The organism is Micromonospora sp. NPDC048986 (assembly GCF_040649335.1).
Taxonomy (GTDB): Bacteria; Actinomycetota; Actinomycetes; order Mycobacteriales; family Micromonosporaceae; genus Micromonospora; species Micromonospora alfalfae.
In genome coordinates this window covers 1-56178 of sequence record NZ_JBEZFJ010000019.1, presented here as the reverse complement: position 1 = coordinate 56178, position 56178 = coordinate 1, and the positions used below count along the sequence as shown (strand labels likewise).

At 71.7% G+C, this 56178-nt stretch carries 55 protein-coding genes and 2 tRNA genes (1 of these 57 only partly in view); 34 read left to right on the top strand and 23 right to left on the bottom strand.

Features of this window, described 5'->3' with window-relative positions:
- Positions 1 to 128, bottom strand: partial view of a hypothetical protein gene (locus tag AB0B94_RS29985; protein WP_357288096.1) — the 5' portion only. It extends 985 nt beyond the left edge of the window; 128 of the gene's 1113 nt are visible here — the first part of the coding sequence; it begins with the start codon at positions 126 to 128; the stop codon falls past the left edge of the window.
- A gap of 221 nt (positions 129 to 349) precedes the next feature.
- Positions 350 to 520 (bottom strand): DUF5679 domain-containing protein, encoded by a 171-nt coding sequence (locus AB0B94_RS29980; RefSeq protein WP_167457767.1) that lies wholly within the window; start codon positions 518 to 520, stop codon positions 350 to 352.
- Positions 521 to 1033: 513 nt separating this feature from the next.
- Between AB0B94_RS29980 and AB0B94_RS29975 the strand changes: the two genes are divergently transcribed.
- Together AB0B94_RS29975 and AB0B94_RS29970 are read left to right on the top strand one after the other, a co-directional pair.
- Complete coding sequence (locus tag AB0B94_RS29975) at positions 1034 to 1567, top strand: M48 family metallopeptidase (RefSeq protein WP_238668215.1); 534 nt, start codon at positions 1034 to 1036, stop codon at positions 1565 to 1567.
- Between the two features lie 536 nt (positions 1568 to 2103).
- Positions 2104 to 2712, top strand: coding sequence for a hypothetical protein (locus AB0B94_RS29970; RefSeq protein WP_357288091.1), 609 nt, complete (start codon positions 2104 to 2106; stop codon positions 2710 to 2712).
- Between the two features lie 165 nt (positions 2713 to 2877).
- Here AB0B94_RS29970 and AB0B94_RS29965 read toward each other — a convergent pair whose 3' ends face one another.
- Entirely contained in the window at positions 2878 to 4230 is a 1353-nt protein-coding gene (locus AB0B94_RS29965; RefSeq protein ID WP_357288088.1) for a zinc-dependent metalloprotease, read from the bottom strand.
- A 115-nt stretch (positions 4231 to 4345) separates the two neighbouring features.
- Here AB0B94_RS29965 and AB0B94_RS29960 point away from each other — a divergent pair, with 115 nt between their 5' ends.
- From AB0B94_RS29960 to AB0B94_RS29935, 6 genes are all read left to right on the top strand, one after another.
- Complete coding sequence (locus tag AB0B94_RS29960) at positions 4346 to 5359, top strand: PDZ domain-containing protein (protein ID WP_357288084.1); 1014 nt, start codon at positions 4346 to 4348, stop codon at positions 5357 to 5359.
- 96 nt (positions 5360 to 5455) lie between these two features.
- Positions 5456 to 8440 (top strand): UPF0182 family protein, encoded by a 2985-nt coding sequence (locus tag AB0B94_RS29955; RefSeq protein WP_357288274.1) that lies wholly within the window; start codon positions 5456 to 5458, stop codon positions 8438 to 8440.
- Positions 8441 to 8631: 191 nt separating this feature from the next.
- The gene (locus tag AB0B94_RS29950; protein ID WP_357288081.1) at positions 8632 to 9141 is read left to right on the top strand and encodes a SigE family RNA polymerase sigma factor; all 510 of its coding nucleotides are present in this window, start codon (positions 8632 to 8634) and stop codon (positions 9139 to 9141) included.
- Positions 9131 to 10069 carry a hypothetical protein gene (locus AB0B94_RS29945; RefSeq protein ID WP_357288077.1) on the top strand — a complete coding sequence of 313 codons (939 nt, stop codon included), beginning with the start codon at positions 9131 to 9133 and terminating at the stop codon, positions 10067 to 10069. Before AB0B94_RS29950 ends, AB0B94_RS29945 begins: the two co-directional genes overlap by 11 nt.
- A gap of 87 nt (positions 10070 to 10156) precedes the next feature.
- A tRNA-Met gene (locus AB0B94_RS29940) sits at positions 10157 to 10230 on the top strand.
- A gap of 135 nt (positions 10231 to 10365) precedes the next feature.
- Positions 10366 to 10442, top strand: a tRNA-Met gene (locus tag AB0B94_RS29935).
- Positions 10443 to 10559: 117 nt separating this feature from the next.
- On the opposite strand, the gene AB0B94_RS29930 is transcribed toward AB0B94_RS29935, so the two are convergent.
- Positions 10560 to 14333 carry a S8 family serine peptidase gene (locus AB0B94_RS29930; RefSeq protein WP_357288074.1) on the bottom strand — a complete coding sequence of 1258 codons (3774 nt, stop codon included), beginning with the start codon at positions 14331 to 14333 and terminating at the stop codon, positions 10560 to 10562.
- Between the two features lie 163 nt (positions 14334 to 14496).
- Here AB0B94_RS29930 and AB0B94_RS29925 point away from each other — a divergent pair, with 163 nt between their 5' ends.
- Positions 14497 to 14745 carry a hypothetical protein gene (locus tag AB0B94_RS29925; protein WP_030336617.1) on the top strand — a complete coding sequence of 83 codons (249 nt, stop codon included), beginning with the start codon at positions 14497 to 14499 and terminating at the stop codon, positions 14743 to 14745.
- A 22-nt stretch (positions 14746 to 14767) separates the two neighbouring features.
- Here the strand turns inward: AB0B94_RS29925 and AB0B94_RS29920 are convergent, their stop codons facing one another.
- A complete protein-coding gene (locus AB0B94_RS29920; RefSeq protein WP_357288071.1) occupies positions 14768 to 16123 on the bottom strand; it encodes an extracellular solute-binding protein in 1356 nt (451 codons plus the stop codon).
- Positions 16124 to 16261: 138 nt separating this feature from the next.
- Between AB0B94_RS29920 and AB0B94_RS29915 the strand changes: the two genes are divergently transcribed.
- Positions 16262 to 17095, top strand: a complete 834-nt coding sequence (locus tag AB0B94_RS29915; RefSeq protein ID WP_357288068.1) for a phosphoribosylaminoimidazolesuccinocarboxamide synthase — start codon at positions 16262 to 16264, stop codon at positions 17093 to 17095.
- Positions 17096 to 17179: 84 nt separating this feature from the next.
- Here AB0B94_RS29915 and glpK read toward each other — a convergent pair whose 3' ends face one another.
- On the bottom strand, positions 17180 to 18664 hold the full coding sequence (gene glpK / locus AB0B94_RS29910; RefSeq protein WP_357288065.1) for a glycerol kinase GlpK: 1485 nt from the start codon (positions 18662 to 18664) through the stop codon (positions 17180 to 17182).
- Positions 18665 to 18766: 102 nt separating this feature from the next.
- Between glpK and AB0B94_RS29905 the strand changes: the two genes are divergently transcribed.
- Entirely contained in the window at positions 18767 to 19705 is a 939-nt protein-coding gene (locus AB0B94_RS29905; protein ID WP_091406120.1) for a ribose-phosphate pyrophosphokinase, read from the top strand.
- A 134-nt stretch (positions 19706 to 19839) separates the two neighbouring features.
- Here the strand turns inward: AB0B94_RS29905 and AB0B94_RS29900 are convergent, their stop codons facing one another.
- Positions 19840 to 20295, bottom strand: coding sequence for an ATP-binding protein (locus tag AB0B94_RS29900; protein WP_357288062.1), 456 nt, complete (start codon positions 20293 to 20295; stop codon positions 19840 to 19842).
- Positions 20296 to 20414: 119 nt separating this feature from the next.
- Here AB0B94_RS29900 and AB0B94_RS29895 point away from each other — a divergent pair, with 119 nt between their 5' ends.
- Entirely contained in the window at positions 20415 to 21539 is a 1125-nt protein-coding gene (locus AB0B94_RS29895; protein WP_357288059.1) for a DUF5931 domain-containing protein, read from the top strand.
- A gap of 23 nt (positions 21540 to 21562) precedes the next feature.
- Positions 21563 to 22216 carry a response regulator transcription factor gene (locus AB0B94_RS29890; protein WP_357288271.1) on the top strand — a complete coding sequence of 218 codons (654 nt, stop codon included), beginning with the start codon at positions 21563 to 21565 and terminating at the stop codon, positions 22214 to 22216.
- A 7-nt stretch (positions 22217 to 22223) separates the two neighbouring features.
- On the opposite strand, the gene AB0B94_RS29885 is transcribed toward AB0B94_RS29890, so the two are convergent.
- The 3 genes from AB0B94_RS29885 to AB0B94_RS29875 form a co-directional block, all read right to left on the bottom strand.
- Complete coding sequence (locus AB0B94_RS29885) at positions 22224 to 22796, bottom strand: DUF5709 domain-containing protein (RefSeq protein ID WP_357288056.1); 573 nt, start codon at positions 22794 to 22796, stop codon at positions 22224 to 22226.
- Between the two features lie 88 nt (positions 22797 to 22884).
- A complete protein-coding gene (locus AB0B94_RS29880; RefSeq protein ID WP_357288053.1) occupies positions 22885 to 23676 on the bottom strand; it encodes an ATP-binding protein in 792 nt (263 codons plus the stop codon).
- Positions 23676 to 24674, bottom strand: coding sequence for an SDR family oxidoreductase (locus tag AB0B94_RS29875; protein WP_357288050.1), 999 nt, complete (start codon positions 24672 to 24674; stop codon positions 23676 to 23678). Before AB0B94_RS29875 ends, AB0B94_RS29880 begins: the two co-directional genes overlap by 1 nt.
- A 224-nt stretch (positions 24675 to 24898) precedes the next feature.
- On the opposite strand from AB0B94_RS29875, the gene AB0B94_RS29870 reads away from it, so the two are divergent.
- Positions 24899 to 26098 carry a glycosyltransferase gene (locus tag AB0B94_RS29870; protein ID WP_357288047.1) on the top strand — a complete coding sequence of 400 codons (1200 nt, stop codon included), beginning with the start codon at positions 24899 to 24901 and terminating at the stop codon, positions 26096 to 26098.
- A 49-nt stretch (positions 26099 to 26147) separates the two neighbouring features.
- Here the strand turns inward: AB0B94_RS29870 and AB0B94_RS29865 are convergent, their stop codons facing one another.
- From AB0B94_RS29865 to aroA, 4 genes are all read right to left on the bottom strand, one after another.
- Positions 26148 to 27002, bottom strand: a complete 855-nt coding sequence (locus AB0B94_RS29865; protein WP_357288268.1) for a hypothetical protein — start codon at positions 27000 to 27002, stop codon at positions 26148 to 26150.
- Between the two features lie 59 nt (positions 27003 to 27061).
- Positions 27062 to 27880 (bottom strand): histidinol-phosphatase, encoded by an 819-nt coding sequence (gene hisN, locus AB0B94_RS29860; protein WP_357288044.1) that lies wholly within the window; start codon positions 27878 to 27880, stop codon positions 27062 to 27064.
- Positions 27881 to 27908: 28 nt separating this feature from the next.
- Positions 27909 to 28985 (bottom strand): ribosome small subunit-dependent GTPase A, encoded by a 1077-nt coding sequence (rsgA, locus tag AB0B94_RS29855; RefSeq protein WP_357288038.1) that lies wholly within the window; start codon positions 28983 to 28985, stop codon positions 27909 to 27911.
- An 81-nt stretch (positions 28986 to 29066) separates the two neighbouring features.
- Positions 29067 to 30365, bottom strand: coding sequence for a 3-phosphoshikimate 1-carboxyvinyltransferase (gene aroA / locus AB0B94_RS29850; protein ID WP_357288034.1), 1299 nt, complete (start codon positions 30363 to 30365; stop codon positions 29067 to 29069).
- A 102-nt stretch (positions 30366 to 30467) separates the two neighbouring features.
- Here aroA and AB0B94_RS29845 point away from each other — a divergent pair, with 102 nt between their 5' ends.
- The 7 genes from AB0B94_RS29845 to AB0B94_RS29815 all read left to right on the top strand — a co-directional run bounded on the left by AB0B94_RS29845 (position 30468) and on the right by AB0B94_RS29815 (position 34916).
- The gene (locus tag AB0B94_RS29845) at positions 30468 to 31178 is read left to right on the top strand and encodes an SOS response-associated peptidase (protein WP_357288031.1); all 711 of its coding nucleotides are present in this window, start codon (positions 30468 to 30470) and stop codon (positions 31176 to 31178) included.
- A 196-nt stretch (positions 31179 to 31374) separates the two neighbouring features.
- Positions 31375 to 31767: a WhiB family transcriptional regulator gene (locus AB0B94_RS29840; RefSeq protein WP_238668196.1), complete on the top strand. Its 393-nt coding sequence runs from the start codon at positions 31375 to 31377 to the stop codon at positions 31765 to 31767.
- A 51-nt stretch (positions 31768 to 31818) separates the two neighbouring features.
- The gene (locus tag AB0B94_RS29835; RefSeq protein WP_357288026.1) at positions 31819 to 32436 is read left to right on the top strand and encodes an alpha/beta family hydrolase; all 618 of its coding nucleotides are present in this window, start codon (positions 31819 to 31821) and stop codon (positions 32434 to 32436) included.
- Between the two features lie 235 nt (positions 32437 to 32671).
- On the top strand, positions 32672 to 33496 hold the full coding sequence (locus AB0B94_RS29830; RefSeq protein WP_112583674.1) for a sigma-70 family RNA polymerase sigma factor: 825 nt from the start codon (positions 32672 to 32674) through the stop codon (positions 33494 to 33496).
- A gap of 1 nt (position 33497) precedes the next feature.
- Complete coding sequence (gene rsrA, locus AB0B94_RS29825; RefSeq protein WP_030490399.1) at positions 33498 to 33785, top strand: mycothiol system anti-sigma-R factor; 288 nt, start codon at positions 33498 to 33500, stop codon at positions 33783 to 33785.
- Between the two features lie 403 nt (positions 33786 to 34188).
- Positions 34189 to 34410 (top strand): biotin/lipoyl-binding carrier protein, encoded by a 222-nt coding sequence (locus AB0B94_RS29820; RefSeq protein WP_181518367.1) that lies wholly within the window; start codon positions 34189 to 34191, stop codon positions 34408 to 34410.
- The gene (locus AB0B94_RS29815; RefSeq protein ID WP_357288021.1) at positions 34407 to 34916 is read left to right on the top strand and encodes a GNAT family N-acetyltransferase; all 510 of its coding nucleotides are present in this window, start codon (positions 34407 to 34409) and stop codon (positions 34914 to 34916) included. Before AB0B94_RS29820 ends, AB0B94_RS29815 begins: the two co-directional genes overlap by 4 nt.
- A gap of 42 nt (positions 34917 to 34958) precedes the next feature.
- Here AB0B94_RS29815 and AB0B94_RS29810 read toward each other — a convergent pair whose 3' ends face one another.
- Entirely contained in the window at positions 34959 to 35543 is a 585-nt protein-coding gene (locus AB0B94_RS29810; RefSeq protein ID WP_238668192.1) for a TetR/AcrR family transcriptional regulator, read from the bottom strand.
- A 105-nt stretch (positions 35544 to 35648) separates the two neighbouring features.
- Here AB0B94_RS29810 and AB0B94_RS29805 point away from each other — a divergent pair, with 105 nt between their 5' ends.
- Complete coding sequence (locus AB0B94_RS29805; RefSeq protein WP_238668191.1) at positions 35649 to 37235, top strand: MDR family MFS transporter; 1587 nt, start codon at positions 35649 to 35651, stop codon at positions 37233 to 37235.
- 142 nt (positions 37236 to 37377) lie between these two features.
- Here AB0B94_RS29805 and AB0B94_RS29800 read toward each other — a convergent pair whose 3' ends face one another.
- The gene (locus tag AB0B94_RS29800; protein ID WP_357288016.1) at positions 37378 to 39204 is read right to left on the bottom strand and encodes a tetratricopeptide repeat protein; all 1827 of its coding nucleotides are present in this window, start codon (positions 39202 to 39204) and stop codon (positions 37378 to 37380) included.
- A 188-nt stretch (positions 39205 to 39392) separates the two neighbouring features.
- Between AB0B94_RS29800 and AB0B94_RS29795 the strand changes: the two genes are divergently transcribed.
- Both AB0B94_RS29795 and AB0B94_RS29790 read left to right on the top strand, forming a co-directional pair.
- Positions 39393 to 40424: an SIS domain-containing protein gene (locus AB0B94_RS29795; RefSeq protein ID WP_357288013.1), complete on the top strand. Its 1032-nt coding sequence runs from the start codon at positions 39393 to 39395 to the stop codon at positions 40422 to 40424.
- 25 nt (positions 40425 to 40449) lie between these two features.
- The gene (locus AB0B94_RS29790) at positions 40450 to 42042 is read left to right on the top strand and encodes a histidine kinase N-terminal domain-containing protein (protein ID WP_357288009.1); all 1593 of its coding nucleotides are present in this window, start codon (positions 40450 to 40452) and stop codon (positions 42040 to 42042) included.
- 98 nt (positions 42043 to 42140) lie between these two features.
- Here the strand turns inward: AB0B94_RS29790 and AB0B94_RS29785 are convergent, their stop codons facing one another.
- Positions 42141 to 43691, bottom strand: a complete 1551-nt coding sequence (locus tag AB0B94_RS29785) for a glycosyltransferase family 39 protein (RefSeq protein WP_357288006.1) — start codon at positions 43689 to 43691, stop codon at positions 42141 to 42143.
- A 36-nt stretch (positions 43692 to 43727) separates the two neighbouring features.
- On the bottom strand, positions 43728 to 44753 hold the full coding sequence (locus tag AB0B94_RS29780) for an aldo/keto reductase family protein (protein ID WP_357288001.1): 1026 nt from the start codon (positions 44751 to 44753) through the stop codon (positions 43728 to 43730).
- Between the two features lie 63 nt (positions 44754 to 44816).
- On the opposite strand from AB0B94_RS29780, the gene AB0B94_RS29775 reads away from it, so the two are divergent.
- The 5 genes from AB0B94_RS29775 (at position 44817) to AB0B94_RS29755 (ending at position 49433) form a co-directional block, all read left to right on the top strand.
- On the top strand, positions 44817 to 45728 hold the full coding sequence (locus tag AB0B94_RS29775; RefSeq protein WP_357287998.1) for an ArsR family transcriptional regulator: 912 nt from the start codon (positions 44817 to 44819) through the stop codon (positions 45726 to 45728).
- Positions 45729 to 46019: 291 nt separating this feature from the next.
- On the top strand, positions 46020 to 47732 hold the full coding sequence (locus tag AB0B94_RS29770; protein WP_357287995.1) for a nitrite/sulfite reductase: 1713 nt from the start codon (positions 46020 to 46022) through the stop codon (positions 47730 to 47732).
- Positions 47729 to 47890 (top strand): hypothetical protein, encoded by a 162-nt coding sequence (locus AB0B94_RS29765; protein WP_357287992.1) that lies wholly within the window; start codon positions 47729 to 47731, stop codon positions 47888 to 47890. Before AB0B94_RS29770 ends, AB0B94_RS29765 begins: the two co-directional genes overlap by 4 nt.
- Positions 47887 to 48648: a phosphoadenylyl-sulfate reductase gene (locus AB0B94_RS29760; protein WP_091406068.1), complete on the top strand. Its 762-nt coding sequence runs from the start codon at positions 47887 to 47889 to the stop codon at positions 48646 to 48648. Before AB0B94_RS29765 ends, AB0B94_RS29760 begins: the two co-directional genes overlap by 4 nt.
- 17 nt (positions 48649 to 48665) lie before the next feature.
- Positions 48666 to 49433, top strand: coding sequence for a CbiX/SirB N-terminal domain-containing protein (locus AB0B94_RS29755; protein WP_357288263.1), 768 nt, complete (start codon positions 48666 to 48668; stop codon positions 49431 to 49433).
- 87 nt (positions 49434 to 49520) lie between these two features.
- On the opposite strand, the gene AB0B94_RS29750 is transcribed toward AB0B94_RS29755, so the two are convergent.
- The gene (locus tag AB0B94_RS29750) at positions 49521 to 49778 is read right to left on the bottom strand and encodes a WhiB family transcriptional regulator (RefSeq protein ID WP_088950012.1); all 258 of its coding nucleotides are present in this window, start codon (positions 49776 to 49778) and stop codon (positions 49521 to 49523) included.
- A 448-nt stretch (positions 49779 to 50226) separates the two neighbouring features.
- Positions 50227 to 51177, bottom strand: a complete 951-nt coding sequence (locus AB0B94_RS29745; RefSeq protein ID WP_091406065.1) for a diacylglycerol kinase family protein — start codon at positions 51175 to 51177, stop codon at positions 50227 to 50229.
- A 43-nt stretch (positions 51178 to 51220) separates the two neighbouring features.
- Between AB0B94_RS29745 and AB0B94_RS29740 the strand changes: the two genes are divergently transcribed.
- Positions 51221 to 51610, top strand: a complete 390-nt coding sequence (locus AB0B94_RS29740) for a hypothetical protein (RefSeq protein ID WP_124853891.1) — start codon at positions 51221 to 51223, stop codon at positions 51608 to 51610.
- A 22-nt stretch (positions 51611 to 51632) separates the two neighbouring features.
- Here the strand turns inward: AB0B94_RS29740 and AB0B94_RS29735 are convergent, their stop codons facing one another.
- From AB0B94_RS29735 to sodN, 3 genes are read right to left on the bottom strand one after another with little or no spacing between them, the layout of a single operon-like run.
- A complete protein-coding gene (locus tag AB0B94_RS29735; protein ID WP_357287985.1) occupies positions 51633 to 52040 on the bottom strand; it encodes an ATP-binding protein in 408 nt (135 codons plus the stop codon).
- Positions 52041 to 52072: 32 nt separating this feature from the next.
- Positions 52073 to 52651 (bottom strand): GNAT family N-acetyltransferase, encoded by a 579-nt coding sequence (locus tag AB0B94_RS29730; RefSeq protein WP_357287982.1) that lies wholly within the window; start codon positions 52649 to 52651, stop codon positions 52073 to 52075.
- Positions 52648 to 53052 (bottom strand): superoxide dismutase, Ni, encoded by a 405-nt coding sequence (sodN, locus tag AB0B94_RS29725; protein ID WP_030336684.1) that lies wholly within the window; start codon positions 53050 to 53052, stop codon positions 52648 to 52650. The genes AB0B94_RS29730 and sodN overlap by 4 nt, the downstream gene beginning before the upstream one ends.
- 84 nt (positions 53053 to 53136) lie before the next feature.
- On the opposite strand from sodN, the gene AB0B94_RS29720 reads away from it, so the two are divergent.
- The 4 genes from AB0B94_RS29720 to AB0B94_RS29705 all read left to right on the top strand — a co-directional run.
- Complete coding sequence (locus AB0B94_RS29720; RefSeq protein ID WP_238677854.1) at positions 53137 to 53487, top strand: S24/S26 family peptidase; 351 nt, start codon at positions 53137 to 53139, stop codon at positions 53485 to 53487.
- Positions 53488 to 53632: 145 nt separating this feature from the next.
- Positions 53633 to 54811 (top strand): NADP-dependent malic enzyme, encoded by a 1179-nt coding sequence (locus tag AB0B94_RS29715; protein ID WP_238668179.1) that lies wholly within the window; start codon positions 53633 to 53635, stop codon positions 54809 to 54811.
- Between the two features lie 150 nt (positions 54812 to 54961).
- Complete coding sequence (locus AB0B94_RS29710; RefSeq protein ID WP_112583659.1) at positions 54962 to 55924, top strand: zinc-binding dehydrogenase; 963 nt, start codon at positions 54962 to 54964, stop codon at positions 55922 to 55924.
- Between the two features lie 73 nt (positions 55925 to 55997).
- Positions 55998 to 56178: hypothetical protein (locus AB0B94_RS29705; protein ID WP_357287975.1), on the top strand; the 181-nt coding region annotated here is incomplete at its 3' end.

Here is a 56178-nt window from a genome sequence, read left to right as displayed (position 1 = left end):
CGGGGGTTGGCCAACTCCAGTAGGGCGGCCGGCCCAGGGCCGACGCCGAGTTGGAGGGTGTGCCGGTCCCGCCAGAGCCGGTTGAGGCCGGGCAGCAGGGTGGGGCGGGGTAGCACGGTGCGGCTCATGGTCACGAATGGTGACCGCATCTTCGCGTTCAGTCGATCGTTGTCCACAGGCGGTCAGGCCGCTGTCCAGCGCTATCCACAGGATTTGACAGGTTTTCCACAGCCCCTCGCGCCCGTTGTCGGTCACCCGACAGGGCTACCGCAGCGGTGGCACGCGCTCCCGATCCGGCAACGGGGGTGGGGTGGCCACCCGGCCACCCCACCCCGTTCACCCGTTCGGGTCAGACCTTGGCCTTGCCCAGGATGCGGTTCACTGTTGTACCGCATACCGGACACTTGCCCTTGGCCATGTTCATTCCGGTCTTCGAGACCTCGACGTGCCCCTCGAAGTCCCGCTTCTCCTTGCACTTCACGCAGTAACCGTTGTAGGTCGTCTGGGCCTGGTCGGCCACGGTGCCCTCCTCGTCTCGTCCGCCGGTCAATGCCGTCCCGGCGGGGTGCCCGGCGGCGGGCCACACGGGGCGCCGGCGCTGGGTCTCACTCCGCGGCCACCTTCGTGACCGCTGGTCCGCGGACCCTACCCAGGTCTGGGCAGTTCCATGTCAGCTGTGCATCGACACTGTGAGCAAGTCGACGTCGAGAGTGTGCATGGCGAAATAGGTCGGATAAGTCAGTTTGGCGGGGACACGCCGACCAAACCCTGACAGCCACCCGTGCGAGTGCCCCTGCGGCGGCATTCGGGGCGGTGATCACCTACGGTGGATACGGGCCGCGCACCGGCGCCATCGGCGTTCACCAAGGGTGACGAGATGGCGCGATGGCGCTACGGTCAAGAAATTTTCGGGACGCCTGGCGACCAATCACCATTTTCTGGGCGCGTGTCGTGCGGTTGACTCTTGCGGACCCCTGGTCAGTGGGCATTAGCTTTCCTTCGTGACACGTAGTCGAGGCTGCGCGGGCCAGTGATGGCGGGGACGCGCAAGCCGGTCGTCGAGGTGCGGCGCAGTCAGCGTCGACGACGCACGGTGTCCGCGTACCGTGACGGTGAGCGAGTGGTCGTCCTCATCCCCGACCAGTTCTCCCGTGCCGAGGAGAGCGAGTGGGTCGACCGGATGCTCGCCCGGCTCGCCGCCCGGGAGGGGCGCCTCGCCCGGTCCGACGCCGAGCTGCTGGAACGCGCCAATCGGCTCATCGACCTCTACCTCGCCGGATATGCCACGAAGGCGGTGCCGGCCAGCGTCCGATGGGTCACCAACCAGAACGGCCGGTGGGGCTCCTGCACGCCGGCGGACCGCAGCATCCGAATCTCGCACCGCGTCCAGGAGATGCCCGAATGGGTGATCGACTACGTGTTGCTGCACGAGTTGGCGCACCTCATCGTGCCCAGCCACAACGCCCGGTTCTGGGCGCTGGTCGGTCGCTACCCCAAGTCCGAACGCGCCCGTGGCTACCTCGAAGGTGTCGCCGCCGCCTCCTCCTGCGCACCGCTCCCCACCTGACCCACACCCCCCCGAGGCGCTGGCGCAGCCCGTCGAACCTTTCGGACCCGCGCCACGCTCGTCAGGCGTGGCGCTCTTCGGGCCTGGCGCTCTTCGGGCGTCGCGTTCTTGGGGCGTCGCGTTCTTGGGGCGTCGCGTTCTTGGGGCGTCGGGCTCTTCGGGCATCGCGCGTCGAACCCCTGGGCGCCGTGCCGAGCGCCGACCGCTGTCTGACGCGCGATCGGCCTAGATCGACTCGCCTTCCTGAAAACCGCGCTGTCCAGGCTGCCGGGACACCGCGACTTCCAGGAAGCCGAGTCGATCATGACGCCGAGCCGCACGGGGCCGCTCCGAGGCAGGGTCGAATTGTCCGGGTCGGATGGTTTGCGTCGGGTTGGTTGGCCTCGGGTGGGCGGGCTGGCGGCTTGGTCGGCCTTGGGTGGGCTGGCGGCTTGGTTCGGTCTTGGGGTGGGGTGGGTCGGCGGGTTGGTTGGCCTCAGCTACGTGGGTCGGGCCGGGTGGGATGGCCGGGTTTGATGGAGCGCTAGGGTCGGGGGATGGCGCGACGGGTGGTGGTGGCGATGCTCGGGCCGGTGCACTGGTCGCCGCCCGGCGTCGACCTGGCGCAATGGCGAGCGGCGCTCGCGGAGGACGTCATCGACCTGTTCGCCACGCTCAACGAGGTGGAGGTCGCGGTCGCGGTGACCCCGGCCGACCGGGCCCTGGCCGATGCGTTGGTGTGGCCAGGCACGGCGGTGTACGAGGTGGCCGAGCCGACGCCGAATGCCGTGTTCGCCGCGCTTGAGGGTTACGACCAGGCGGCAGTGCTGGTCGGGGACGTGCCCGACCTGCCCGCGCTGACCGTCGGCAAGCTGCTCCGCCCACTCAGCAGCAGGCCGGTCGCTGTGGCTCCGGTCGAGGGCGGCGGCAGGGGTCTGCTCGGGGTCGCGGTCCGACTGCCCGCGCCGCAGTGGCTGCCGACGCTGGAGCTGGACACGGCGACGCCGGCCGAGGCGCGCGCCAACGCCCCGCGCCCGGGTGACGTGGCGGTCACCACCGGCTGGCGACGACTGCGCGGCCCGGCTGACCTGGCCACGCTGGACCCGGCCTTCGAGGGTTGGGAAGCGACCCGCGCCCTGCTCTCCGGGTCGGGCCGACCCACCTGAACCGTCGGGCGATACCGCCGAACGCTGAACCGTCGGCAACGCTGAACCGTCGGCATCGCCCGAACGCTGAGCTGTCGGCAACGCTGAACCGTCGGCACTGCCGAACGCGCCGCGGGTGGCCGCTGTGGATCTACGGGCACCCGCGGCGCGGGCAGTCGATGGGGGTCAGGACTTGGCGTCGCCCTCGCCGTCGGTCTCGTCGGACGGACCGGGCTGACCCGTCTGACCCGACGGACCGGACTGACCCGACGGACCGGGCTGATCGGACTGGCCGGGGGCCTTCTCCTCCACCCCGCCGGGGGCGGTGAAGTCGAAGCTGTCCAGCTCGCTGAGGTCCATGTCGTTCATCGCGAAGGCGACCGGGTCGGCGAAGTCGTCGTCAGACGGGAGCAGGTCAGGGTGCCCCCAGACGGCGTCGCGGCCCTCGATGCCACGGTGCTGGGTGAGCGCGGCCCAGAGCGCCGCGGCCTCGCGCAGTCGGCGGGGACGCAGTTCCAGACCGACCAGCGCGGCGAAGGTCTGCTCGGCGGGACCGCCGGCGGCCCGGCGACGGCGGAACGCCTCGCCCAGCCGGACGACGTTGGGCAGCCGGTCGCTGGCGGCGCTGTCCACGACGTGGCACACCCAGCCCTCGACCAGGGCGAGTGCGGTCTCCAGGCGGGCCAGCGAGGCCTTCTGCGCCGGGGTGTCCTCCGGGGTGAAGATGCCCTCCAGGGCGATCGCCTGCATCGACTCGGGGTCGGTCGGGTCGACCCGGCCCATCGCCTCCTCGATCGCCTCCCGGTTGACCCGGATGCCCGAGGCGTACATCTCGACGGCGCTGAGCACATGCCCACGCAGCCACGGGACGTGCTGGAACAGCCGCTGGTGAGCGGCCTCGCGCAGCGCCACGTAGAGGCGGACCTCGTCCTCGGGCAGCTCCAGGCCCTCGCCGTACGCCCGGATGTTGGCCGGGATCAGCGCGGCCGTGCCGGCCGGGCCGAGCGGCAGCCCGATGTCGCCGGCGGAGAGCACCTCGGCGGCGAGCGAACCGAGGGCCTGGCCCAGCTGACCGCCGAAGAGCGCGCCACCGAGGGAGGCCACCATCGACTGCATCGGGCCGAGCTGGGCGCGGGCCTCCGGTGGCACCAGGTCGCCCATCGCACCGACCATCCGGCTGGCGACGGGGTCGCAGAGCTTGCGCCACACGTCAAGCGTCTTGAAGATCCACTCGTTGCGGTTCCACGCAACGGGGTTCTGGATGCCGGAGGGCCACGCCGAGGCGGGCTCCAGCCACAGGTCGGCGAGGCGCAGCGCTTCCTCGACCGCGTTGCGCTCGTACATCGACACTGCCGGGTCACCGGCGGCCGCGAGTTGGCTGGCTGCTACCTGCCGGGCCAGGTCCCAGTTGACCGGCCCGCTGCCCGGCGCGGAGAGCAGGTGCTGCAACTGCGACATGAACTGCTGCATCTGCGCGGGATCGTTGGGGTCTGGTGGCTGCCCACCCGGGAGCGCGAAACCGAACGGAATATCAGGCACGACATCTACGGTACGCGGACCGCGCCCCAGGTAGCCGCCGCTGGCGTTGCGCTGAGGGCGAAGTCGCGCGGCGCATCCGGCGGGTGACCCGCAGCTGGTCGGTACGCTCTGCGGCATGAGACGTCGTGGCCTGACGGTCCTGCTCGGTGCCCTGTTCACCGCCCTGCTGAGCATCGGGGTGCTCCGGGTGCCGATTCCGTACGTGGTGCTGGGCCCAGGGCCGACTGTGAACACCCTCGGTACGAGCGACGGTAAGGAGGTCATCCAGGTCTCCGGTCGGGAGACCTCGACCTCGGCCGGCCAGTTGCGGCTGACCACGGTGGGGGTGCAACCCACTGTGCGGTTGCGGGGGGCGATCGCGGGCTGGTTCTCCGACGACGAGGCGGTGGTGCCGCGTGAGCTGGTCTACCCGCCGGGGGAGTCGACGGAGCAGGTCGAGCAGCGCAACGCCGAGGACTTCAAGGCGTCGCAGACCAGCGCGGAGACCGCCGCGCTGCGGGAGTTGGGCTTTCCGGTGCAGGTGGTGATCAAGACGGTGGCCGGGGACGGTCCGGCGGCCGGTGCGCTGAAGGCCGGCGACCTGATCACCTCGGTCGACGGCCAGCCGGTGCCGGTGGCGGCGAAGGTCACCGAGCTGGTCCGGGCCAAGCCGGCGGGCACCGCGTTGAGCATCGGCTACACCCGTGACGGTGTGCCGGCCACCGCGACGGTGACCAGCCAGGAGCAAGACGGCCGACCGCGGATCGGTGTCGAGATCGATCAGCAGCAGCCGCACCCGTTCACCCTCGGCATCGACCTGGGCGACATCGGTGGGCCGAGCGCCGGTCTGATGTTCGCCCTGGGGATCGTGGACAAGTTGACCCCGGCCGACCTCACCGGCGGTCAGGTCATCGCCGGCACCGGCACCATCGACGACGAGGGCGCCGTCGGCCCGATCGGCGGGATCGCCCAGAAGCTGGTGGGCGCCAAGCGCGCCGGGGCGAAGGTCTTCCTGGTGCCGGCGGACAACTGCGCGGAGGCGGTGCGCAATCCGCAGCCCGATCTGCCGCTGTTGCGGGTGGGCTCGTTGGACGAGGCGATGACCGCTCTGGAGACGTTGCGTACCGGTGGTCAGCCGACGCGTTGCTGACCGGTGTGACCGTGCCCCGACACGCTCAGGAACACCCCGTACTCTGGGTGCCTGGTCGGAGCCGATCATATCGAGCGTGCGGAGCCAACAGTGGTCATGCGTAGCAGCAGCCCCCTCCCGAGGATGAGCCGGCGCGGGCGCGTCACCATCGCGGTCCTGGTCGGGGTGTTCGTGCTCTTCACCCTGCTCGGCTGGGGCGTCCAGGCGTGGACCGACTGGCTCTGGTTCGACGAGGTCCGCTACACCGAGGTCTTCACCGGCGTCCTGCTCACCCGGCTGGTGCTCTTCCTCGCCATCGGCCTCGGCATGGCGGTGATCGTCGGTGGCAACCTCTGGCTGGCCTACCGGTTGCGCCCGCGACTGCGTCCGCACTCGGTGGAGCAGGCGACCCTGGAGCGCTACCGGATGGTGCTCAGCCCGCGGCTCGGCACCTGGATCTCGCTGACCGCAGCGGTGGTCGGGCTCTTCGCCGGTCTCTCCGCGCAGAACCGGTGGAACCAGTGGCTGCTCTTCCGCAACGGCGGTGACTTCGGCATCAAGGACCCGGAGTTCGGGGTCGACATCGGCTTCTACGTCTTCCAACTACCGTTCTGGCGTTACCTGCTCGGGGTCGCCTTCACCGCTGTGGTGCTGGCCGTGATCGGCGCGCTGGCGGTGCACTACCTCTTCGGCGGGGTCCGCCTGCAGGGCGTCGGCGACCGGATGAGCAACGCGGCCCGCGCGCACCTGAGCACCCTGGTCGCGGTCTTCGTGCTGTTGAAGGCGATCGCGTACGTGTTGGACCGGCGGGCCATGCTGCTGGAGTACAACGAGGGCGCCAAGTTGTACGGCGCCGGTTACGCCGACGTCAACGCGTTGCTGCCGGCGAAGGAGATCCTCGCCTACATCTCGATCGTGGTGGCCATCGCGATCCTCGTGTTCTCCAACGCCTGGATGCGGAACCTGGTCTGGCCGGGGATCTCGCTGGCGCTGCTCGGCGTGTCAGCGGTGGCCATCGGCGGCATCTACCCCTGGGCGGTGCAGACCTTCGAGGTCAAGCCGAGCGCCAAGGACAAGGAAGCGCCGTACATCCAGCGCAGCATCGACGCGACGCGCGCGGCGTTCGGGTTGGGGGCCACCGAGACGACCCCGTACGCGGCGAACAACCTCACCCCGCCGGGGAACCTGGCCACCGACACCGCTGTGGTGTCGAACGTGCGGCTGCTCGACCCGCAACTGGTCAGCGAGACGTACACCCAGCTCCAGCAGGTGCGTGGCTTCTACGACTTCGGTCCGAAGCTGGACATCGACCGGTACGGGGTGAACGGCAAGGTCTCCGACTACGTGGTCGGCGTCCGGGAGATCAACTACGGCGAGCTGACCGACCAGCAGAACACCTGGATCAACCGGCACACCGTCTACACCCACGGGTACGGGCTGGTGGCCGCCCCGGCCAACCAGGTGGTCTGCGGCGGGCAGCCGTTCTTCGTCTCCGGGTTCCTCGGCGAGAAGACCCAGGAGGCGTGCTCCTCGCAGACCGAGCAGATTCCGGCCAAGCAGCCGCGCATCTACTACGGCGAGCGGATGGCGGCCGACGACTACGCCATCGTCGGGCAGTCCGACCCGAACAAGAAGGCCGAGTTCGACAGGCCGGTCGGTGAGGGCGGCGGCGAGTCCTACACCTACACCGGTGAGGGCGGTGTGGAGATCGGCTCCTTCACCCGGCGACTGCTGTACGCCATCAAGGAGCAGGAGTCGAACTTCCTGCTCTCCGAGGCGGTCAACAAGGACTCCAAGCTGCTCTACGTGCGCAACCCGCGCGACCGGGTGGAGAAGGTCGCGCCGTTCCTCACGCTGGACGGCGACCCGTACCCGGCGGTGGTCGACGGTCGGGTGCAGTGGATCGTGGACGGCTACACCACGGCGGCCTCCTACCCGTACGCGGAGAAGGTCAACCTGCAGACCGAGACCACCGACGAGTTGACCAACCGGGGCACCTTCCAACTGGCCCGGGAAGACGTCAACTACATGCGCAACTCGGTGAAGGCCACTGTCGACGCGTACGACGGCACTGTGAAGCTCTACGAGTACGACGACACCGACCCGGTGCTCAAGGCGTGGAACAAGGCGTTCGGCGGTGACCTGGTGCTGCCGAAGGCGGAGATCCCGGTCGAGTTGAGCGAGCACCTGCGCTACCCGGCGGACATGTTCAAGGTGCAGCGCAACCTGCTGACCAAGTTCCACGTGACGAACCCTGGTGACTTCTACTCCGCACAGGACTTCTGGCAGGTGCCCAACGTGCCGGACGCCCCGGACAGCGGTCAGAAGCAGCCTCCGTACTACCTGTTCACCCAGTTCCCGGGCCAGGAGAGCCCCCGGTTCCAGCTCACCTCGGCGGTCACCCCGAACGGCCGGCAGAACCTCGCGGCGCTGATCTCCGGGTCGTACGTCGACGGAAAGCCTCGGCTGGAGGTGCTGGAGTTGCCGGATCAGACCCGGATCTCCGGCCCGGTGCAGGTGCACCAGCAGATGACGAACAACGCGAACATCCGTCAGCAGCTCAACCTGCTCTCCAGCAACCAGGCGCAGGTGCAGTACGGCAACCTGCTCTCGTTGCCGTTCGCCGACGGGATGCTCTACGTCGAGCCGGTCTACGTGAAGAGCAACCAGCAGGACGCGTACCCGCTGTTGCAGAAAGTGCTGCTCTCGTACGGTGACGGCGGCTCCTTCGTGGCTCTCGCCGACAACATCAACGATGGCATCAAGCAGTTGGTCGAGCAGGGGAAGAAGGCCGGGCAGGGCACGTCGCCGCCGCCGACGACCGGGGGCAACCCGACGACGCCCACGCCCACGCCGACGCCTTCGGGCTCGGCGACGCCGACGCCCACCCCGAGCGCCGGCACCCCGCCGCCGACAGGTGACCTGGCTGCCGCCGCGGACCGGGTGCAGACGGCGATCACCGAGGTCCGGGCCGCGCAGACGTCGGGCGACTTCGAGCGGTACGGGCGTGCGCTGAAGGCCCTCGACGAGGCGCTCACCGCGTTCCAGCAGGCGCAGCAGGCTGCCGGTGCGCCGGGTGCCAGCCCGAGTGCTGGCGGCTGACCCGGCACCGCACGCAGTTCCTCCCCGAGCCCTCGTCGCGCGGACCACATCAGGTCCGAGCGACGGGGGCTCGGCCGTTGTCCTGATCTGTGGGTATCTGTCACGTCACCGACAGCACCGCCCAGGCCCGCAACCTGCGGCGCCGGTCCGCCGTCCTCATTGCAACGGGGTGGGGACGAGGGGGAACAGTCGTGCGGGACGCGCAGAGCTTCGATGACTTCTACCGCAGCACCGCCCGGCGGACGCTGCGGTACGGCTATGCGGTCGCCGGCGACCACAGCGAGGCGCAGGACCTGGTGCAGGAGGCGTACACCCGGGCCTGGCGGCAGTGGGGGCGACTGTCGTCGCATCCGGCGCCGGAGGCGTGGCTGCGGCTCGTGGTGGCCCGGCTGGCGACCGACCGCTGGCGACGCCTGCACCGTTGGCGGGTGGTGCTGAGCCGCACCGGACCGCCGGCGGTCGCACCCCCGCCCAGCGAGGACGGGGTGCTCCTGGCCGGAGCGCTCCGGCAGTTGCCCGCCACGCACCGGCAGGCACTGGCCCTGCACTACCTCTTCGACATGTCCGTCGAGGAGATCGCCCGGGAGACCGACGTCCCGGTCGGCACCGTGAAGTCCTGGCTGTCCCGAGGCCGGTCCCGGCTGGCCGCGCTGCTGCCCGACCTCAGCGCAGTGGAGTTGGAGGCGAACGATGTCAGTTGAACTCTCTGACCTGTACCGGTCGCTCAGCACCGTCGCGGACGGGCACGAGCTGACCCATCCCGAGTCGCTTCGGCGGTTCGCCGACCGGCGGGCCCGGGCCCGGGTAGCCGGCTCGACGCTCGCGGTGGCGCTGCTCGTGGGCGGGGTTGCCGTCGGTGGCCGACTGGCGTACCCGGCGGACGGCTCCGCACCGCTGCCGCCGCCCGCCGACACCCCGGGCCCTCCGCCGACCGGGGCGACCGCGACCTCCCGGCCGTCACTCACGCCGACCCCGGCGTCGACACAGTCGTCCCCGCCGCCGTCGCGGACCACCCCGAGCGGGACGCCGTCGCAGCCGGCCACCGGACCGGCGGCACCTCGGCCGCCCACCTCGATCCCGGACCGCGCCTTCTTCCTGCTGGCGGCCCCGAATCGGACCGGACTGGAATCCTCGGGGGAGGGTCCGGCACTGCCGACGCTGTGCGGCGCGCGCCTGCCCAGCGACTCGGCAATGGTCCACCGCCGTGGTCGCTACCTGGCCTACAAGTTTTCCCAGACGCCGACGGGGCACGTGCCGGACGGCAGCTACCGGCACACCATCACCATCTACCGGGCGGGCCGTGCCGACGACGCGTTGCGGGAGTTGCGGCAGGCAGTGCGCGGCTGCCCCGACCAGAAGCTGCCCGACGACAACAGGACGTGGCGACAGCGGCTGCTGGCCCCCGGGGTGTACGGGGACGGGTCGGTGCTGTTCGAGATGCGGGCCCCGATGCCGGACGGGATGGGCGAGCCGGGTACGGAGGAGGTTCGGCTGGTCCGGGCGGTCCGGGTCGGCGACGTGGTGACTGTGCTCTGGGAGCAGGGTTGGGAGCACACGGCGGCCGTTCGGTCCCAGGTCGATGCCGACAGTCGACGGGCGGTTGCGGCGATCGAGAACTGGCTCGGCTGACAACGCCCAGGTCAGAGCTGTCCGTGTCGGCGGTATCGGAGTCGCTTTGCGGTGTCCCGGGTCGGTGCGCTACGGTTAGCGAACCGACGCGGGGTGGAGCAGCTCGGTAGCTCGCTGGGCTCATAACCCAGAGGTCGCAGGTTCAAATCCTGTCCCCGCTACGAGAGAAACACCAGTTCGAAGCCCGTCTCCGGTGCACCGGAGGCGGGCTTTCGACATTCCGGGACGCCGGCCACAGCGGATGCCGACCCCACTGATCATCGCCCGGAACGGGTGAGCTAGTCTTAACCAGTCGACGCGGGGTGGAGCAGCTCGGTAGCTCGCTGGGCTCATAACCCAGAGGTCGCAGGTTCAAATCCTGTCCCCGCTACCACTGAAAGTGATATGAGTCCGGCCCCCACACTGTGGGGGCCGGACTTGTTTGGTGCCGCTGTCGTGATGAGGGGCCCGCGGGGGCCGGCACCTCGTCGGCGCCGACCCCCGGCGGGTTCTACCGCAGGCCGAAGGCCCGGGTGACGGTCTGGGTGACGCCGCCGCCGTTGCGCTGCCCGGCGGTGACCCGGATCGACACGAAGTCGGCAGCGCGTGGTGCGTTCAGCGCCGCGTGCCAGGTTCCCTTCTTTTCCCGCAGGTCCTGCCGCTGCCAGGTCGCCCCGTCGTCGTAGGAGATCTCCAACTGGAGTGACGACACGGCGTCGCGGGCAGCGGTGCTGCCCACCACCACCGGCGTGATCGAGAAGTCGGTCCGGCGCTTCGTCCGACCCGCGACGTCCACGTCCGTGCCGTAGTCCAGTTGGACCAGCGGGATGGCCTGCACCTCGGTGCTGCCGCCGGAGACGAAGCTCCACTCGGTGTGCGTGGCGGTCGAGTACGGGCTGAACTCGGGCTTGCCCGTGGTCTCGACGACCAGTCGGTACGGCAGCTTCGCCGGTGACAGGTCACCCGCGCCGACCTCCGGCCAGCCGTTGAACTGGGTCAGCTGCTTGTCGCCCTGATAGAACGTGGCGATCTGCGACATGCTGGCCCCGCCGCTGTGGGCGGCGCCCGCGTCGCCGAACCCCTGGATGTAGGCGCTCATGGCGGTCTCACCACGGAACGGGATCTCGGTGCTGAGCAGCCGCGGCCGGGTGATGGGTCCGAACCAGCGGTCCTTCTGGACGCTGCCCGGCCGGTAAGCGATGGCCTCCGTGTTGGACCGCGCCCAGTCGGCGACGTCGGCGTACTGCATCCATTTGATGCCGCCGCCCGCGGAGACCCAGTCGGTGCGTGGCCCCGGCGCGACCGGCTCGAACGGGAACGGTCGTGCCGCCCCGTACTCGTACGGCGGGAAGTCCATCCGGGTCTCGCTGGACTGCTTCCCCGGGGGCGGGGAGAAGGTGAGATCGATCCGGGCGAGGTTGCGCGGGTCGGTCTTGGCGGACGGGTCCTTCGGCACCCCGCCACTGTGGTAGTCCACCAGGTCGTACAGGTACTTCGCCCTGGGGTGGGCGACGACGGCCAGTCGTAGCGGCGTGCGGCCGGCAGCGCTGATCTTCTGGATCAACGCCTCGCCCTCGTCCATGGTCACCGAGGCCACCGGGACCGGTCCGATCGTCACGGCGTCGGGGTTGCCGTACCAGTCGCTCTTGCGGCCGGCGCGGTCGTTGACCACGACGAGCATCGCCGCACCGGCGGTGTGCGCCGCCGCTGCCTGATCCGTGGGGGGCACCGATTCGTTGCTGCGGACGACCACGGCCCTGCCGCGGGCGGAGACGCCGGCGTAGTCGGCGTCTCCGCCGGCTCCCGCGAAGACGGCGTCCAGGCGCGAGGTGCCGTCGGGCAGCGGCGGGGAACCGGGCTGCGCGAGCGGGACGCTGAGGTGCCGACCGTGGTAGCTGATCGCCAGCGGCGTCTGCTCGGCGCGGATCCGGGTGGTGAAGACGAAGCTGCCCTTGCGCACCTTGTCACTGGTCGGCAGGGCCCACAGGCTGTCGTAGGCGGCGCCCGGCCAGAACGTCTCGCGCAGTGCGCCCCAGTCGGTGGGTGTCGGCTCGCTTGAGGTGAAGGAGCGGTAGACGTCGATTCTGCTGTTGACGACGGCGGTCGGCTGGGGTGTCGCCACCTTCACCTGGCGGGCCCGCGCGGCGTCGAGTTCCACGAGCCGGTTGGCGGTCAGGTCGACCTCGGGTGCCGTCAGCATCGCGAGTCCGAGAGAGTGGGGCCCGTGCAGACCCTCCACGTCCGCCGCAGTGACGACTGTGTAGGAGCCGGGCGCCAGGCGGGCGGTGAGCTTTCCGTCCGGCACCCACATGAAGGCGGAGCCGGTCTCGGCGTTGACGACCTCGACCTCGCCGCTCATTAGCCGGCCGGTGCGGTCCTTCAGGTGGATGGTGAGGTCGTACTTCTTGGACTCGACGGCGACCCCGACGGCCGTGTGCACCTCGCCGGCGGCGAAGCGGGCCGTGACCTGGGCGGAGTACCTGCCGGCGGGAAGGCCGGCCGGGGCCACCACGACGTCGACAGTCGCGCTGGCCCGAGCGGGCACCGTGACACGGTCGGCGGTTGCCGTGAACGTCTGCGCGGGGGCGGTGCCGTGGTCGACGGAGACCTCCACCGCGATCGGGCTGTCAGTGGTGTTCGTGTAGGTGATCGTCCGCTTGATCGGCTGTGGTGCGGTGCCCCAGCCGACGAGCCCGGCGTCCACCGACCCGGACGCGATGACCTGGTCCTGGTGGTAGGCGGCGGCGACGTTCAACCGACCGCTACCGGCCTGGTAGGCGTCGTAGTCGGGCGTACGGGCGCTGGTGCTCATCAGCGCGTCCTTGACCTGTCGCGCGCTCCAGGTCGGGTGCTTCTGCACCAGCAGGGCGGCCGCCCCGGCGACGTGCGGCGCTGCCATCGAGGTGCCACTGTCGACGTAGTAGTAGCCCTCACCCCAGGAGATGTGCTGCGAGCGTGCCGCCAGCACGTCCACCCCGGGAGCGGTCATGTCGGGCTTGAGGGCCTCGTCGTTCATCCGGGGCCCGACGCTGGAGAAGCCCGCCAGGTGGTCGGAGGTGTCCACCGCGCCGATTGTCAGGGCGGCGTCAGCGGTACCCGGCGCACCGAGCGTGTACGGGTCTGGTCCGCTGTTGCCGGCGGCCACGACGAAGAGGGCACCCGTCTCGGCGGTCAACTGGTTGACGGCCTGGCTCAGCGGGTCGTCCTGGGTGTGCCACGCGCTCACGCCGAGGCTCATGTTGATCACTTTGGCGTGCTCGGCCCGTGCCGCCCACTCCATGCCCGCGATGATCCCCGAGATGGACCCGCTGCCGTACTCGTCGAGGACCTTGCCGATCACCAGGTCGGCGTCGGGGGCCACGCCTCGTTCCCTGCCGCCGGAGGCGGCGCCCGTCCCGGCGACGGTGGACGCGGTGTGGGTGCCGTGCCCGTTGCGGTCGATCACGTCCTGACCGGGGATGAAGCTCCGGGAGGCCACCACCTGATCGGCGAGATCCGGGTGGGTGGTGTCCACCCCGCTGTCCAGGACGGCGACCCGGACACCGCTGCCGGTGCCACCTGCGGCCCACGCGGCGGGCGCGCCGACCTGGGCGGTGGTGTCGGCCAGGGTGGCCTTCGCCTTGCCGTCGAGCCACACCTTGTCGACGCCGGCGGCGAAGGAGGGTGCCGGGGTGGCAGCGCTGCGGCCGGTCGTCGACTGTCCACTGGTGAGGGCCGACCAGAAGTCCGCGGCCTGCGATCGGCGGGTGCGGATCGCCTCACCATTGACGGAGGGAAGCTCCAACGTGCTCTGCGCGCCCGGCAGCGTGGCGCCGGCCCTGAGCTTCGCCGCACCCGTCGTGCGGGTGACGATCAGGGGGAGTTCGCCGGTACGAGCGTCGTCGTAGCCCTGGGCGATGAGCTGGGTGACGTCGAACAGTTGCTTGTCGAGTCGACCGGTGGCGAGGTACGGCAACGCCTCGTCCGGGTACACGTAGGTGTCCCGACCCTCAGTGGAGACGCGTACGGAGCCGGTGGCGCCCGGGGCGCGCTTGATGTCCACCGAGGGGGTTGCGTCGTGGACGCCCGGGGTCACCGTCACCCGGTCACCGGTGATCAGCGTGACAGTGACGGGTGCGCGGTCCGCGTTGCCGCTCGGGGCGGGTCCCGTGGGCGGTGGTGGGGGCGGTGGGGCGCCGTGCGCCGCCGTGGGGGTGAGGAGGGCGGCGACGATTGTGACGCCTACCGCTGCCGCCGCAGATCTTCGGGTGCGAGAGATCCGCGCACTGTCTACAGAGTTGAGCATGAGGCGAATCCGATCACCTCGAGAGATTCATGTAAAGATCATCATCTTTGCCGGGACGTTGCGAGCGCGTTGCGCGTCGGCCGGAGAGCTTCCGGACCATCCGGTCCCGTGATTCGGCGTGGACCGACGTGCCGAGGTTGCGCCCTTCGGCGAGGATGGGCACATGTCTTCATTCGGTAAGTGGTGGGGCCGCCTGAGCGCGGTCTTCGGTGCGGTCGTACTGGCGGTCTTCGTGCCCGTCGCGGCCTGGGCGTCCACGGGCACCGGCGAACTCGTGGTGGAGGCCGCCCGGCGGCGAGGCCGCAGTGGCTTTGGGGTGCTCCCGCTGCTCTGCTGCCTGGTGGTGGTCGCGATCGTCGTGTTCCTGGTGCTGCGGCTGATGCGCAACCGGCGAGGTGGCCCGCCGCGCTGACCGGGCCCGAGGCGCCGGCGGGTCACCAGCGGCCGGCTCCAGGCTGGCCGCCGGTGCTCCCGGCCGCCAGGGCCGCGATGGCCTGGGACAGGAAGCGCGCGGTGGCCTCGCGGGTGCCATCGCGCTTGACGCGGATGCGCTCGGCGGCGGCGACCAGCAGGGTGCGCACCTTGGCGTGCCCCTGGGGCGGCGGCGCCGGCGCCGGTCCGAGCAGGTCGGCGATGCTGGCGCCGAACTCGGCGGCACGTCGCTGGGCCGGGTCGGTGATGCTGCCTTCGGCGTAGCGGCGGACCGCGGCGCTGGCGTTCAACCCACGTTCGTGGCCGAGAACGGCGCCAACCTCACCATTGGTGGTCAGAAAGTTGATCACGTCGGCGACCGCGTCCGGGTGGCGGGTGCCCCGGAACGCCGCCCAGTACATCGACGCTCGCGCCCACTGAGCCCCCGTCGGGCCGGGGAAGCCGACGATGCCCAACTCCGACTCGGTGAGTCGTTGCAGCTCCGGCAGTTGGTGCGACCAGGCGAAGGACGCCGCCGTCACCCCGTTCACGACGAGTTGCCGGGCCGGCTCGCCGCTGTCGGCCTGCTCGACCAGGGCCGCGCTCGGCGTGGCTCGGCCCCGGCGGGCCCGCTGCCACAACTCGAACCAGGCGATCAGCTCGTCGGCGCCGAAGCCGAGCTGGTTGCCCCGGTAGAACTCGCCGCCCTGCGACCGCAACCAGAGCCAGAGCGCCCGGTAGTCGCCCGACCCGTCCATGGTGCCGGCCACCCGGCGGTCGCTGGCCTCGGTGACCTGCGTGGCCCAGGAGATGTAGTCGGCCCAGGTCATCCCGGTGCGGGGCTCCGGCATCTCCAGCTCCCGCAGCAGGTCCCGGTTGAACACCACCACGGCGTGGGTCTGCCCGGCGGCCACCGCCATCGTCCGCCCCTCCACGGTGCCGTAGCGGATCAGACCCTCCGGCAGGCCCCGAATATCCAGGTGGTGGTCGGTGAGATCGAGGATGACCTGACGTTGGGTGTACTCGGTCAGCATGGCGTCGTCGATCTGGATCAGGTCCGGTACGTTCCCGCCGCCCGCCTGGGTGGCCAGCCGGTCGTAGTAACCTTCGGCGCCCTGCCAGGTGACCCGGAAGGTGACCCGGGGGTTGCGATCCGAGTAGAGCCGCAGCGCCTTCTCGGTGAGCTCGGCCCGCTTGGCGCCACCCCACCAGAAGACCGACAGCTCGACGGGCCCGGTTTGGGTCGAGGTGGCGGCGCCGTCGCTGCACCCCGCCAACCCGCCGGACGCGAGCAGAGGCGCGCCGAGTAGCGCGCCGAGCAGTCGGCGTCGGCCCGGGTCCGCGCCGAGGCGGTCGATCGGGGGTCGAACAAGGGGCACGGCGCTCTCCTGGACCTACGGCGGTGGCGGTCGGACCATTCACGCAGGCAGCGCACGAAGGTGTCAACGTCCGTCCGGTCACCCTCGGCCGGGTGGTCGAATCAGGCCCCTCCAATCTCGCGTGGTGTACTAGGGCGCGTGGAACTTCTGCACTCGGGCAAGGTCCGGGACGTCTACGCCGACGGCGACGACCTGATCCTGGTGGCCTCGGATCGCATCTCGATCTACGACGTGGCGCTGCCGACGCCGATCCCGGACAAGGGTCGCCTGCTCACCGCGCTCTCGCTCTGGTGGTTCGAGCAGCTCGCCGACCTGGTGCCGAACCACGTCATCTCGGCCACCGACGTGCCCGCCGAGTTCGCCGGGCGGGCAATCCGCTGCCAGCGGCTGGACATGGTCCCGGTCGAGTGCGTCGCCCGCGGTTACCTGACCGGCGGCGGCCTGCGGGAGTACGAGCAGACCGGTGCGGTCTCCGGCGTGCCGCTGCCCCGCGGGCTCGGTGAGGCGTCGATCCTGCCCGAGCCGATCTTCACGCCGTCGAGCAAGGCGCCGGCCGGCGAGCACGACGAGCCCATCACCTACGACGACGTGGTGGCCAAGGTGGGCCAGGCCACCGCCGAGCGGTTGCGGCAGATCACCCTCGACGTCTACCGGCGCGGCGCCGAACTGGCCGCCGACCGGGGCATCCTGATCGCCGACACCAAGATCGAGCTGGGTTGGGCGCCGAACGGCACCCTGGTCCTCGCCGACGAGCTGCTCACCTCCGACTCGTCACGGTTCTGGCCCGCCGAGTCGTACCAGCCGGGGCGGGTGCAGTTCTCCTACGACAAGCAGTACGTGCGGGACTGGGCCACCGGCAGCGGATGGAACAAGCAGGAGCCGGCGCCGGACGTGCCCGTCGAGGTCGTCGAGGCGACCCGGGCCCGCTACGTCGACGTCTACGAGAAGCTCACCGGCAACCGCTGGAGCTGAGCGGGGCGCCAGCGATCCACCGGGTCAGCACCGCGCAGGTGGGTGCCTGGCCGGGACGGGTGGGCGTCCGGCGCCGGGCCGGCGTCACTCCACCCAGTCGAGGGTGCGCTGCACCGCCTTGCGCCACTGGCGCAGCTCCTGATCGCGTAGCTCCGGTGCCATCGTCGACTCCCACTGCGCGTCGGAGCGCCACTGGGCACGCAGGGTGGCCAGGTCCGGCCAGAAGCCGACCGCCAGACCGGCCGCGTACGCCGCGCCCAGGCAGGTGGTCTCGGTGATCCGGGAGCGGACCACCGGCACGTCGAGCACATCGGCGAGGAACTGCATGAGCAGGCCGTTGGCGGTCATCCCGCCGTCCACCCGGAGACGGCGCAGCGCCACGTCCGAGTCGGCGTCCATCGCGTCGACCACCTCGCGGGTCTGCCACGCCGACGCCTCCAGCACCGCCCGCGCCAGGTGCCCCTTGGTGATGTAGCCGGTCAACCCGGCGATCACCCCGCGGGCGTCGCTGCGCCAGTGCGGGGCGAACAGCCCCGAGAACGCCGGCACCACGTAGCAGCCGCCGTTGTCGTCGACGGTTCGGGCCAACTCCTCCACCTCGGCGGCCGCGGAGATCAACCCGAGGTTGTCGCGCAACCACTGCACCAGCGAGCCGGTGACCGCGATGGCGCCTTCGAGGGCGTACGCCGGCGGTTGGTCCTTGATCCGGTAGGCGACGGTGGTGAGCAGGCCGTGCGTCGACGGGACAGCTGTGGCGCCGGTGTTGAGCAGCAGGAAGCTGCCGGTGCCGTAGGTGCACTTCGCCTCACCCGGCTGGAAGCAGGTCTGCCCGAACAGGGCGGCCTGCTGGTCGCCGAGCGCACTCGCCACCGGCACTCCGGCGAGCACCCCGCCGGCCGTGCCGTACACCTCGGCGGAGCAGCGGATCTCCGGCAGCATGGCCGCCGGGACACCCATCGCGTCCAGCAGCTCCGGGGCCCAGTTCAGGCTCGTGAGGTCCATCAGCATGGTCCGGCTGGCGTTCGTCACATCGGTGACGTGCTCGCCGGTCAGCTTCCAGATCAGCCAGCTGTCCATGGTGCCGAAGAGCACCTCGCCGCGCTCGGCGCGCTCGCGTAGGCCGTCGACCTCGTCGAGCAGCCAGCGCAGCTTCGGCCCGGCGAAGTAGGTGGCCAGCGGCAGGCCCGTGCGGGCCCGGAACCGCTCCTCGCCGTACGCCGACGCGAGCTCGCGCAGCAGCGGCCCGGTCCGGGTGTCCTGCCAGACGATGGCGTTGGCCACCGGGCGACCGGTGGCCCGGTCCCAGACGACAGTGGTCTCCCGTTGGTTGGTGATGCCGACGGCGGCCAGCCCGGACGCGTCGGTGCCGGCGGCCCGCAGCGCCTCGGCGACCACCTGCTCGACGTTGTCCCAGATCTCCTCGGCGTCGTGCTCCACCCACCCCGGTCGGGGGAAGATCTGCCGGTGCTCACGCTGGGCCACGGCGACGATGTCCCCTGCGGAGTCGAAGACGATGCACCGCGAGGAGGTGGTGCCCTGGTCGATGGCGGCGACGTACTGGGGGGTCACCGCAGCACCGTACCCGGACGGCGGTACGGCGCGACAGGCGTTCACCGCGGGTTCCGGCCCGCCGCCGTCGGCGGCCGTCGACTTCCCCTACGATGTGCGAACGTGCGCGACATCGCAGTTTTCAGTGGAACCGCCCATCCCGACCTGGCTGCCGAGATCTGCGCCCACCTGGGGGTGCCGCTGCACCCGGTGCGGGTCTCCCGGTTCGCGAACGACTGTCTGGAAGTGCAGTTGCAGGCCAACTGCCGGGAGCGGGACGTCTTCCTGATCCAGCCGTTGGTGCCGCCGGTGCAGGAGCACCTGGTCGAGCTGCTGCTGATGATCGACGCCGCCCGGGGCGCCTCCGCCGGTCGGATCACTGTGGTGCTGCCGCACTACGCGTACGCCAGGTCGGACAAGAAGGACGCGCCACGGATCTCGATCGGCGCTCGGCTCGTCGCCGACCTGCTCACCTCGGCCGGGGCGGACCGGGTGCTCGCGATGACCCTGCACTCGCCGCAGGTGCACGGCTTCTTCAGCGTCCCGGTGGATCACCTGCACGCGCTGCGGGAGCTGGCCACCCACTTCCGGCGCTACGACCTCAGCAACACTGTGGTGGTCTCGCCCGACCTGGGCAACGCCAAGGAGGCCGCGGCCTTCGCCCGGCTGCTCGGCACGCCGGTGGCGGCCGGGGCGAAGCAGCGGTTCAGCGACGACCTGGTCAAGATCAGCGCAGTGATCGGCGACGTGACCGACCGGGACGTCATAGTGCTGGACGACGAGATCGCCAAGGGCAGCACCGTGGTCGAGCTGATGGAGCATCTGCGCGGCCTGAAGGTCCGGTCGATCCGGCTCGCCTGCACGCACGGCCTCTTCTCCGGCGACGCGTTGCAGCGGCTCAGCGACCAGGACGGTGTCCTGGAGATCGTCTGCACCAACACGGTGCCCATCCCGGCCGCCAAGCGGGTCCCCAAGTTGCAGGTCCTGTCGGTGGCCCCCGCCCTGGCCGAGGCGACGCGCCGAATCCACAACGGAGAATCCGTCTCCGCCCTTTTCGCCTGACCCGCCCCGCCCTCGCGCGCCCCGCCCCCGCGCGATCTTGCAGTTCGGGTCGCCGGTATGAGCGGTTCTGAACGATTCGTCGGGACAGTAAGTGCAAGATCGCGCAGAAAGGGCGGGGTAGGGCGCGAGGGGGGTTAGCGGGGAGTGTGGTTGCGGGTTGTCAGGCCGGTGGAGATGCGGACTGTGGTGCCGGCGGTGCCGGTGGCGACCTCCATCGCGTCGGTCAGCTCGCGGGCCAGCCAGAGACCCCAGCCGCCGGCGGTGTCCGGGGCGGGCCGACTGCGGTCGCGCAGCCGTTGCGGGCTGATCCCGTGCCCGTGATCGGCGACCTCGCAGACCAGCGCCCCCGACTCGCGCCAGAGCCGCAGCCAGCCACGCCCACCGCCGTGTCGCACCGCGTTGGTGATCAATTCGTTGATCGCGAGCACGAAGTCGTCAAGCCGTTGGCCGCTGAGACCCGAGGCATGCGCGCAGGAGGTGACCGAGTGTCGAATCTCGGTCACCTGGGCCTGGTCAAAGGCTTCGGCGATCAGGAGGGCAGGTTCGATGGGCACAACCGTACGCGGTGCGTGCGGGTCTGCGTTCGTCATGGGCCCGTCCCGGCGGCGCATCTCGGAGTATTTCGCGGCTTTTCCACCGTACGTCAGGGTTTCCCGAACCGCACTCGCTGCTCGCCGTGCGCCGGCCCGGTTGTGGCATCCTGACCGCCATGCCGTCGCCACCGGGTGGGTTCGAGGTGCCGCTGTGGCGTGCGCTCACCGTGTTCAGGCTGGCCTCCCTGGCGTACGTCTGCGCGCTCGCGGTGCGCGACGCCGACCGGTACGCCCACCCGTACGCCGTCGGCGCCCTGATCGTTCTGATGATCGCCTGGACCGGCGCGACAGCGATCGCGTACGCGCGACCGGCCTGGCGGCGCTGGCCGCTGCTGCTGGCTGACCTCGGGGTGGTGGTGGCCATCGTGCTGGCCACCCCGTGGGTGGTCGGCCGGACGGCGCTCACCCACGGCGTACCCACCCTGGGTGTGGCCTGGATGGCCGGCCCGGTGCTGGCCTGGGCCGTCTCCGGTGGCCGGCGGCGGGGCACCGTCGCCGCGTTGCTGGTCGCCGGCGCGGACCTGGCCACCCGGGAGCGGATCGGCCAGTCCTCGTTCACCGGGGTGATCCTGATGCTGCTCGCCGGAGTGGTGGTCGGGCACGTGGCCCGGCTCGCGGTGCGCGCCGAGGAGCGGTTGCAACGCGCGGTGGAGCTGGAGGCCGCCACCCGGGAGCGGGAACGGCTGGCCCGCGACATTCACGACTCGGTGCTCCAGGTGCTGGCGTTGGTGCAGCGGCGCGGCGCCGACCTGCCCGGGGAGGCCGGCGAGCTGGCCCGGCTGGCCGGCGAGCAGGAGGTCGCCCTGCGGGCGCTGATCGCCGGCGCCGGCCCGGCCGCCGCGAGCCTCCCGGACGGCGGCGAGGCGGTGGACCTGCGGACCCTGCTCGGCCGGTACGCCTCGGCGGCGGTGGCGCTCTCCGCCCCGGCCACCCCGGTGCCGCTGCCCCGACGGGTGGCCGGAGAGTTGGCCGCCGCGACCGGCGCGGCCCTCGACAACGTGGGGCGGCACGCCGGCGGACGGGCCTGGGTGCTGATCGAGGACGAGGGGGCGACGGTGACCGTGTCGATCCGCGACGAGGGTCCGGGCATCCCGGACGGCCGGCTGGACGAGGCGGCCGCCCAGGGTCGGCTCGGCGTGACCCAGTCGATCCGGGGCCGGGTGGCCGACGTGGGCGGCACGGTGCGGATCGTGTCCGCCCCCGAGGCGGGCACCGAGATCGAGCTGAGCGTGCCGAGGTGACAGCGGTGGACCCGATCCGGGTGATGGTGGTGGACGACCATCCGATGTGGCGGGAGGGCGTGGCCCGCGACCTGACCGAGGCCGGTTTCCTGGTGGTGGCGACCAGCGGCGAGGGACGACAGGCCATCCGGGTGGCCGCCGCGGCCCGGCCCGACGTCGTCGTCCTCGATCTGCAACTACCCGACATCTCCGGCGTCGAGGTGATCCTTGGGTTGCGCGCGGTGCTGCCCGCCGTACGGGTGCTGATGCTCAGCGCCAGCGGCGAACAGCAGAGCGTGCTGGACGCGGTCAAGGCCGGGGCCACCGGTTACCTGGTGAAGTCGACAGCGCCCGCCGAGTTCCTGGAGGCGGTGCACCGCACCGCGGCCGGCGACGCGGTCTTCACCCCCGGCCTGGCCGGGCTGGTGCTCGGCGAGTACCGCCGGCTGGCCGCCGGACCGGGGCGGGGGCCCGGCCCGGCCGGCGCTGCCGAACCCGCGACGCCCCAGCTCACCGAACGGGAGACGGAGGTGCTGCGGCTGGTGGCGAAGGGGATGTCGTACAAGCAGATCGCCCAGCGGCTCGGCCTGTCGCACCGCACCGTGCAGAACCACGTGCAGAACACCCTGGGCAAGCTGCAACTGCACAACCGGGTCGAGCTGACCCGGTACGCCATCGAGCGCGGTCTGGACGACTGAGCGGGCGTCAGACCGAGCGCGGCGGCTCCGTCTCGTGGATGGCCAGCTCCTCGGCTGTCGCTCCGCCCCCGGCCGATCCGGCGTCGTACGCCACCGAGTCGGTCTCCTGGTCGGTGTGCGACCCCTCGTCCGGTTCCACCAGCCGGCCCACTGTGGCGTCGGCCACGGTGCCGAGCTGACCGTGGTCGTAGAGGGAGACCGGTGAGTTCGGGTCCGAGGTCGGCCCGGGATCCATCACGTCGGCGTCCAGCTGAGCCTCCGCCGCGGCCTCCAGGTTGTCCGCCTCGAAGGCGATCTTCGGGTCGATGGTGCCGGCCAGCGGGTCGTCCGCCGGGCGCTCGTAGACCTCGCGGTCGAGCTTGTAGTCCAACGACTCACCGTCGAGCTGCTCCTCGGCGGTCGTGCCGAACCGGTCCACCGCCACCGGCGTCCGATCGCCGGGCAGTTGGGCCGGGTCCGGGCCGTCCGCCTCGCGCCCGGTGAGGACGTCGTCGTTGGCGGTCGAGTCGTCATCGGCGGTGTCGGGCAGCCCTTGCGCCTCGGTGTCGGACACGGGGGTCGGGAACTCGTTGTCGCGCATGTCTGATCACTACCCGCTGCCCTGCCGCCGTAACCGGGCGGCCTCCCGCGGTACGCCGCCGAACCGGTCGTCGATGGCGAAAGCCCCGTCAGGCGGCCTCGTCGTCGGGGTGCAGCACACACCAGACGACCTTGCCGTCCGGTACGGCGCTGCTGCCCCAGCGGCGGGTCACCGTGTCGATCAGCAGCAGGCCCCGGCCGCCGGCACGGTTCGGCGGGGAGATCCCGGCGAAGGTCGGCTGACGCGGGGAGTGGTCGCGAACCGCCAGGTGCAGGGTGGTCTCCTGAGGCGCCAGCCGAACCGTCATCGGGGTCCGGGCGTGGGCCACCACGTTGTTGACCATCTCGGTGATCGCGATGCACGCCGGGTCGGTGAGCGTCGGCATCCCCCAGCGCTCGCAACCGGTGGTGACCAGCTCGCGCGCCTGGCGGGCGGCTCCCACCGCCGGAGCCAGTTCGGCGGTGAGCACCGCCGCCAGTGGTGTCGCCGCCACAGCGGCCAGCGCCCCGTCGAGCGTCGGCCAGGCCGGCACCCCGGCGAGCGCGGCGTCCAGATGGGCGGGGCCGTCGACCGCCGGGTCACACAGCAGCAGGTCCGCTGCGGGCCAGTCGGCGACCTCCCGACGTACGTCGGCGAAGACGCCGCGCCCGACCCTGTCGACCACCCGCAGGCCGGTCACGTCGGCCACCACCGGGCCGGGCCGGGCCAGCAGGCGGGCGAGCAGCGCGCCGCGTACCGCCTCGGCACCAGCGGCATCGAGCACACCGGTCAGCCGAACCACCGCTGACGACTCGTCGATTTCCACGAGACAGCTCGACATGATCGCCCCATTGTGCGCGCCGGTGACGGTCAGCGCATTCGGGCGCTCGACATCGGCCATCAGCGATCCGACCGGGAGCGGCGGTTGATGGCCGCCAGGGTGCCGACGGCGGTGCCGGCGGCGGCCAGACCGAACGCGGCGGTCATCCGTACCAACTGTCGCCGCCGACCGTTCCAGCCACCGTCCTGGCGCGCCTGGGCATCGCTGTGGAACACGTTGCCGCTGCTGTCCACCCTGGCGCCCGGACCGAACTGGGTGCGGTGGGCGTACCAACCGAGGGTGCGCTCCACCAGTGCGGGCGCCAGCCGCCACTGTAGGCCGATCAGCCGGGCCGCGCCGCCGGCGTACGCCTCGCGGCGGGGCCGGCGCAGCAGCCGGACGATGGTCTCGGCGACCACCTCCGGCGGGTAGATCGGAGGGGGCGGCACCAGTTCCCGGCCGCTGTGGTTGCCGGTGTGCCGGAAGAACGGGGTGTCGATGGTGGCCGGTAGCACCGTGCAGACGGAGATGTGACCGCGACCGGTGACCCGTAGCTCCTGTCGGACGGTGTCGGCCAGCCCGCGGATGCCGTGCTTGGTCGCGTTGTACGCCGACTGGTACGGCATTGCCACCTCGGCCAGCACCGAGGCGTTGTTGACAAGCACCCCGCCACCGGCGGCACCAAGGTAGGGCAGGGCCGCCTTGATGCCGTGCACCGCCCCGAGCAGGTTGACCTCCAGCACCCGGCGGAACTCGGCGACCGGGATCTCGTCGAACAGCCCCACGGCGCTCACCGCGGCGTTGTTCACCCAGGCGTCGATCCGGCCGAACTCGGCCGCCGCCTGATCGGCCAGCCGCCGCACCGACTCCAACTCGGTGACGTCGGTCGGTACGACGAGCGCCCGGCCGCCCAACTCCCGGCAGCGCTGCGCGACCTGCAGCAGGGCGGGCTCGCTGCGGGCGGCCAGCACGACGGCGGCTCCCCGGCGGGCCAGTGCGTACGCGGTAGCCGTGCCGATCCCGCTGGACGCGCCGGTGATCACCACGGTCGAATCGTCGAGACTGCGGGTCAGCGGCATTCCTGAGCGGTACCCCCGGCCGGGCCTGGTCACACCGACGACGGCTTGTCGATCATCAACGAACCGCGGTGTCGTGCGCCGCGTGTGCTTGCCGTGGCGCAAGTGTCGGTGGCACTCGCGGGGACTCTTCCTGATCTGCCAGGTTTCGGCTCAGCGTCGCGGGGTTAATGGGACGCTCTGACCGGGAGGACCACCGCCGAGGAAAGATCGCAGGGAGGTGACCCATGCGCGTCGGCCTCGTCTGCGCGCACGCCAGTTCCTACCGCCACGCCGACGGCCCGCCGGTCGGCACCCGACAGCACACCGCGCGGGTCGCCGCCGAGCTGGCCGAGCGCGGCCATGACGTCCGGCTCTACGTGCGCCGGGACGACCCGACGCTGCCGGCGACGATGAACGTCGACGGCTACCAGGTGCACCAGGTGCCCGCCGGCCCGCCCACCCCACTACCCACCGTCGAGCTGATCCCGTACGTGACGGAGGTCGGCCGCTGGCTGGCCGACGAGTGGTCGGGTGCCTGGCGGCCCGAGGTGGTGCACGGGCACTACTGGGTCGGTGGCCTCGCCGCCGCGCACGCCGTTCGGGAGACCGACATCCCGGTGGTGCAGACGTTCCACTCGCTCGGCATCGAGCAACTGCGTCACCTGGGTGGCCACTACGACGGGCCGGGCCAGCGGATCACGCTGGAGCGGGCATTGACCCGGGCGGTCGACATCGCCGTGGCCCAGTCCAACGACGAGGTCGACGAGCTGACCCGGATGGGTCTGCAACGCAGCTCGGTCGCGTTGGTGCCGGCCGGCGTCGACATCGACCTGTTCCACCCCGACGGCGAGGCGGCACCCCGCGAACAGCGGCCCCGCATCCTCTCGGTGGGCTCGCTGGCCGCCGGGCACGGCCAGGAGGACCTGATCCGGGCGATGCGGCTGGTCGGTGACGCCGAGCTGGTGATCGCCGGTGGGCCGCCGGTCGACCAGTTGGCCAACCACACCGAGGCGCGACGGCTGCGGGAGCTGGCCGAACAGCTCGGCGTCGTCGACCAGGTACGGCTCGTCGGAGCGGTGCCGCACGACCAGATGGCCACCTGGTACCGGTCGGCGGACGTGGTCGCCTGCACGCCGCACTACTCCTCGGCCGGGCGGGTCTCGCTGGAGGCGATGGCCTGCGGGGTGCCGGTGATCGGCTACGCGATGGGTGGCCTGGCGGACGCCGTCGTCGACGAGGTCACCGGCCGCCTGGTGCCCCCCGGTGACGTACGGGCACTCGGAGTGTCGATGCGCCGGCTGCTCGCCGACAACGCCGGCCGGTTCGCGTACGGGCACGCCGCCGTGGACCGGGTGCGCAGCAGCTACACCTGGGAGCGGACCGCCGGCGCGTTGGAGCGCCTCTACGAACGGGTGGTGAGCCGCCGCAAGCCGGTCGAGGCCTGAGTCGGCGCTACGACGACACCTCTGAGTGCCGTGGTGCGGTGCCGGGTGGTCAGCCCGGCCGACCGGCACCGACCATGGCGGGGTCCCGACGGCGTGCCACCGAACGGTGTTGCTGCGGTTCGGCGTACCGGGTCAGGCCGATCACCGCGGCCAGGGTCACCAGGAAACCGACAGCGGCCAGCCACTCCCGCCCCGGCCAGATCTTGTCGTTGAGCAGCAGCAGGCCGACGATCGCGGCCGGCACCGCTCCGGCGGCGTCCATCGCGGCGACCGCAGCGGTCGTTGAGCCACGCTGCATGGCCAGCCCGAGCAGCAGCTGACCCACTATCGAGTGGGCGATCAACAGGTAGAACAGCGGGTCGCCGAGGAACGCCTCGGCGGACGGCGCGGATGCCAGTGGCCGGGCGGCGACAGCGGCCGAGCTGAACGCCAGCCCGGCCAGTGAGCCGAGGGCCACCGAACCCGGTGCCCCGTGCAGCCGGACGGCGAAGAAACCGAGCACCGCTATCACGCCCAGCGCCACCAGCAGGGCGATCGAACCGGCGGTGCCGAGCTGCTTCGACGGCGCCGGCCGGGCGGACAGCACCAACGCGGTGATCCCCGCGAAGAGCAGCGCCAGCAGCACCACCTCGGCCGCCGGCAGCCGCCACTTCAGCACCAGCACCCCGAGGATGGCGGTCACCCCGAGCCCGGCGGCCACGCTGGCCTGCACGAGGAACAGCGGCAGGTCCCGCCGGGCCAGGAAGGCGAGCACGAAACCGCCGATCTGACAGCCGAGACCGACCAGGTACGTCCGGTGCCCGGCGAGGCGCAGCAGCAGGCCCGGATCGAAGGTGTGGTGGACGGTGGTGCGGGCCGCCGCCACCGACTGGAGCAGGTTGGCGAAGCCGTACGCGACGATCATCGCCGCGAGGAAGCACCAACCGGAGGAGACCACCTGGCGAGGATAGAGGTTGCCGGGGGTCAGCGCTCGGCTGGTCGATTGAGGCGGGCGAGGATGTCGGCGTGCAGCACACCGTTGGTGGCCACCACGCTGCTGTCGGTGCCCGGAGCGCCGGCGGGGGCTGGTTGTCCGGCCAGATCCGTGACCGTGCCACCCGCCTCCGTGATGATCGGCACCAGCGCCGCCACATCCCACACTGACAACTCCGGCTCGACCATCACGTCCAGTGCCCCCTCGGCCAACAGCATGTAGCCGTAGAAGTCGCCGTACGCCCGGTTGCGCCAGCTGTCGCGCATCAGGTCGAGCACCGCGTCGAGCCGCCCGGCTTCCTCCCAGCCGTTCAGGGACGAGTAGCAGAAGCTGGCATCCGCGACCCCACGCACCGCCGACACGCCGATCCGCTCGCCGGCCGCGGGGCCCGGCCCGGCGTACGCGCCCGCGCCCGCGCTGGCCCACCAGCGTCGTCCGAGCGCTGGTGCGGACACCACGCCGACCGCCGGCCGGTCGCCGTCGTAGAGCGCGATCAGGGTGGCCCAGATCGGCACGCCACGGACGAAGTTCTTGGTGCCGTCGATCGGATCGATGATCCACCGGCGGCCGTTCGGGTGGACAGGCGACTGCGCGCCGTACTCCTCACCGAGCAGCCCGTCCGCCGGTCGGTGCTCGGCCAGCAGGGCGCGGATCTCCCGCTCCACAGCGGTGTCCGCGTCGGAGACCGGGGTCAGGTCGGGCTTCGCCTCGACGCGCAGGTCGAGTGCGCGGAACCGGGCCGTGGCGATGGCGTCGGCCCGGTCGGCGAGCAGGTGGGCGAGGGAGAGGTCGTCGGCGTACCCGGTCATGCCGGCAACCTAGCCCACGCCCGTCGGGTCACTCGTCCGGGCCGCGCCGGTCACCCTCGCCCGGACCGCGCTGGTCGCTGTCGCCGCGCGAGTCACCCTCGCCGGCCCGCGAGGCGAGCAACCGACGGTACGAGGCCAGCCGGCGCGGGTCGGCCTTACCGGCGGCCACCCAGGCGTCCAGCCCACACTCGGCCTCGTCGGCGGTGTGGGGGCAGTTCGGTGGGCAGTCGACGGTGCCCTCGACCAGATCCGGAAAGCCGTGCAGCAGGCTGTCGGCCGAGACGTGCGCCAACCCGAAGCTGCGGATCCCGGGGGTGTCGATGATCCAGCCCGGGTCGGTGTCGATCCCGGGCACCGGTGGCAGTCGCAGCGCCACCGCGCTGGTCGAGGTGTGCCGGCCCCGGCCGATCGCGCTGACCACGCCGACAGCGCGCAGCGCGTCCGGAACGAGGCGGTTGACGAGCGTCGACTTGCCCACCCCGGAGTGCCCGACCAGCACCGACACCTTGCCGCTCAGCAGCGCACGGAGCGCGTCGAGGTCGGAGTCGGGGCGGTTGAGCACGTAGGGCAGCTCCAGCTCGGTGTAGTAGCCGAGCACCTCCTCCGGCCCGGCCAGATCGGCCTTCGTGAGGCAGAGCAGCGGCTCGACGTCCGCGTCGTACGCGGCCACCAGGCAGCGGTCGATGAACCCGGTGCGCGGCGGTGGATCGGCCAACGCGCTCACGATCACCAACTGGTCCGCGTTGGCCACCACGACCCGTTCCAGCCGACCCTCGGCGGTGGTCTCGTCGTCGTCGGCTGTGCGGCGCAGCACCGAGCGGCGTTCCGCGATCCGGACGATGCGGGCGAGAGCGCCCTCCACGCCGGACGTGTCACCGACCAGGCTGACCCGGTCACCGACCACCACCGACTTGCGGCCCAACTCGCGGGCCCGCATGGCGGTGACGGTGGGCAGCTCGGCGCCGACCACGCCGCGTTCGGCCCCGGAGAGCACACAGGTGTAGCGCCCCCTGTCGACGGCGATGACGAACCCGTCGACGGCGTCGGCGTGCTGCGGGCGGGTGCGCGTACGTGGTCGCGACGACTTCCCGGGCCGGACCCGCACGTCGTCCTCGTCGTACTCCCGCCGTTTGATCGCCAGGACCTGTCCTCTTCTCGCGTCAGCTCTTGGTGAGCGTCCGGACGCTCACTTTCCGGTCACCATCGCTGACCATAGTGCCGGGAACTCGGGCATGGTCTTGGAGGTACACCCCACGTCGTCCACCTCGATGCCCGGAACGGCGAGCCCGGCCACCGCTGCGGCGTGCGCCATCCGGTGGTCGTGGTAGGTGCGGAAGACGCCGCCGCGCAGCGGTCGGGGCCGGATCTCCAGCCCGTCCGGCGCTTCGGTGATGTCCGCCCCGAGGGCGGTGAACTCGCGCGCCAGCGCGGCGAGCCGGTCGGTCTCGTGGCCGCGGATGTGCCCGACGCCGGTGAACACCGACGGCGAGTCGGCCAGCATGGCCAGCGCGGTCAGCGCCGGGGTCAGCTCGCTGACGTCGGAGAGGTCGGCGGTCAGGCCGTGCACCACGCCGGTGCCACGGACGGTCAGCCCGGTGGTGGAGAGGGTGACCTCGCCGCCCATCCGCTGTAGCAACGAGCGGAGTTGCTCGACCGGTTGGGCGCTGCTGTGCGGCCAGCCCTGCAAGGTCACCTCACCGCCGGTGACCAGGGCGGCGGCGAAGAACGGCACCGCGCCGGACAGGTCCGGCTCGATCTCCCAGCCGCGCCCGGTGAGCGGGCCGGGCTCGACGGTCCACACGTCGGGGGTGCTGTCGTCGACGGCCGCGCCGGCGGCTCGCAGCATCCGCACTGTCATCCGCAGGTGCGGCGCGGAGGGGACCGGGGGGCCGACGTGCCGCACCACGACGCCCCTGTCGAAGCGCGGGGCGGCCAGCAACAACGCGGAGACGAACTGGCTGGACACGGACGCGTCGAGCACCACCTCGCCGCCGGTGACCCCACCGGTGCCGAGCACTGTCAGCGGCAGGCTGCCGGTGCCGGTGACGTCGATCCGGACGCCCAGCGAACGCAGCGCGCCGACCAGCGGGCCGAGTGGGCGGGTGCGCACGTAGGGGTCACCGTCGAAGGTGACCTGCCCGTCGGCCAGGCCCGCCACGGGTGGCACGAACCGCATCACGGTGCCGGCCAGCCCGACGTCGACGTGGGCGGGGCCGGCCAGCGGGTGCGGTCGGACCAGCCAGCGCTCGTCGTCGCTGATCGAGACGTGCGCGCCCATCGCCCGCAGGCCGGCGGCCATCAACTCGGTGTCGCGGGCGCGCAGTGGCCGGGCCAGCGTCGACGGGCCGGCGGCCAGTGCGCTGAGCACCAGGGCCCGGGCGGTCATCGATTTGGAACCGGGCAGGCGCAGCGTTGCCGCCACCGGGTCGGATGCGGTCGGTGCGGTCCACGGCTGCGGCGGCCGGGTCGCGGTCAGGTTGCCCACCGTTACATTCTGCCGTGTCGGCGGGCGGGTGGCGTTGCCCGGCGTTCGTACTCCCGGTTGGCGGGACAGCCGACGGCCCTCCGACGCGTTAGCGTGTGCCCCATGTGCGGGAGGTACGCGACGACCCGGAGCTCCGGCGAGCTGAGCGCGCTGTTCGAGTCGTCCGACGACTCCGACGGCCTGGTCCGGGCGGACCACAACGTCGCGCCGACCGACAGGGTGCCGCTGGTCCGGGTCACCCCGCAGGGGCACCGCAGCCTCTGTGTCGGTCGCTGGGGTCTGCTGCCGCACTGGTCCCGGTCCGCCTCCGGCGCCGCCCGGATGATCAACGCGCGGGCGGAGACGGTGGCCACCAGCCGGGCGTACGCCGGTTCCTTCTCCCGTCGCCGTTGTCTGGTCCCGGCCGACGGCTGGTACGAGTGGGTGCGGCTGCCCGACGGCGGGCGACAGGCGTACTTCATGACTCCCCGGGACGGCTCGGTGCTCGCGTTGGCCGGCATCTGGTCGGTCTGGGAGTCCGACGCCGAGACCCGGCTCACCTTCAGCGTGCTGACCACGGCGGCGCTCGGCGACCTGGCCGAGGTGCACGACCGGATGCCGGTGCTGCTGCCGCCCGAGCGGTGGTCGTCGTGGCTCGCGCCGACCGACGAGCCGGGGCGGCTGCTCGCTGCGGCGTCGGCGGAGCAGTTGGCGGGGTTGGAGATCCGCCCGGTGGGTGCGGCGGTGGGAGACGTTCGTAACGACGGGCCACAGCTGACCGCGCGGGTGGCGGTGACGCCGCCGGTGTCACAGCAGGAGCTGACCCTGTTCTGACGCCGCGGTGCATCGTCGGCCGCCGATTTGCCAGGGTTCAGCGCGATTCGTCTCCTGGCTGTTCAGTCATGTTCCCGGCAGACCCTTGTCCCGGTGTTGCGAAGTGCGATAGAACACAGCGCCGGTAGTGGCTGTCGGTCCGCAGGGGGCGGACGACGTCCACAGATCTTGCCGGTCCCACGGGGGAGGTGGGTGGATGACACGGGCACGTATGCCGCGTCCGCACGAGGTGGCAGCGGCGCGGCGAGATCCGCGACTGCTGCGGGCCGTGCGAGAACGGCGACAGGACGACGCATGGCGCACCAGAGGAACCTGCCAGAGCGTCGATCCGGAGACATTCTTTCCGGCGCCGAACGAGCCGGCGGACGCCGCCGTCGCGCTGTGTCGCAGTTGTGACGTGCAGGGGTCCTGCCTGGCCTGGGCCCTCGACGTCGGTGACTGCCACGGCGTGTGGGGCGGCACCACGCCGCGGGAACGCCGGGCGATGCTGGTCGCCTGGCGCGGCGAGGTCGAACCCGATCCGGACGCCATCGACGACGCCGGCCCGCCGGTGCGCGATCGCCTGCTGGTCCTGGTCCCGCTGAGCTGATCGGCGGCCCGGTTCGCACCCGACGCCCGTCCGGCGGCGCAGAATAGGCCGGTGCCAGCCAGCAACGAGATCAACACCCCGCGCGGTCCGGCGTGGATCGACACCGACCTGCCGGTCCGCCCGGCCACCGCCCTGCTCGTCCTCGGGCACGGCGCGGGTGGCAGCGTCGACGCGCCCGACCTGCTCGCGGTCCGGGACGCGTCGGTGGCGGCCGGGCTGGCGGTGGTCCGGGTGACGCAGCCCTACCGGGTCGCCGGTCGACGTGCGCCGGCACCGGCAGGTCACCTCGACGAGGCCTGGACGGCGGTGCTCGCCGAGCTGCGCGACCGGCACGCCGACGTGCCGACGGTGGTGGTCGGTGGGCGCTCCAGCGGCGCACGGGTGGCCTGTCGGACGGCCCGTGCGGTGGGCGCGGTGGGCGTGCTCGCGTTGGCCTTTCCACTGCACCCGCCCGGCCGGCCGGAACGCTCGCGCGCCGCCGAACTGGGCACCGGCCTGCCGACGTTGGTGGTCAACGGCGACCGGGATCCGTTCGGGACGCCGGAGCCGGGACCGGCCGTGCAGGTGGTGAGCCGTCCCGGTGAGACGCACGACCTGCGCCGCGATCCGGCCGGCACCGCCGCCGCCGTGCGCGACTGGCTGGCCGTCCAGGGCTGGGCGGCCGGCTGATCCGTCGCGGCCGGCGCGCCGGGGCGACCGTTTCCGGCGCGGGCACGGGTCGTTGCATCCGTTGGTGCCGCCGGCCCGAGCAGGGCCGGTGACACCAGTCCTCCCAGGCCCTTCCTGGTCCCAGCGCCGGCCGCCGTCGGGGCCGGGACCAGGAACGGGGAGGGTCGGCCGGAATGCCCCAGTGGTCATCTCGCGTTACTACCCCCGGACGACTTTTCTGCGAGGGGGGTGACCGGTGCCAACCGAGACACGAAGCCTGGAACGGGACGAGCGGGACGCCCGGCAGCTGAAGCGGCTGCTGGATGGCCCGGAGTGGCCCGCGACGGCGGGACCGGGCGGGGTGGGTGCGGTGAGCACGGGCACACCGGCCGGAAGTGAATCTGCGGGCAGGTCCGTGCGCGTATCCTCGGCGGGAAAGCATCCGACGCGAGGGGATGTGCGGTTGACCACCGAGAAGACGGACGAGCGCAGGGCCCGATTCGAGCGGGACGCGATGCCATTCGTCGATCAGCTCTACGCTGCTGGGTTGCGGATGACACGCAACCCGGCGGATGCCGAGGATCTGGTCCAGGAGACGTACCTGAAGGCCTACGCGGCCTTCCACCAGTTTGAGCAGGGCACGAACCTCAAAGCCTGGCTCTACCGGATCCTGACCAACACCTACATCAACTCCTACCGCAAGCGGCAGCGCCAGCCGATTCAGGCGCCCACCGAGGAGATCACCGACTGGCAGCTCGCCGAGGCCGAGTCGCACACCTCCAGCGGGTTGCGCTCGGCCGAGACGGAGGCACTGGACCGGCTGCCGGACAGTGACGTCAAGGAGGCCCTCCAGCAGTTGCCGGAGGAGTTCCGCCTGGCCGTCTACCTCACCGATGTCGAGGGCTTCTCCTACAAGGAGGTCGCGGACATCATGGGCACGCCGATCGGCACCGTGATGTCGCGTCTGCACCGGGGCCGTCGTAATCTGCGCAAGCTGCTCGAGCGTTACGCGGGCGAGCGGGGCTTCAGTGCGGCCCGCTCGGCGAAGGGCTCGACCGCCGCTGCCGGCCGGGAGGTGTGACGTGAGCTGTGGGGAGCCGCACGAGACGGACTGCCGCGAAGTGCTCGCGGAGGTGTATCTCTACCTGGATCTGGAGTGCGCCGACGAGCGTCGCTCGCTGATCCGGCACCACCTGGACGAGTGCGGGCCCTGCCTGCGCGAGTACGGGCTGGAGCAGGAGGTGCGGGCGCTGGTGGCGCGTTGCTGTGGCAACGAGACCGCGCCGGATCAGCTGCGTGAGCGGCTGCGGGTCAAGCTCACCGAGTTGGTGGTCTTCGAGACCAGCGACTCCCGTGAGCTGGCCGACTGAGCGTCTGAGCTGGCAACACCGGTGGCCCGGGTCGATGTCGACCCGGGCCACCGGTGTACCCGGCCTCGGCCGGCTGAGCGGCGACGGGCGGTCGGCCCGTCGAGGTGTTCAGGAGTTGGGACGCTTGCCGTGGTTCGCGGCGCTCTTCTTACGAGCCTTCTTCTTCCGGGACTTCTTCGCCATGCTGACCTCCTCGTGATGGGTCGGATCCGTCCTGCGCACGACCTCGGCGCGGATGCGGCCACCGGCGGTCCGGCGTCGGGTCCGACCCGCTGATGGTAGTGCTGTCGACACCCGCCGCCTTCCCCAGGGCGGCCTGTCATCCCGGCTGCGCCGCTGCCCGCCCATCGCCGGTCGGCGCATGATTGGATACATCGGCAGGCACGTCGCGAAGAGGGAGGGCCTGGACATGGCCGAGGAGATCCGCGCCGAGATGGTGGCCAACGTCTGGAAGGTCGTCGCCACGGCGGGTGACACGGTGACCGAGGGCGACACCCTGGTGATCCTCGAGTCGATGAAGATGGAGATCCCGGTCGTCGCCGAGTCCGATGGTGTGCTCCAGCAGCTCGTCGTCAACGAGGGCGACGTCGTGCAGGACGGTGACCTGATCGCCGTGATCGCTTGACCGGGTTGCGGGTCCGTCCGGCCGAGTCGGTCGACTTCCCGGCGGTGGCCCGGCTGACGGTGGCCGCGTACGAGGCGGACGGCCAGCTCAAGGGCGAACACGGGTACGGCGAGGTGTTGGCCGACGTGTCGACCCGAGCCGCCAGCGGCGAGGTGCTGGTCGCTGTCGACGAGGTGACCGGGGCGGTGCTCGGCTCGGTCACGTTCGTGCTGCCGGGCACCCCGTTCGCCGAGCTGGCCGGGCCGGGCGAGGCGGAGTTCCGGATGCTCGCTGTCGACCCGGGCGCTCAGGGGCGGGGTGTTGGTGCCGCGCTGGTCGAGGCGTGTGTCGACCGGGCGACCGGGTCGGGTTGCACGGCGGTGATGATCTGCGTCCGGGCCGGGATGGCCGATGCGGCGCACCGGCTCTACTCGCGGCGTGGTTTCGTCCGGTCGCCGGAGAAGGACTGGTCACCGGCGCCGGGTGTGGACCTGCTCGGCCTGCGGTTGGAGCTGACGCGCGGCTGAGGCCGGCGACCGACGAGCCCGGACCGGCACGATCAGGCAGGGTCAGGCGTCGGGCTGCGTGCCGATGGCGGCCAGCAGTTCGTCGGCCACCTCCAGGGCGAGCTTGCGGCGTTCGTCGTCGCTGATGTGCGGCGCGCGGACCGCGAACCAACTGGTGTGCACCGCGAACAGCGACAGCGCGGCGCGCAGTTGGGCGGCGGGGGAATCGTCTCCCCGGCAGAGCGCCTCGGCCAGCTCCATCATCCGACCGCGCATCTTCTGCCCGGAGGAGAGGCTCTTGAGCGCGGTCTGGTTCTGCTCGAAGAAGCGCATCACCGACGGCTGGGTGCCGTCGAACATCGTGTCGGCGTACCGGGAGATCAGCTCGCGTCGGGTGGCCAGGGTGGCGGGTTGGGTGGCGGCCCAGGCGGTCAGCGCGTCCATCCGCTCCAGCCGGTCCTCGACGAAGCTGGCGACGATGTCGTCCTTGCTCTTGAAGTGGTAGTAGAGCGCGGCCTTCGTGACGTTGAGGCGCTCGGCGATTTCCCGGAGCGAGGTCTTCTCGTACCCCTGCTCGGTGAAGAGTTCGAGCGCGACGGCCTTGATCCGTTCCCGCGTTCCGCCGCCTGTGCTCTCGCTCACGCACACCCTCCAAATGGCTTGACCGTTGCTTGTACCCAACTTACCGTGCGGCTAGTAAGGTGACTAGCCGGGCGGCAAGTAAGTACGGCAATCTTCGGGGGGAGCTTACCCATGACTCAGGCAACCCAGGCCGGCACGCGACCCAACAACATCCGGGTCGTGCTGTTCGGGCTGATGATCGCGATGATGCTCGCGATGCTCGACAATATGATCGTCAGCACCGCGTTACCGCGGATCGTCGGCGAGTTCGGCGGGCTCAACCACTTCACCTGGGTGGTTACCGCGTACGTTCTGGGCACCACCGTCTCGACCCCGATCTGGGGCAAGCTCGGTGACCTCTACGGCCGCAAGTCGGTCTTCCTGACCTCGGTCGTCGTCTTCCTGGTCGGCTCCGCCCTCTGTGGCATGGCCGGCTCCGGGATGCTCGGCGGCCCAGAGGACGGCATGGTCCAGCTCATCGCCTTCCGGGCCGTGCAGGGCCTTGGCGCCGGCGGCCTCATGGTCGGCGTGATGGCGATCATCGGTGACCTGGTCCCGCCCCGCGAGCGCGGGCGCTACCAGGGCATGATCGCCGGCATCATGGCCATCGCCATGGTCGCCGGCCCGCTGGCCGGCGGATTCATCACCGACCACCTCTCCTGGCGCTGGGCGTTCTACGTGAACCTGCCGCTGGGCGGAATCGCGCTGCTCGTCCTGATCACCACCATGCACCTGCCGAAGTACCGCACCGAGCACCGGATCGACTGGCTCGGCGCCGGGCTGCTCTCGGTCGGCATCACCGCGATCGTGCTCATCACCACCTGGGGTGGCAACGAGTACGACTGGACCTCGCCGCAGATCCTCGGCCTGGCAGTGCTGGCCGTCGTCGCGTTGGTGGCGTTCGGCCTGGTGGAACGCCGGGTCCAGGAGCCGATCCTGCCGCTGGCGCTCTTCGCCAACCGCAACTTCGCGCTGATCTCGGTGATCGGCTTCCTGCTTGGCTTCGCGATGTTCGGCGCGATGAACTTCCTGCCGCTCTACCAGCAGACGGTGCAGGGGGCGTCGGCCACCAACAGCGGTCTGCTGCTGCTGCCCCTGATGTTCGGCATGCTTGTCGTCTCGCTGGTCATCGGCCGGGCGATCACCCGCAACGGCAGATACCGGGCGTACCCGATCATCGGTGGCGTGGTGATGACAGCGGGCATGGCGCTGCTGTCCATGCTCGACACCGACACCAGCAAGCTGATGTCCTCGATCTACATGATCGTGCTCGGCGTCGGCATGGGCTTCCTCATGCAGACGTCGATGCTGATCGCGCAGAACAGCGTGGAGCAGAAGGACCTCGGCGCGGCCAGCGGCGCGGCCACCTTCTTCCGGTCGATCGGCGGTTCGTTCGGCATCTCGCTGTTCGGCGCGATCTTCGCCAACCGGCTGGCCAGCTCCGAGGGCGGTCGGGCCTTCGGTGGCGGCGAGGCCGGCGCCGGGATGGACCTGGAGAAGCTCAAGGAACTGCCCGCCCAGGCGCGCGAGGCGGTGCTCGGTGGTCTCTCCGACGCCATCTCGCACGTCTTCCTCTGGGCGGTGCTGTTCACCATCGTGATCCCGGTGCTCGCCTGGTTCATCAAGGAGATCCCGCTGCGCACCGCGAACGAGGCGCCGCCGCAGGCCACCCCGGAGGAGGACGCCGAGGTCGCCCTCGGCAAGGCCCCCGTCGCCTGACCCAACCCCAACCCCCAACCCCCAACCCCCGCGATCTTGCACTTTGTGCGCGTGCATAAACCCTGTTTCCGACAAAACGGCGACAGTAAGTGCAAGATCGCGGGGGTGGCGGGGTTCGCGGGTTCGCGGGTTCGCGGGGGAGTCAGCGGCGGATCAGGCGTTGCCAGAGGCGGCGCAGGGGGTTGCGGGGGCGGGGAAGCCCGGGGGAGTGGGCGGCCAGCAGTTCGCTGGCCAGTGCCGCTGTCGCCGGATCCAACTGCGGGGCGGCGAGTGCCAGGTGAGCCAGCGAGGCAGCGATCGGGACCGGTCGGCTCCGCGCCACGGCAGCCGCGTCGGCCAACCGCTCCGCCACCACCCGAGCCACGTCCGACCGCACCGAGGGGTCCACCCAGGCGGCGGTGACCAGGGCGAACAGCGCCGCCTCGGTGACCCAGTCCTCGACGCCCCAGATCAGGTCGAGCAGCACCCGCCGCCGGGTACTGCCCTCCCACGGCTCGTCGGTGCGGTGGTGCAGCAGCCCCAGGCAGGCCCACACCTGCACTCCACGGACCCAGACCGACGGGTCGTGGGCCGCCAGCAGCCGACCCACCGCGTTGGCCGGCGCCGCCGGCGGATGCACCAGCAGGCCGAGCAGGTCGCCAAGCTCGAGGCCGGCCAGACCCACCGCCGCGTCGTACGCCGCCGGTGGGTGTGCCCACGCCGGGTGGGCTATCTGCCCGATCCGTTCGACAGCCGTCGCCGAGGGCGCCGCCAGTGCGGGCGTCGGGACCGTGTCCGCGTAGTGCCACAACCGCTGAGCGGACTCCCGCCGGGGCTCGCGCGGGTCGGGTTCCGGTGCGCCGACGACCTCGATCCGCAGCCCGGGGGCGGTGGAGATCGCCGTTCCGACCGCGCTCGGCGGGGCGGCGGCCGGTAGGCGTACGGCACCGCCGAGACCATTGTCGTCATCGGCCACCGCCTGGCGCATCGCGTCGACAAGGGGACCACCGGCCGGGGTGAGTTGGCCGAGCCAGGGTCGACCTCGGCAGCACTGGGCCAGGTCGCCGTGCTCGTGGCTGTCGTCCGGGTGGTCCCGCACGAAGTCGGCGAGCGCGACAAGGTGGGCGAGGTCGCCGTCGCGCAGGTGCCGTAGGCGGTGGGCGGTGTGCACCGCGCAGTCGAACGACGGATCGCGCGCCAGCGCCCGCTCGGTCCACTCCAACGCCTCGTCCAGCCGGCCGATCTCGGCCAGGGTGCCGGCGATGTCCGCGTAGATCGCCAGGTCGTCGGGGTCCAGCTCGACGGCCCGACCGAGGGCCGCGAGGCCGTCGCGGGTCCGGCCCGAGCTGCGGTACGCGTACCCGAGCCACACCTCGCCCATCTTCGAGGGCTGTGCGCGTACCCCTCGGGTGGCCCAGCGGACCGCCAGCTCGACCTCGCCGAGACGCCGGGCCAGCGCGGACGCCGCGCCCAGCAGCAGGCCGTGTTCGGGGTGCACGGTGGCGGCGTTGCGGGCGAGCGTGAGGTACGGGGTCAGCGGGGCCCGCCCGATCCGCGGCACCGGGTCGGGCAGTGCGGCGCAGACCTGCATGAGGACGCGGGCGATGTGCTCCGGTTCCAGTCGTTCGGCCAGCTCGGGCGCGGTGACCCAGGGCACGCCGGCCCACTCGGTGCCGGGCGCGTACGACGTCGCAGCGGCCAGCAGCTCCAGCCCTTCGGCGGGGCGTCCGGCGGTGGCGAGGAGGTGGGCGCGGGCGACGACAGCACCGACGAAGGTGTGGTGGTTGATCGGGAAGAGGTCGAGGCCGCCGCCGCTCGTCGCGGCGAGCCGGGCCAGCGTCTCGTGCACCTCCGGCAGGGTGGGGGCCTGCGCCAACGCGCCGGCGAGGTGGCCGGCGGCGTGGTGCAGGTCGCCCTCGTCGAGTGCCAGCCGGGCCAGCGCCAGCTCCTCCGTCGCGGAGAGCGCGGGATCATCCGTTCCCTCGGGCACGTCGTCCTCTCGTGGCAGTTAGACCGGGTGCAACGGGTAAAGCTTAGTTGATATTGACATCAACTGGTGATCATCTGCGCAGTCCTGCTCGTTCAATTGCTGAGATACGCTCAAAAGTGCAAGACTGAGCAAAAATCGCGCGGCAATCGCGCAGGGGAGGGGTTTCCGTGACACGTGCAGGGGCTGGAATGGCCGCCGACATCGACGAGCAGCCGGCTGGCTACGCACGCCTGCTCTCCGCCGCCAACGCCGCCGAGATCGCCCGGGTGGCGGCGGTCATCGCGGAGCGTCGGCCACGGCACGTGGTCTTCACCGCACGGGGCACCTCCGATCACGCGGCGCTCTACGGGGCCTACCTGACCGAGATCCGGCTCGGCCTGCCCGCCGGGCTGGCCTCGCCCAGCGCCGTCACCCTGTTCGGGGCCCGCCCCGACCTCTCCGACGCGCTCGTCGTCGGGGTCAGCCAGAGCGGCGGCTCGCCCGACCTGGCCGAGGTGCTGCGCGCAGCCCGAGCCTCCGGCGCGCTGACCCTCGCGGTGACCAACGCCCCCGACTCGCCGCTTGTCGACGTGGCTGAGCTGAGCGTCGACATCGCCGCCGGGCACGAGCGGGCGGTGGCCGCCACCAAGACGTACACCGCCGAGCTGCTGGCCCTGCTGATGCTGGTGGAGGGGATCCGGGCCGGCGACGGCGTGCTTCCGAAGGCCGAACGGGACGCGCTCGACGCACTGCCCGAACTGGCCGCCCGCACCCTGGCCGACGGCACCCCGGCCCAGCTCGCCCCGCGCTACCGGTTCGCCCGTCAGCTGGTCACCACCGGCCGGGGCTACGCCTACCCCACCGCCCGGGAGGCAGCGCTGAAGCTGATGGAGACCTCGTACCTGCCGGCGCTCGCCTTCTCCGGCGCCGACCTGCTGCACGGCCCGCTCGCGATGACCGACCCGGAGGTCCCGGTGCTCGCCGTTGTCGGTTCCGGCCCCGGCGGCCGGTCGATGGGTGAGGTGCTGCCCCGCCTCGGCGAACGCCGCGCCGACGTCGTGGTGGTCGGCTCCGCCGACGTGCCGGGCGCCACCCGGCTGGCCGTTCCCGAGGTCGACGAGCGGTACGCCCCGCTGCTGGACATCCTGCCGATGCAACGGTTGGCCCTGGCCCTGGCGCTGACCCGAGGCGAGGACCCGGACGCGCCGCGCGGGTTGAAGAAGGTCACCGCGACGATGTGAGGCGCGGCGTGGCACCCTGGTCACCGTGTCCACGCTGCGCGACCTCGCCGAGGAGCACACCCATCTCCGACCGGCCGACATCGACCACCTGCACCGGATCGCCGGCGACTGGCAACTGCTCTCCGATCTGTCCTTCGCTGACCTGCTGCTCTGGGTGCCGGTCGACGCCGACGGCACGTTCCTCTGTGTCGCCCAGGTGCGCCCGACCACCGCACCGACCGCCTACCAGGACGACCAGGTGGGTCGGATCGTCGGCGGGCCGGAGGTGGCCCACCTGGGGGTGGCGTACTCCCAGGGTCGGATCTGGCGCGAGGGCGACCCGGTCTGGTACGGCGACGTGCCGGCCCGACACGAGGCGATCCCGGTCCGGCTGCGCACCGTCGAGGGGGAGGCCGGCGAGGTGATCGCCGTGGTCGGGCGGGACACCAACCTCTCCACCGCGCGTACGCCCAGCCAACTGGAGCTCAACTACCTCACCACCGCCGACGACCTGGCGCAGATGATCGCCGACGGCACCTTCCCACCGCCGCGGCATCCGGGCGAGACCACCTCCGCCCCCCGGGTCGGCGACGGCCTGGTCCGGCTCGACGCCGGCGGCAAGGTCACCTACGCCAGCCCGAACGCGCAGTCCGCGTACCGCCGGCTGGGCTACGCCTCGCACCTGGTGGGGGAGGACCTGGCCGCGTTGCACCGCCGGTTGGCCGGTGACCCGCTGGACGGCACCGAGGCCTCGAACGGCATCCTGGCCGCGCTGCGCGGTGAGGCGCCACCTCGCCGGGAGATCGACGCACGAGGCGCCACGATGCTCACCCGGGCGCTGCCGCTGATGCCGGCCGGGGTGCCGATCGGAGCGTTGGTGCTGGTCCGGGACATCACCGAGGTCCGTCGCCGGGACCGGGCACTGATCACCAAGGACGCCACCATCCGGGAGATCCACCACCGGGTGAAGAACAATCTCCAGACGGTGGCCGCGCTGCTGCGGTTGCAGGCCCGCCGGGTGGCGATGCCGGAGGCCCGGGTCGCCCTTGAGGAATCGGTCCGTCGGGTCGCCTCGATCGCCCTGGTGCACGAGACACTCTCGATGTCCAGCGACGAGGCGGTGGAGTTCGACGGCATCGTCGACCGGGTGGCCAGCGCGGCGACCGAGGTCGCGGCGACCGAGGTGAGCGTCGGCATGCGCCGGCGGGGCAGCTTCGGCGTACTGCCGGCGGAGATCGCCACCTCGTTGGTGATGGTCCTCAACGAGTTGCTGCTCAACGCCGTCGAGCACGGCTTCCCGCCGTCCGACGAGACGGAGCAGGCCCCGGTGGCCTCCGCCTCCGGCATGGTGCCGGTCGCCGCCCCCGAGGTGGACCCGTCGCTGCGGCCCGAGGTGGTGGTCTCCGCGCACCGGTTCCGCAAGATGCTGCACGTCTCGGTGACCGACAACGGGCGTGGCCTGCCGCCGGACTTCGACGCCGAACGCGGCAGCCGGCTCGGCCTCCAGATCGTCCGGGCCCTGATCACCGGGGAGCTGCGCGGCACCATCGAACTGCGCGCCGGCGCCAATGGCGGCACCGAGGCCATGCTGGTCGTCCCGCTGGCCCGCAACACCCACGACGGCCGCTCGCAGCCCTGACCGCCGCGCGCGTCGTCCGGCGTGGCGGCGCGTTCGCCGTCTCACGGGGTCGCCGGTCGTAGCCTCCGGCGTTCTGCCGAGGTGGCAACCGGGATGTGTCAGCGGTCGGGGCGGCTGGTCAGCAGGGCGACGGTGAGGCCGGGGCGCTGCCAGACCTGGGCGACTGTGAAGTCCGTGCGCAGCGCGTCGCCCTTGGCGCCGGACACGGCGGCCAGCGGCTCGGGGTGCCGGCCGGAGACGACGAGCCAGACCCGAGGCGTGCCGGCCAGGCACCGCGCCGGTTGGGGGCACTCGGCGGCCCACAGGTCACCGCGGCGCACCTCGTCCTCGGTGACCAGCACGTCACGTGGCGGGTCGCCGAGGTGGTACTCGATACCAAGGTCGAGGAAGAGCCAGCTGTGCCGGGGCGCGTAGACCACCGCGTCCCCCGGGCGTTGGCCGTCGGCGATCACCCGCGCCGCCCCCGCGTAGTCCACCGGCGCGCTGCGCGGCCACTCGTGGGTCCGCCGCAGCGCGGCCTGGTCGGGTAGGCCGAGCAGCCCGGCCAGCACCACCACGACGAGCGCGGCCGGTGCGGCAACGGCGGCCAGCGCCGCGCCGGCCAGCAGGCAGGCGAAGGGCACCACGAAGACCAGGTACCGGGGCACCCACAGCGGTACGACAGTGCCCGCGGCGAAGAGCAGCAGCACGGGCAGCAGCACCGCGCCGACCGGCAGCAGGGCGCGTCGCCCGAGCCGGGCCGCGCCGAGCGCCGCGACCCCGAGCAGCAGGCCACCGACCACACTGCTCTGGGTGACGCCGCCGGGCAGCGCGGTCAGGTCGTCCAGCCGGGCCAGGTGGACCCAGTCCAACTGCCGGGACTGCTGGGTCCGGGCCTTGACCAGCAGCGGGCCGACCAGCAGCGCGACCGGCACCACGGCGACCAGCCATCGCCACACCCGTCGGTCCCGCTCGACAGTGGGGTGGTCTCGGCTGGCGGTGGGGTGGTCTCGGCTGGCAATGGGGTGGTCCCGGGTGGCGACGCCGGCCGCGGCTGGGCCGCGCCACCAGGCGATGAGGACGACCAGCGCGTGGGCGGCGAGCAGTGTGAGTGCGATCAGGTGAATGAGCCCGAGGGCGACGACGGCGACGGCGTAACCGGCCCACCGGGCCCAGCTCGGTCGACGCAGCGCGGTCACCAGCAGCAGTGTGGCGAGCACGGTGAGCATGGTGGCCAGCGCGTACGGGCGGGCCTCCTGCCCGTAGCGGGAGGTGCCGGGGAGCACCGCGAACAGCAGCCCGGCGAAGAGACCGCCGCGCCGGTCGACGAGCCGTGCCCCGAGCACGGCGAGCAGCCCGGCGGCCACTGTCATCGCCAGCACCGCCGGCACGCGCAGGGCGATCGTGGAGTCGCCGAAGACCCTGGTCCAGACGTGCATCAGCAGGTAGTACGGCCCGGTGGCGGCGTCGATGGTGCCGGCCAGCCGGAGCAGGTCGCCGGGCGAGCGGGTGGCCGCGCTCCACGTCGCCAGCTCGTCGCGCCAGAGCTGGGCGGAGCCCAGCCCGGTCACTGTCACCGCCACTGTCAACAGCGCCGGGGGGAGCCAGACCGGCAGGCGGCGCAGGTGCTCCCACGCCGCCCCGGCCGACCTCTCGGACAATTGCCCCACGGTCCGAGCCTGCCACGGCCACCCCCCGCGCGGGCGTCAGCCGGCCGCAGGTGGTGGGCGCCAGGCGGGCATCACGTCGTTCGGGCGGGCGGTCTTCGCCGGATCACGCTCCACCAGTTCGTCGAGCACGGCGTCGATCCGGGCCATCAGCTCGTCGTCGAGCCGTACCGTGGCGGCCTTGGCCGTCTCGATGAGCTGCTCGGGCCGGGACGCGCCGACGATCGCGCCGGCCACCGTCGGCCGGCGCAGCACCCAGGCCACCGCCAACTGGGCCATCGTGCAGCCGGCGGCCTCGGCGACCGGCCGGAGCTGGCGTACCCGGGAGAGCAGCAGATTCGAGGAGTAGCGGGCGATGAACGGGCCACCGAAACCGTCGGTGGCCCGGGAGCCGGCGGGTGGACGTCGGCCCGGCTCGTACCGACCGGTCAGCACGCCCATCGCGAGCGGCGACCAGGCGAGCTGGCCCAGGCCGAGGTCGGCGCAGGCGGGCGACACCTCGGCCTCCACGACCCGCCACAGCATGGAGTACTGCGGCTGGTTGGCGATGAACGGGATGTGCAGCTCGGCGGCGAGTCGCAGGCCCGCGCGCAGCTGCGGGGCGGTCCACTCGGAGGCGCCGACGTAGAGCACCTTGCCCTGGCGGACCAGGTCGGCGAAGGCGAGCATCGTCTCCTCCAGCGGCACGCTGTCGTCGTGCCGGTGTGCCTGGTAGAGGTCGAGGTAGTCGGTGCCCAGCCGGCTCAGCGAGGCGTGGCAGCCCTCGATGACGTGCTTGCGGGACAGCCCGGCGTCGTTGGCTCCCGGCCCGACCGGCAGGCACACCTTCGTGCACAGCTCGATCGAGCTGCGCCGGACGCCGCTCAGCGCCTTGCCCAACGCCTCCTCGGCCCGACCCTGGGCGTACCGGTCGGCGGTGTCGAACGTGGTGATGCCCGCATCCAGGGCGGCGGCCACGCACGCGGCCGCCGCGTCGTCGTCGAGCTGGTTGCCGTGGGTGACCCAGTTGCCGTACGCGACCGCGCTGACGCGCAGGCCCGACCGGCCCAGTTGCCTGTACTCCATGACGAGAATCGTCGGGCCGCCCCGCGCTGTCGCCGAACCGTTCGAACGTGGTCGAATCCGTGGGTGATCGAGGTTCGGTTCTCGCCTGACGATCTGAGCCGGGTCCGGTTCGTGCACTCGCCCCTGGCCGAGCTGGTGGCCAGCTCCTGGGCGTTACGCAAGCCGGAGAAGTACTGGATGCACCGTCCGTGGCGGCAACGCGCGGAGCGGCTGCTGCCGGACGCCGGCCTGGAACCGCTGTTGGCGGTGCTCAGGTCGTCCAACGGTTACGTGCCGGATTTCCTCACCCCGATCGGAGTGGCACCGAACCTGGCCGCCGAGCTGCGGGCGGTCGCCGGCACCGACCCGTCCCGGATGCGCCGGCAACTGGAGCGGGCCGGCGCACCCCGGCTGGCCCCGGACGAGTTGGTCGCCCAACTCCACAGGTACTTCACAGTGCTGATCGCACCGGACTGGCCCCGGCTGCGGGCGCTCGCGCTGGCCGACATCCGGCGGCGCACGCTGCTCGCCGCCGAGCAGGGCGGTCGTACCCTGCTGCGCGAGGTGCACCCGTTGATCCGCTGGGACGGCGCGGCGCTGCGGGTCGCCGTCGGCACGACAGTGCCGGCCGACCTGGACGGGCGTCCGTGGACGCTGCTGCCCACCGCGTTCTCCGGGCCGACTGTGCACGCGATCATGGAGGGCGACGCCGGGCCCGCCCTCTGCTATCCGCCCACCGGACTGGGCGGGCTGTGGGATTCGCCCCCGCCCAGCGCGGCGCTGGGCGCGCTGCTCGGCGGTACCCGGGCGGCGGCGCTGTCCCTGCTGGACTCGCCGCTGAGCACCGGCGAGGTGGCCGCGATGCTGGGTCTCGCACCGGCGACGGCGTCGCACCACCTCACCACGTTGCGGGACAACGGCCTGATCGCCGGCGTACGACAGGGGCGGGTGGTGCGTTATGCCCGAACTATCCTCGGTGACCAGCTGGTCGGCTGAGCCTCGGCCCGTGATGTGGGATCCAGCACGTGGACATTGGCCGGCCCCCTTGGGGTGTGGCAGCATGGGCCCATGACCGCCGCAGTCGTCCGCCGCTTCGTGGCACGTCGCCACGTCGATTACGGCCGCGTGCGCAGCGCGATCTGTCCGGCCTACTGACGACGCCCGACCAATCCGTCTCGGGCGCGCTCCGCGCCGGCTGTCTCAGACACCGTTGTCCCGCCCGCTTAGCCGGGCCGGCCGCCGCGCCCCGCGTGTCCCGAGGCACAGCAGACAACGGAGGACGCCGCGATGGCGGTCAGCAGCATCCCGGCCCGTTCCGAGGACCCGACGGCTCGCCCGACCCGAGCGCCGCGCCGGCCACGGGGTGAGGGTCAGTGGGCGCTCGGCCACCGCGAGCCGCTCAACCCCAACGAGCGGATCAAGAAGGACGACGACCCGCTCAACGTCCGGGCCCGCATCGAGACCATCTACGCGCACCGCGGCTTCGCCTCCATCGACCCGCAGGACCTGCGGGGCCGGTTCCGCTGGTGGGGCCTCTACACCCAGCGCAAGGCGGGCATCGACGGCGGGCGCACCGCCGTGCTGGAGCCGCACGAGCTGGAGGACGAGTTCTTCATGCTCCGGGTCCGCATCGACGGCGGGCAGCTCAGCCTGGCCCAGCTGCGGGTGATCGCGGACATCTCCCGGGAGTTCGCGCGGGACACCGCCGACATCACCGACCGGCAGAACATCCAGTACCACTGGATCCGGGTCGAGGACATGCCGGAGATCTGGCGTCGGCTGGAGTCCGTCGGTCTGCAGACCACCGAGGCGTGCGGCGACTGCCCACGGATCGTGCTGGGCAGCCCGGTCGCCGGGGTGGCCCGCGACGAGCTGCTCGACCCGACTCCCGCGATCGACGAGATCGTCTCCCGGTACGTCGGCGACAAGCAGTTCTCCAACCTGCCCCGCAAGTTCAAGACGTCGATCTCCTGGCTGGTGGACACCCCGTACGAGTCGAACGACATCGCCTTCCTCGGTGTCGACCACCCGGAGCACGGGCCCGGCTTCGACGTCTGGGTCGGCGGGGGCCTGTCCACCAACCCGATGCTCGCCAAGCGGCTCGGCGTCTGGGTGCCGCTGGCCGAGGTGCCGGACGTGTGGGCCGGGGTGGTCGGGATCTTCCGCGACTACGGCTACCGCCGACTGCGCAACCGGGCCCGGTTGAAGTTCCTGGTGGCCGACTGGGGTGTGGAGCGCTTCCGCGAGGTCCTGGAGAAGGACTACCTCGGTCGGACGCTGCTCGACGGCCCGGCGCCGATCCTGCCGTCGAAGCCGGTCGACCACGTGGGCGTGCACGAGCAGGCCGACGGGCGGCACTACGTGGGCGCCGCTCCGGTGGTCGGGCGGGTCTCCGGCGCGCAGCTCAGCCAGTTGGCCGACGTGGTCGAGGCGCACGGCAGCGACCGGGTGCGGCTCACCCCGTACCAGAAGCTGCTGGTGCTCGACGTGCCGTCGGAGCGGACGGAGTCGCTGATCGACGCGCTACGCGGGATCGGTCTGGAGGCCCGGCCGTCGGCCTGGCGGCGCGGCACGATGGCGTGCACCGGCATCGAGTACTGCAAGCTCGCCATCGTCGAGACGAAAGCCCGCGGCGAGGAGTTGGTGGCCCGGCTGGAGCAGCGGCTGCGCGACTTCGACGCGGACATCTCGATCCACATCAACGGCTGCCCGAACGCGTGCGCACGCACCCAGGTGGCCGACATCGGGCTCAAGGGTCAACTGGTGGTCGGACCGGACGGCCAACAGGTCGAGGGCTTCCAGGTGCACCTGGGCGGCGGGCTGGGCATGGCCCAGGGGCAGACCGCCGGTTTCGGCCGCAAGCTTCGCGGCCTGAAGACCACCGCCGACGAACTTCCGGAGTACGTGGAAGGGCTGGCCCGTCGCTACCTGGCCGGTCGGAGCGAGGGCGAGACGTTCGCCAACTGGGTGATCAGAGTCGACGAGGAGGAACTGCGGTGAGCAGCGAGAACCGAGCGGCACCTCTGTACTGCCCGTACTGCGGCGAGGAGGACCTGCGGCCGCACGAGGCGGGTCACGGCGCGTGGGAGTGCCACGCCTGCACCCGGGTCTTCTCGGTGAAGTTCACCGGGTTGCTGAGTCGGGCGGTGATCTCATGAGTCTCGTCTCGGCCGCCAGCCTGCGCCTGGTGGGCCCGGGCGGCTCGACGCCGGCCGACCCGGCCCGGCGCGACCCGGACGAGCTACGGGCCCTGGCCGAGCAGGCCGCTCGGGACCTGGAAGGCGCACCGGCACTGGAGATCGCCCGCTGGGCGGCGCAGACCTTCGGTGAGCGGTTCTGCGTGACCAGCTCGATGGCCGACGCCGTGCTGGCGCACCTGGTCTCCCGGGTGGCCCCCGGGGTGGACGTGGTCTTCCTCGACACCGGCCTGCACTTCCCCGAGACGCTGCGGGTACGCGACGAGGTCGCCCGGACGCTGCCGGTGAACGTCCGGTCCATCCGGCCCCGGCTCACCGTCGGCCAGCAGGACGGCCAGTACGGCCCCCGGCTGTTCAACAAGTCGCCGGACGACTGCTGCCAGTTGCGCAAGGTGGAGCCGTTGGAGCGGGCGCTGACCGGGTACGACGCCTGGGCTGCCGGGCTGCGCCGGGACGAGTCGCCGAGCCGGGCCAACACACCTGTGGTGACCTTCGACGCGCGTCGGGGCAAGGTCAAGGTCAACCCGATAGCGGCCTGGTCGCAGAAGGACGTGGACTCCTACATCGCCCGGTTCAACGTGCCCGTCAACGAGCTGTTCAAGCAGGGTTACGGGTCGATCGGCTGCTGGCCGTGCACCCGCCGTACGAAGGCCGGCGAGGACGCGCGGGCCGGCCGGTGGGCCATGTTCGAGAAGACCGAGTGCGGGCTGCACGTCTGACCTCCCCGGCGACGCCCCTGACCGGCCTCGGTGCGGCTGGCGGGGCGGACCCGGTGGTCCTGGTCGCGCACGGCAGCCGTGACCCGCGGGCGGCCGATGCCACCCGGGCGCTGGCTCGGGCGGTGTCGGCGGCCCGGCCGGGCACACCGGTGTGGGCGAGTTGGCTGGACCACACCGAGCCGGGGCCGACCGAGGTGCTGCGCGACCTGGCCGTGGCCGGTCACCGCCGGGCGGTGCTCGTGCCGTTGCTGCTGACCGCCGCGTACCACCATCGGGTGGACATTCCGGCGGCGGTCGCCGCGGCGGCGCGGTCCGGGCCACAGCTGTCGGTACGGGTGACCGATGTGCTCGGCCCGGCGGACGACACGCCCGATCCGGGGCTGCTGGCCGGGCTGTGCCGACGGCTGGGTGAGACGCGTCCGGGTCGTTTCGACGCGTTGGTGCTGGCCGCCGCGGGCACCCGGGACGCGCGGGCGCGGCGATCGGTGGGCCGGGTCGCCGACGCGCTCGGTGTGGAGTTCGGGGTGCCCTGCCGGGTGGCGTACGCGTCGGCGGCTCCACCGGCTGCCGGTGTGGCGGTGTCCCGGTTGCGGGCGTCCGGCGCGCGCCGGGTGGCGGTGTCCGCGTACTTCCTGGCGCCGGGGTTGTTCCACGACGCGGTGACCGAGGCGGCCGGGGCGGCGGGTGCGGTGGCGATCGCCGCGCCGTTGACCGACGCGCCGGAGTTGGTCGAGTTGGTGTTGCGTCGGGTCGATGACCGGCCGGTGCTGGCGTCCACCGGCTGACCCGTGCCGGCACTGTGTGTTCCGGTGCCGGACAGCAGCACGCCCCGGCGGGCGGACCCACCGGGGCGTACGGCTGTGTGTTGGGAATCAGGCGGAGTGAGCGCGCAACACCCGGAGACCGCCGCGCCGCTTGACGGCGCGCCGCTCCTCTTCGCTCATTCCGCCCCAGACGCCAGCGTCCTGACCTGACTCGAGTGCCCACTGCAGGCACTGGTCGGTCACGGAGCAGCGCCTGCAGACGGCCTTGGCCTGCTCGACCTGCAGGAGAGCCGGACCGGACGTCCCGATCGGGAAGAACAGCTCCGGGTCCTCGTCACGGCAGACACTATGGTGACGCCAGTCCATGGCGGCAACACTCCTCATTCTGGATGGGTGGCAACAATTGCTTGGTCGTGCTTTTCCTATATGCATCCGCGTGCCGATGGTGACAGTTAGCGTCCGTCCATTCGGCAGTGCGTGAGCAGGCAGTTAGCGCCCGGGGACCTGCTGGAACAGCTCAACCTGCCGAGCATATCCAGGCACTGTCCCGGTAACTCAAGTTCGCTTGTGAATACTTTCACGAACAGTCGTGATGTCAAGGGTGACGCTCGGAAAAACTCCGGGCGGTGAGCAAGACCACAACCCATTTGTCCGGATACCAGTGCTTTCCTGGTTACCCGCCGTGCCACAGTCGAGGATCAATATAGTACAGTCCGCGTGACATTGCTGACATTTCCGGCACCTGTCTTCGGTGTGGCGGCGACCGTGTCGGCCGGTTGTGGCCACCGCTTCGACCAAGGGCAGTACCCGAGACCTAGCAGATTACTCTCAGTGCGGCCGGAACGGAGGTGAATCTGACTTTCTCCCGCTCGCCGAGATAGTCCCCGTCGAGCTGGAACGCCTGCGGACGGCTGGAGACCAGCGTGAACTCCGCCGTGTCATGGAGTCGTAACACCTGCCGGCCGCGTGGATCCGGTTGCCGGGACAGGAACTGCGTCACTGTCCGTGTTGTGCTAGCCACCCGGAGCTGACGCAACGCCAGCACATCCAGCCCGAGATCGAACGACGCCGCCGGGTTCGGGTTGACCTCCCGGTCGCCCAGGTACGTCCACGGTGCCGTGTTCTGGATGATGACGGTGGCCAGCTCGGCCTCCGCCGGCTCACCCGGGCGCTCCAGGACGATCGCCGGGTGCCGCCGGTCCGAGGCGAAGAAGTACTGATTCATGATCGAACGCAGATAGAGCGACGGCGTGGAGACCCGACCCTTCCGCCGGGCCTGCTCCACCCGGTGGATCACCGCGGCGTCCAGGCCGAAGCCGGCGCAGAAGGTGAAGTAGCGGTCGTCGGCGAGGCCCAGCCCCACCGTCCGGCTCCGGCCCAGCCGCAGCCCCTCCAGGATCATGCTGGTCGCCTCCGGCCACTCCCGGGGCAGACCCACAGCACGGGCGAACACGTTCGTCGAGCCACCGGGGACGGTCGCCAACGCGGGCAGTCGCTCGGCCATCGGCGCGTCGCCGGCGCGAGTCGGCGGTTCGGCAGTCATAAGGCCGTTCACCACCTCGTTCACAGTGCCGTCGCCACCCAGGGTGACGACCAGGTCGACGCCCTCAGCGGCTGCCTCCCGGGCCAGCGCCACTGCGTGTCCACGGCGACGGGTGTAGCGCACACTGAGATCGACTTCGCTGCGCAGCGCCCGGACGAGCACGTCCCGGCTGCGTTCGCTGGTGGTGGTGGCCTTCGGATTGACCACCAGGACGGCCCGCATGGGCGGCACTGTACCTTCCGGCAGCCCGGGTATCGTGGCGCGCGTGACCATCGACTCGGACCCGATCCCCGTCACGCTCCGCTGGGCGGTCCGGCTGCTGTGGGCGGAGGCGGCCGTCGTCGGGCTGATCGCCGTCTGGCTGGTCTGGGCCGACCTCACTGCCACCCGCACCGACCTGCTGGCGGCATTGCTGGTGACCGTGTTCGCCATCGGGGCGGCCGTCGCGCTCTGGGCCCTGGGTCGCGCGCTGCTACGCCGTCAGGCGGGCGCACGGGCCCCCGCGATAGTGCTCCAGCTGATGCTGCTGCCGATCGGATGGTTCATGATCCAGGCCGGCCTGGGCTGGCTGGGCGTGCCGCTGATGGCGCTCGGCCTGGGCGTGGCCTGGCTGCTGATCTGCCCTCCGACGACCCGCGCCCTCGGCTTCGAGTGACAGCGCCGGTGGGCCGGCTCGGTCAGTAGCCGCCGGAGCGGCGGGTGAGCAGCGCGATCGTGGCCCGATCGCCGGCGGAGGTCGCGGACGCCGAGGTGGTCAGCGCGGTGAGCACCTTCCAGGCGAAGGACGACTCGGCGGGCAGCGTGGCACCGCGCACTGTCGGCACCGTCACCTCGACTGTCAGCGCGTCCTCGGTGACCGCGAAGCGGCACTCCAACTCGGCGTCGCGGGTGGCGATGGCGAGCAGCATGGCGCACGCCTCGTCGACAGCGATCCGAAGATCCTCGATCTCGTCGAGCGCGAACTGCAACCGGGCCGCGAGACCGGCGGTGGCGGTGCGGAGCACGCCGAGGTAACCGCCGTCGGCAGGCACAGTGAGGTGCACCACGTCGTCGTCGGTCGCTGCCTGGCCAGTCAGTTGAGTCACGCCTCATCCCCCCGGTCGGGGACTCTACCCGGTCAGTCGCCCATACGCGTGCCGGCGGTGGCGGCGTGCTCGGCCAGCTCGCGGAGCGCGGCGTCGCTGAGCCGGTAGGGAACCCACTCGCTCATCTGTTCGGCGCCGACCGAGGCGTAGAAGCCGGCGGCCGGATTCCAGTCGATCATCGACCACTCGAGCCGCTGGTAGCCGCGTCGTACGCAGATGTCGGCCAGCGCGGCGAGCAACAGTCGACCGGCGCCGGTGCCCCGCGCGGCCGGCCGGACGTAGAGGTCCTCCAGGTGGATGCCGTGCACGCCGGCCCAGGTGGAGAAGTTGAGGAACCACAGCGCGAAGCCGACCGGCTCGTCGTGCTCGTCGACCGCGACGTGCCCGAAGAGCGCCGGAGCGGACGTACCACCGCTCCGGCTCGGCGCGTCTGGCGGCACGCCGCGACCTGGGGGAGCAGTAGCGAACAGGGCCGAGGTCAACTGCTCGGTGGTGAGGTGGCACTGCTCCGGGGCGCGCTCGTACTCGGCCAACTCGTGCACCATGGCGACGACGGCCGGCACGTCCTCGGGACGTGCCGGCCGGATCGTCGGGATGACCGCAGAGGTCACGCCTTCTTGGTCTCCCAGAAGATCTTCGAGATCTCGTCGATCTTCGCGAGCAGCTTGTCGGCGGTGGCCGGGTCGAGGCTGCCCTTGACGCCACCGGCGCCGGCGAGCTTGGTGGCCTCGTTGAACAGGCTGTGCAGGTTCGGGTACTTCTCGAAGTGCGGCGGCTTGAAGTAGTCGGTCCACAGCACCCAGAGGTGGTGCTTGACCAGCTCGGCGCGCTGCTCCTTGATGATGATGGCGCGGGTGCGGAACTCCGGGTCGGTGTTCGACTGGTACTTCTCGCAGATCATTTTGACCGACTCGGCCTCGATCCGGGCCTGAGCCGGGTCGTAGACACCGCACGGCAGGTCGCAGTGAGCGCTCGCGGTGACGCGGGGCGCAAGGATGCGCGGAAGTCGCATCGGGATCCTCCATGGGAAGTTTGCGATGATCAAAGGCGACATTACTCCTGGGGATGCTCCCCGAACCGGCTGGAGGTGAAACCAGTGGTCGCCGATCACCCGGCTGAGGTGCCCCGGTTGCGGAGGCCGCTGACCGCCGTGCTGGTGACCGGCCCGTCCATGGCCCCGACCCTGCGACACGGCGACGCGGTGTTGGTCCGTCCCGGCGGCCGTCCGATCCGAGCCGGCGACGTGGTGGTCGCGGTCTTCCGGACCCGGCCCGATCTGCTGGTGGTGAAGCGTGCGGTCCGGCCGCAGGACGGCGGCTGGTGGCTGCGCGGCGACAACGACCTGATCACCGATGACTCCCGGGCGTACGGGGTGGCCGACGTACGCGGACGGGTGGTGGCCCGCTACTGGCCGCGCCCCGGACGGGTACCTCGTCGTCAGTTATGACCCTGCTCACATCCGGGGGGTGGTGCCGACACTATGCTCGGAAAGTGCCCGGGTGACCCCCCGCACCGCGTGCCACAGCTCGCCGCCCACCTCGCGGCGGGGCCGGCCGCCTCACATCTGCTCGACAGATCCTGGAGTCACCACCATGTCTTCGTCCACCGTGGACCCCGCTGATCCCGTCTTCCTGCTGCACCGGGGCGGCAAGATGGCCGTCACCTCGACAGTGCCGCTCACCAGCCGGGAGGACCTCTCCCTGGCGTACACCCCGGGGGTGGCCCGGGTGTGTGAGGCGATCGCCGCCGACCCCGCCCTGGTCGACGAGTACACCTGGGTGTCGCACACGGTCGCGGTGGTCACCGACGGCTCGGCGGTGCTCGGGCTGGGCAACATCGGTCCCCGGGCCGCGCTGCCGGTGATGGAGGGCAAGGCGGTGCTGTTCAAGCAGTTCGCCGGGGTGGACGCGGTGCCGGTCTGCCTGGACACCCAGGACGTGGACGAGATCGTCGCGGTGGTGCGGGCGCTGGCCCCCTCGTTCGGTGGGATCAACCTGGAGGACATCAGCGCGCCGCGTTGCTTCGAGATCGAGCGTCGGCTCGACGAGGCGCTGGACATCCCGGTCTTCCACGACGACCAGCACGGCACTGCGATAGTGGTGCTGGCCGCGCTGCGCAACGCCGCGATGTTGCTCGACCGCAAGCTCGGCGACCTGCGGGTGGCGGTGAGTGGCGCGGGCGCGGCCGGCGTGGCCGTGACGAAGATGCTGATCGCCGGGGGCGTCAACCCCGACCAGGTGGTGGTCTGCGACTCCAAGGGGATCATCGGCCGGCACCGCACCGAGCTGACCGGCACCAAGGCCGAGCTGGCGGCGAGCACGAACGCCGACGGCCGCCACGGCGACATCACCGAGGCGTTGCGCGACGCGGACGTGCTGGTCGGGGTCTCCGGCGGGCAGATCCCCGAGGCCGCGGTGGCCGGGATGGCACCCGGCGGGATCGTGTTCGCGCTGGCGAACCCGACCCCCGAGGTGCACCCGGAGGTGGCCGCCCGGCACGTCGCGGTGGTCGCCACCGGGCGCAGCGACTACCCCAACCAGATCAACAACGTGTTGGCCTTCCCCGGGGTGTTCCGCGGCGCGCTGGATGCCGGTGCCACCCGGATCACCGAGGCGATGAAGGTCGCCGCCGCGGACGCCATCGCCGGTGTGGTGGCGGAGTCCCTGACCGCCGACGCGATCGTCCCGTCCCCGCTCGACCCGCGCGTCGCGCCGGCCGTGGCCGAGGCGGTCGCCGAAGCCGCCCGCCGCGACGGCGTCGCCCGCCGGTAGGCGCACCCGTCGCCCGCCGGTAGGCGCACCCGTCGACCGGGGCGCACCGGCGGCGCCGGTGAGCGCACGGGTGGGCTGGGGGCGATCCGGCGCGGTGTGCGCCCGCCGGCCTGCGCGCACAGCTTCTTAACGAGCGCTCAGCTTGTTACCGTGCCGATCATGCGTGCTGCCTTTGCCTCCCGTTTCGACGACGCCGACCCGCTCGCCGCGCTCACCGTCGGCGAGCGGCCCGAGCCGACCCCTCCGGCCGACGACTGGGTGACCGTGCAGTTGCGGGCCACCTCGCTCAACCACCACGACCTCTGGTCGCTGCGCGGGGTGGGTCTCACCGAGGCCCAGCTGCCGATGATCCTCGGCTGCGACGCGGTCGGGTTGGACCCGGAGGGCCGCCCGGTGGTCGTGTACCCGGTGGTCGTCACACCGGGTGACCCGCGCGGGGTTTCCATCCTCTCCGAGCACTTCGCCGGGACGCTCGCCGAGCGGGTGGCCGTACCCCGATCGAATCTGATTCCGCTGCCCGACGGCATGGCGGCGACCGACGCGGCCTGCCTGCCCACGGCCTGGCTGACCGCGTGGCGGATGCTGACCACGAAGGGCCGCGTCGCGGACGCCGACAGCGTGCTGGTCCAGGGCGCTGGCGGCGGCGTGGCCACCGCGGCCGTCGCGCTCGCCGTCGCGATGGGCAAGCGGGTGTACGCGACCAGCCGCGACGCCGTCAAGCGGGACCGGATCTCGGCCCTCGGCGCCATCGCCGTGGAGCCCGGTGCCCGGCTGCCGGAGCGGGTGGACGTGGTGATCGAGACGGTCGGCGCGGCCACCTTCGACCACTCGCTGAAGTCGGCAGCGCCGATGGCCCGGATCGTGGTCTCCGGCGCGACCGCCGGGCACGAGCCATCTGTCAACCTGCGCCGGGTCTTCGCCATGCAACTGGAGATCCTGGGCACCTCGATGGGCACGCCCGGCGAGCTGTACGAGCTGCTGGCGTTCTGCTCCGACAACGAGGTGCGCCCGGTGGTGGACAGCGTCATCCCGTTCAGCCGGGTCGAGGACGCCTTCGCTCGACTGCACTCCGGGGACGCCTTCGGCAAGGTCGTCATCGACCACACCGCCTGACGCATGCCGCGCCGCGCCGCGGCGCCGGCCGCGCCCCGCCCCGCCCTCAAGATCGCGCAACATCATGGAAATAGTGGTCTCCGCGTCGTCGGAGGCCACTATTTCCTGGTTAAAGCGCGATCTTGGGCGGCGCGGGCAGCGCGGGCGGCGCGGGCGGCGCGGGCGGGCGGCGTGGGTCGACGGCGTCCGCACCCCGTTCGGCAAGGCGGGTGGCATGTACGCCAACACCCGCGCCGACGACCTGGTGATCCGCT

What these genes read in the sequence shown, in the direction of transcription:
- AB0B94_RS29975 (WP_238668215.1), top strand. Translation starts at nt 1,034, where the DNA reads ATGGCGGGGACGCGCAAGCCGGTCGTCGAGGTGCGGCGCAGTCAGCGT.
- AB0B94_RS29970 (WP_357288091.1), top strand. Translation starts at nt 2,104, where the DNA reads ATGGCGCGACGGGTGGTGGTGGCGATGCTCGGGCCGGTGCACTGGTCG.
- AB0B94_RS29960 (WP_357288084.1), top strand. Translation starts at nt 4,346, where the DNA reads ATGAGACGTCGTGGCCTGACGGTCCTGCTCGGTGCCCTGTTCACCGCC.
- AB0B94_RS29955 (WP_357288274.1), top strand. Translation starts at nt 5,456, where the DNA reads ATGCGTAGCAGCAGCCCCCTCCCGAGGATGAGCCGGCGCGGGCGCGTC.
- AB0B94_RS29945 (WP_357288077.1), top strand. Translation starts at nt 9,131, where the DNA reads ATGTCAGTTGAACTCTCTGACCTGTACCGGTCGCTCAGCACCGTCGCG.
- AB0B94_RS29930 (WP_357288074.1), bottom strand. Translation starts at nt 14,333, where the DNA reads ATGCTCAACTCTGTAGACAGTGCGCGGATCTCTCGCACCCGAAGATCT.
- AB0B94_RS29925 (WP_030336617.1), top strand. Translation starts at nt 14,497, where the DNA reads ATGTCTTCATTCGGTAAGTGGTGGGGCCGCCTGAGCGCGGTCTTCGGT.
- AB0B94_RS29900 (WP_357288062.1), bottom strand. Translation starts at nt 20,295, where the DNA reads ATGACGAACGCAGACCCGCACGCACCGCGTACGGTTGTGCCCATCGAA.
- AB0B94_RS29895 (WP_357288059.1), top strand. Translation starts at nt 20,415, where the DNA reads ATGCCGTCGCCACCGGGTGGGTTCGAGGTGCCGCTGTGGCGTGCGCTC.
- AB0B94_RS29890 (WP_357288271.1), top strand. Translation starts at nt 21,563, where the DNA reads ATGGTGGTGGACGACCATCCGATGTGGCGGGAGGGCGTGGCCCGCGAC.
- AB0B94_RS29885 (WP_357288056.1), bottom strand. Translation starts at nt 22,796, where the DNA reads ATGCGCGACAACGAGTTCCCGACCCCCGTGTCCGACACCGAGGCGCAA.
- AB0B94_RS29880 (WP_357288053.1), bottom strand. Translation starts at nt 23,676, where the DNA reads ATGGCCGATGTCGAGCGCCCGAATGCGCTGACCGTCACCGGCGCGCAC.
- AB0B94_RS29875 (WP_357288050.1), bottom strand. Translation starts at nt 24,674, where the DNA reads ATGCCGCTGACCCGCAGTCTCGACGATTCGACCGTGGTGATCACCGGC.
- AB0B94_RS29870 (WP_357288047.1), top strand. Translation starts at nt 24,899, where the DNA reads ATGCGCGTCGGCCTCGTCTGCGCGCACGCCAGTTCCTACCGCCACGCC.
- AB0B94_RS29865 (WP_357288268.1), bottom strand. Translation starts at nt 27,002, where the DNA reads ATGATCGTCGCGTACGGCTTCGCCAACCTGCTCCAGTCGGTGGCGGCG.
- hisN (WP_357288044.1), bottom strand. Translation starts at nt 27,880, where the DNA reads ATGACCGGGTACGCCGACGACCTCTCCCTCGCCCACCTGCTCGCCGAC.
- AB0B94_RS29845 (WP_357288031.1), top strand. Translation starts at nt 30,468, where the DNA reads ATGTGCGGGAGGTACGCGACGACCCGGAGCTCCGGCGAGCTGAGCGCG.
- AB0B94_RS29840 (WP_238668196.1), top strand. Translation starts at nt 31,375, where the DNA reads ATGACACGGGCACGTATGCCGCGTCCGCACGAGGTGGCAGCGGCGCGG.
- AB0B94_RS29805 (WP_238668191.1), top strand. Translation starts at nt 35,649, where the DNA reads ATGACTCAGGCAACCCAGGCCGGCACGCGACCCAACAACATCCGGGTC.
- AB0B94_RS29795 (WP_357288013.1), top strand. Translation starts at nt 39,393, where the DNA reads ATGGCCGCCGACATCGACGAGCAGCCGGCTGGCTACGCACGCCTGCTC.
- AB0B94_RS29780 (WP_357288001.1), bottom strand. Translation starts at nt 44,753, where the DNA reads ATGGAGTACAGGCAACTGGGCCGGTCGGGCCTGCGCGTCAGCGCGGTC.
- AB0B94_RS29770 (WP_357287995.1), top strand. Translation starts at nt 46,020, where the DNA reads ATGGCGGTCAGCAGCATCCCGGCCCGTTCCGAGGACCCGACGGCTCGC.
- AB0B94_RS29760 (WP_091406068.1), top strand. Translation starts at nt 47,887, where the DNA reads ATGAGTCTCGTCTCGGCCGCCAGCCTGCGCCTGGTGGGCCCGGGCGGC.
- AB0B94_RS29750 (WP_088950012.1), bottom strand. Translation starts at nt 49,778, where the DNA reads ATGGACTGGCGTCACCATAGTGTCTGCCGTGACGAGGACCCGGAGCTG.
- AB0B94_RS29745 (WP_091406065.1), bottom strand. Translation starts at nt 51,177, where the DNA reads ATGCGGGCCGTCCTGGTGGTCAATCCGAAGGCCACCACCACCAGCGAA.
- sodN (WP_030336684.1), bottom strand. Translation starts at nt 53,052, where the DNA reads ATGCGACTTCCGCGCATCCTTGCGCCCCGCGTCACCGCGAGCGCTCAC.
- AB0B94_RS29715 (WP_238668179.1), top strand. Translation starts at nt 53,633, where the DNA reads ATGTCTTCGTCCACCGTGGACCCCGCTGATCCCGTCTTCCTGCTGCAC.